Source organism: Enterococcus sp. AZ141, from assembly GCF_051714385.1.
In the GTDB taxonomy this organism is placed as follows: Bacteria; Bacillota; Bacilli; order Lactobacillales; family Enterococcaceae; genus Enterococcus_D; species Enterococcus_D entomosocium.
In genome coordinates, this window is the sequence record NZ_JBIORT010000001.1 from 230,514 (window position 1) to 288,184 (window position 57,671).

53 protein-coding genes, 1 tRNA gene and 1 pseudogene (2 of these 55 cut by a window edge) are annotated in these 57,671 nt (G+C 41.3%); 13 read left to right on the forward strand and 42 right to left on the reverse strand.

Going from position 1 to position 57,671, the window contains the following annotated elements; genetic code table 11:
• On the reverse strand, positions 1 to 318 hold the beginning of the coding sequence (locus IGI89_RS01165; protein ID WP_438735160.1) for a beta-glucoside-specific PTS transporter subunit IIABC. The gene continues 1,554 nt to the left of window position 1, outside the view; 318 of the gene's 1,872 nt are visible here — the first part of the coding sequence; the start codon lies at positions 316 to 318; its stop codon lies beyond the left edge, outside the window.
• A 107-nt stretch (positions 319 to 425) separates the two neighbouring features.
• Between IGI89_RS01165 and IGI89_RS01170 the strand changes: the two genes are divergently transcribed.
• The gene (locus tag IGI89_RS01170; protein ID WP_008377267.1) at positions 426 to 1,235 is read left to right on the forward strand and encodes a MurR/RpiR family transcriptional regulator; all 810 of its coding nucleotides are present in this window, start codon (positions 426 to 428) and stop codon (positions 1,233 to 1,235) included.
• Positions 1,236 to 1,480: 245 nt separating this feature from the next.
• Entirely contained in the window at positions 1,481 to 2,062 is a 582-nt protein-coding gene (locus tag IGI89_RS01175; protein ID WP_005237347.1) for a polymer-forming cytoskeletal protein, read from the forward strand.
• Between the two features lie 194 nt (positions 2,063 to 2,256).
• Here the strand turns inward: IGI89_RS01175 and IGI89_RS01180 are convergent, their stop codons facing one another.
• From IGI89_RS01180 to IGI89_RS01195, 4 genes are all read right to left on the reverse strand, one after another.
• Complete coding sequence (locus IGI89_RS01180; protein ID WP_005237349.1) at positions 2,257 to 3,921, reverse strand: peptide ABC transporter substrate-binding protein; 1,665 nt, start codon at positions 3,919 to 3,921, stop codon at positions 2,257 to 2,259.
• Positions 3,922 to 4,149: 228 nt separating this feature from the next.
• Positions 4,150 to 5,097: a hypothetical protein gene (locus IGI89_RS01185; protein ID WP_005237351.1), complete on the reverse strand. Its 948-nt coding sequence runs from the start codon at positions 5,095 to 5,097 to the stop codon at positions 4,150 to 4,152.
• 108 nt (positions 5,098 to 5,205) lie between these two features.
• Complete coding sequence (locus tag IGI89_RS01190) at positions 5,206 to 6,045, reverse strand: Cof-type HAD-IIB family hydrolase (RefSeq protein ID WP_005237353.1); 840 nt, start codon at positions 6,043 to 6,045, stop codon at positions 5,206 to 5,208.
• A 156-nt stretch (positions 6,046 to 6,201) separates the two neighbouring features.
• Positions 6,202 to 6,825, reverse strand: coding sequence for a GNAT family N-acetyltransferase (locus IGI89_RS01195; RefSeq protein ID WP_034878738.1), 624 nt, complete (start codon positions 6,823 to 6,825; stop codon positions 6,202 to 6,204).
• Positions 6,826 to 6,898: 73 nt separating this feature from the next.
• Here IGI89_RS01195 and IGI89_RS01200 point away from each other — a divergent pair, with 73 nt between their 5' ends.
• A complete protein-coding gene (locus IGI89_RS01200) occupies positions 6,899 to 7,687 on the forward strand; it encodes a MerR family transcriptional regulator (protein WP_005237356.1) in 789 nt (262 codons plus the stop codon).
• Between the two features lie 87 nt (positions 7,688 to 7,774).
• On the opposite strand, the gene IGI89_RS01205 is transcribed toward IGI89_RS01200, so the two are convergent.
• Positions 7,775 to 9,547: an oleate hydratase gene (locus IGI89_RS01205; protein WP_008377255.1), complete on the reverse strand. Its 1,773-nt coding sequence runs from the start codon at positions 9,545 to 9,547 to the stop codon at positions 7,775 to 7,777.
• Between the two features lie 244 nt (positions 9,548 to 9,791).
• On the reverse strand, positions 9,792 to 11,435 hold the full coding sequence (locus IGI89_RS01210; protein WP_008377254.1) for an SH3 domain-containing protein: 1,644 nt from the start codon (positions 11,433 to 11,435) through the stop codon (positions 9,792 to 9,794).
• A gap of 612 nt (positions 11,436 to 12,047) precedes the next feature.
• Between IGI89_RS01210 and IGI89_RS01215 the strand changes: the two genes are divergently transcribed.
• A complete protein-coding gene (locus IGI89_RS01215; protein WP_005237363.1) occupies positions 12,048 to 12,188 on the forward strand; it encodes a hypothetical protein in 141 nt (46 codons plus the stop codon).
• A 345-nt stretch (positions 12,189 to 12,533) separates the two neighbouring features.
• Here the strand turns inward: IGI89_RS01215 and IGI89_RS01220 are convergent, their stop codons facing one another.
• The 4 genes from IGI89_RS01220 to IGI89_RS01235 form a co-directional block, all read right to left on the reverse strand.
• Positions 12,534 to 12,992, reverse strand: coding sequence for a GNAT family N-acetyltransferase (locus IGI89_RS01220; protein WP_008377253.1), 459 nt, complete (start codon positions 12,990 to 12,992; stop codon positions 12,534 to 12,536).
• Between the two features lie 71 nt (positions 12,993 to 13,063).
• Positions 13,064 to 13,363 carry a MazG-like family protein gene (locus tag IGI89_RS01225; protein WP_005237365.1) on the reverse strand — a complete coding sequence of 100 codons (300 nt, stop codon included), beginning with the start codon at positions 13,361 to 13,363 and terminating at the stop codon, positions 13,064 to 13,066.
• A 146-nt stretch (positions 13,364 to 13,509) separates the two neighbouring features.
• Positions 13,510 to 14,823, reverse strand: a complete 1,314-nt coding sequence (locus IGI89_RS01230) for a PTS sugar transporter subunit IIC (RefSeq protein WP_005237366.1) — start codon at positions 14,821 to 14,823, stop codon at positions 13,510 to 13,512.
• Positions 14,824 to 14,835: 12 nt separating this feature from the next.
• On the reverse strand, positions 14,836 to 16,215 hold the full coding sequence (locus IGI89_RS01235) for a glycoside hydrolase family 1 protein (RefSeq protein WP_005237367.1): 1,380 nt from the start codon (positions 16,213 to 16,215) through the stop codon (positions 14,836 to 14,838).
• Positions 16,216 to 16,414: 199 nt separating this feature from the next.
• Here IGI89_RS01235 and IGI89_RS01240 point away from each other — a divergent pair, with 199 nt between their 5' ends.
• On the forward strand, positions 16,415 to 17,113 hold the full coding sequence (locus IGI89_RS01240) for a GntR family transcriptional regulator (RefSeq protein WP_194188518.1): 699 nt from the start codon (positions 16,415 to 16,417) through the stop codon (positions 17,111 to 17,113).
• Positions 17,114 to 17,177: 64 nt separating this feature from the next.
• Here IGI89_RS01240 and IGI89_RS01245 read toward each other — a convergent pair whose 3' ends face one another.
• The 3 genes from IGI89_RS01245 to IGI89_RS01255 form a co-directional block, all read right to left on the reverse strand.
• A complete protein-coding gene (locus IGI89_RS01245) occupies positions 17,178 to 18,497 on the reverse strand; it encodes a glycosyltransferase family 2 protein (RefSeq protein WP_005237369.1) in 1,320 nt (439 codons plus the stop codon).
• Complete coding sequence (locus tag IGI89_RS01250; RefSeq protein ID WP_086332101.1) at positions 18,497 to 19,003, reverse strand: hypothetical protein; 507 nt, start codon at positions 19,001 to 19,003, stop codon at positions 18,497 to 18,499. The genes IGI89_RS01245 and IGI89_RS01250 overlap by 1 nt, the downstream gene beginning before the upstream one ends.
• Before the next feature lie 98 nt (positions 19,004 to 19,101).
• Positions 19,102 to 19,848, reverse strand: coding sequence for a YcjF family protein (locus IGI89_RS01255; protein ID WP_194188517.1), 747 nt, complete (start codon positions 19,846 to 19,848; stop codon positions 19,102 to 19,104).
• Positions 19,849 to 20,240: 392 nt separating this feature from the next.
• Here IGI89_RS01255 and IGI89_RS01260 point away from each other — a divergent pair, with 392 nt between their 5' ends.
• Positions 20,241 to 20,447: a hypothetical protein gene (locus IGI89_RS01260; RefSeq protein ID WP_438735167.1), complete on the forward strand. Its 207-nt coding sequence runs from the start codon at positions 20,241 to 20,243 to the stop codon at positions 20,445 to 20,447.
• A 207-nt stretch (positions 20,448 to 20,654) separates the two neighbouring features.
• Here the strand turns inward: IGI89_RS01260 and groL are convergent, their stop codons facing one another.
• Both groL and groES read right to left on the reverse strand, forming a co-directional pair.
• Entirely contained in the window at positions 20,655 to 22,283 is a 1,629-nt protein-coding gene (groL, locus tag IGI89_RS01265; RefSeq protein ID WP_005237384.1) for a chaperonin GroEL, read from the reverse strand.
• Between the two features lie 32 nt (positions 22,284 to 22,315).
• Complete coding sequence (gene groES / locus IGI89_RS01270) at positions 22,316 to 22,600, reverse strand: co-chaperone GroES (RefSeq protein WP_005225291.1); 285 nt, start codon at positions 22,598 to 22,600, stop codon at positions 22,316 to 22,318.
• Between the two features lie 217 nt (positions 22,601 to 22,817).
• Here groES and IGI89_RS01275 point away from each other — a divergent pair, with 217 nt between their 5' ends.
• The gene (locus IGI89_RS01275) at positions 22,818 to 23,462 is read left to right on the forward strand and encodes a CPBP family intramembrane glutamic endopeptidase (RefSeq protein ID WP_008377239.1); all 645 of its coding nucleotides are present in this window, start codon (positions 22,818 to 22,820) and stop codon (positions 23,460 to 23,462) included.
• A gap of 43 nt (positions 23,463 to 23,505) precedes the next feature.
• On the opposite strand, the gene IGI89_RS01280 is transcribed toward IGI89_RS01275, so the two are convergent.
• From IGI89_RS01280 to IGI89_RS01325, 10 genes are all read right to left on the reverse strand, one after another.
• Complete coding sequence (locus IGI89_RS01280) at positions 23,506 to 24,936, reverse strand: 6-phospho-beta-glucosidase (protein ID WP_438735169.1); 1,431 nt, start codon at positions 24,934 to 24,936, stop codon at positions 23,506 to 23,508.
• Between the two features lie 25 nt (positions 24,937 to 24,961).
• On the reverse strand, positions 24,962 to 26,254 hold the full coding sequence (locus tag IGI89_RS01285) for a PTS sugar transporter subunit IIC (protein WP_005237388.1): 1,293 nt from the start codon (positions 26,252 to 26,254) through the stop codon (positions 24,962 to 24,964).
• A gap of 155 nt (positions 26,255 to 26,409) precedes the next feature.
• Positions 26,410 to 27,147, reverse strand: coding sequence for a MurR/RpiR family transcriptional regulator (locus tag IGI89_RS01290; RefSeq protein WP_034872439.1), 738 nt, complete (start codon positions 27,145 to 27,147; stop codon positions 26,410 to 26,412).
• Positions 27,148 to 27,189: 42 nt separating this feature from the next.
• Entirely contained in the window at positions 27,190 to 27,996 is an 807-nt protein-coding gene (locus tag IGI89_RS01295) for an MBL fold metallo-hydrolase (protein ID WP_005237390.1), read from the reverse strand.
• 55 nt (positions 27,997 to 28,051) lie between these two features.
• Positions 28,052 to 28,906 (reverse strand): two-component system regulatory protein YycI, encoded by an 855-nt coding sequence (locus IGI89_RS01300; protein ID WP_438735172.1) that lies wholly within the window; start codon positions 28,904 to 28,906, stop codon positions 28,052 to 28,054.
• Positions 28,907 to 30,217 carry a YycH family regulatory protein gene (locus tag IGI89_RS01305; protein WP_005237392.1) on the reverse strand — a complete coding sequence of 437 codons (1,311 nt, stop codon included), beginning with the start codon at positions 30,215 to 30,217 and terminating at the stop codon, positions 28,907 to 28,909.
• Positions 30,214 to 32,055, reverse strand: coding sequence for a cell wall metabolism sensor histidine kinase WalK (gene walK, locus IGI89_RS01310; protein WP_008377228.1), 1,842 nt, complete (start codon positions 32,053 to 32,055; stop codon positions 30,214 to 30,216). The genes IGI89_RS01305 and walK overlap by 4 nt, the downstream gene beginning before the upstream one ends.
• A 3-nt stretch (positions 32,056 to 32,058) precedes the next feature.
• The gene (gene yycF, locus IGI89_RS01315; protein ID WP_010747607.1) at positions 32,059 to 32,763 is read right to left on the reverse strand and encodes a response regulator YycF; all 705 of its coding nucleotides are present in this window, start codon (positions 32,761 to 32,763) and stop codon (positions 32,059 to 32,061) included.
• A 132-nt stretch (positions 32,764 to 32,895) separates the two neighbouring features.
• Positions 32,896 to 33,756, reverse strand: coding sequence for a DegV family protein (locus IGI89_RS01320; RefSeq protein WP_005237394.1), 861 nt, complete (start codon positions 33,754 to 33,756; stop codon positions 32,896 to 32,898).
• Positions 33,749 to 34,315 (reverse strand): DUF1836 domain-containing protein, encoded by a 567-nt coding sequence (locus IGI89_RS01325; protein ID WP_086299705.1) that lies wholly within the window; start codon positions 34,313 to 34,315, stop codon positions 33,749 to 33,751. Before IGI89_RS01325 ends, IGI89_RS01320 begins: the two co-directional genes overlap by 8 nt.
• Positions 34,316 to 34,584: 269 nt before the next feature.
• On the opposite strand from IGI89_RS01325, the gene IGI89_RS01330 reads away from it, so the two are divergent.
• Positions 34,585 to 34,657: transfer RNA gene (locus IGI89_RS01330), tRNA-Lys, on the forward strand.
• 694 nt (positions 34,658 to 35,351) lie between these two features.
• On the opposite strand, the gene IGI89_RS01335 is transcribed toward IGI89_RS01330, so the two are convergent.
• The 9 genes from IGI89_RS01335 to IGI89_RS01375 all read right to left on the reverse strand — a co-directional run bounded on the left by IGI89_RS01335 (position 35,352) and on the right by IGI89_RS01375 (position 46,068).
• The gene (locus IGI89_RS01335) at positions 35,352 to 36,356 is read right to left on the reverse strand and encodes an SIS domain-containing protein (RefSeq protein ID WP_438735175.1); all 1,005 of its coding nucleotides are present in this window, start codon (positions 36,354 to 36,356) and stop codon (positions 35,352 to 35,354) included.
• 11 nt (positions 36,357 to 36,367) lie between these two features.
• A complete protein-coding gene (locus tag IGI89_RS01340) occupies positions 36,368 to 37,408 on the reverse strand; it encodes an SIS domain-containing protein (RefSeq protein ID WP_438735840.1) in 1,041 nt (346 codons plus the stop codon).
• Positions 37,409 to 37,429: 21 nt separating this feature from the next.
• Positions 37,430 to 38,248 carry a PTS system mannose/fructose/sorbose family transporter subunit IID gene (locus IGI89_RS01345; RefSeq protein WP_170920130.1) on the reverse strand — a complete coding sequence of 273 codons (819 nt, stop codon included), beginning with the start codon at positions 38,246 to 38,248 and terminating at the stop codon, positions 37,430 to 37,432.
• A complete protein-coding gene (locus tag IGI89_RS01350) occupies positions 38,235 to 39,020 on the reverse strand; it encodes a PTS mannose/fructose/sorbose/N-acetylgalactosamine transporter subunit IIC (RefSeq protein ID WP_315043888.1) in 786 nt (261 codons plus the stop codon). The genes IGI89_RS01345 and IGI89_RS01350 overlap by 14 nt, the downstream gene beginning before the upstream one ends.
• 17 nt (positions 39,021 to 39,037) lie before the next feature.
• Complete coding sequence (locus IGI89_RS01355) at positions 39,038 to 39,508, reverse strand: PTS sugar transporter subunit IIB (protein WP_430617750.1); 471 nt, start codon at positions 39,506 to 39,508, stop codon at positions 39,038 to 39,040.
• A 10-nt stretch (positions 39,509 to 39,518) separates the two neighbouring features.
• Entirely contained in the window at positions 39,519 to 39,938 is a 420-nt protein-coding gene (locus IGI89_RS01360) for a PTS sugar transporter subunit IIA (RefSeq protein ID WP_315043964.1), read from the reverse strand.
• An 83-nt stretch (positions 39,939 to 40,021) separates the two neighbouring features.
• Positions 40,022 to 42,796: a sigma 54-interacting transcriptional regulator gene (locus IGI89_RS01365; RefSeq protein WP_438735178.1), complete on the reverse strand. Its 2,775-nt coding sequence runs from the start codon at positions 42,794 to 42,796 to the stop codon at positions 40,022 to 40,024.
• Between the two features lie 317 nt (positions 42,797 to 43,113).
• Complete coding sequence (locus IGI89_RS01370; protein ID WP_438735179.1) at positions 43,114 to 43,503, reverse strand: DUF4430 domain-containing protein; 390 nt, start codon at positions 43,501 to 43,503, stop codon at positions 43,114 to 43,116.
• Positions 43,504 to 43,590: 87 nt separating this feature from the next.
• Positions 43,591 to 46,068 (reverse strand): vitamin B12-dependent ribonucleotide reductase, encoded by a 2,478-nt coding sequence (locus IGI89_RS01375; protein WP_086372668.1) that lies wholly within the window; start codon positions 46,066 to 46,068, stop codon positions 43,591 to 43,593.
• A gap of 141 nt (positions 46,069 to 46,209) precedes the next feature.
• Between IGI89_RS01375 and IGI89_RS01380 the strand changes: the two are divergent.
• Together IGI89_RS01380 and IGI89_RS01385 are read left to right on the forward strand one after the other, a co-directional pair.
• Positions 46,210 to 46,749: pseudogene (locus IGI89_RS01380) on the forward strand (hypothetical protein).
• A gap of 559 nt (positions 46,750 to 47,308) precedes the next feature.
• Positions 47,309 to 48,736 carry an APC family permease gene (locus IGI89_RS01385; protein ID WP_005225272.1) on the forward strand — a complete coding sequence of 476 codons (1,428 nt, stop codon included), beginning with the start codon at positions 47,309 to 47,311 and terminating at the stop codon, positions 48,734 to 48,736.
• A 115-nt stretch (positions 48,737 to 48,851) separates the two neighbouring features.
• On the opposite strand, the gene IGI89_RS01390 is transcribed toward IGI89_RS01385, so the two are convergent.
• The 5 genes from IGI89_RS01390 to IGI89_RS01410 form a co-directional block, all read right to left on the reverse strand.
• Positions 48,852 to 49,478: a TetR/AcrR family transcriptional regulator gene (locus IGI89_RS01390; protein WP_438735182.1), complete on the reverse strand. Its 627-nt coding sequence runs from the start codon at positions 49,476 to 49,478 to the stop codon at positions 48,852 to 48,854.
• 47 nt (positions 49,479 to 49,525) lie between these two features.
• Positions 49,526 to 50,227 (reverse strand): ABC transporter ATP-binding protein, encoded by a 702-nt coding sequence (locus IGI89_RS01395; RefSeq protein ID WP_008377215.1) that lies wholly within the window; start codon positions 50,225 to 50,227, stop codon positions 49,526 to 49,528.
• Positions 50,228 to 50,232: 5 nt separating this feature from the next.
• Complete coding sequence (locus IGI89_RS01400) at positions 50,233 to 51,309, reverse strand: ABC transporter permease (protein WP_016613760.1); 1,077 nt, start codon at positions 51,307 to 51,309, stop codon at positions 50,233 to 50,235.
• Between the two features lie 318 nt (positions 51,310 to 51,627).
• Entirely contained in the window at positions 51,628 to 52,587 is a 960-nt protein-coding gene (locus IGI89_RS01405) for an L-lactate dehydrogenase (protein ID WP_008377211.1), read from the reverse strand.
• Between the two features lie 93 nt (positions 52,588 to 52,680).
• Positions 52,681 to 53,649 carry a TDT family transporter gene (locus tag IGI89_RS01410; RefSeq protein ID WP_438735183.1) on the reverse strand — a complete coding sequence of 323 codons (969 nt, stop codon included), beginning with the start codon at positions 53,647 to 53,649 and terminating at the stop codon, positions 52,681 to 52,683.
• A gap of 150 nt (positions 53,650 to 53,799) precedes the next feature.
• Between IGI89_RS01410 and IGI89_RS01415 the strand changes: the two genes are divergently transcribed.
• On the forward strand, positions 53,800 to 54,627 hold the full coding sequence (locus IGI89_RS01415) for a LysR family transcriptional regulator (protein WP_429970161.1): 828 nt from the start codon (positions 53,800 to 53,802) through the stop codon (positions 54,625 to 54,627).
• Positions 54,628 to 54,710: 83 nt separating this feature from the next.
• Here the strand turns inward: IGI89_RS01415 and IGI89_RS01420 are convergent, their stop codons facing one another.
• A complete protein-coding gene (locus IGI89_RS01420) occupies positions 54,711 to 55,139 on the reverse strand; it encodes a GNAT family N-acetyltransferase (protein WP_008377173.1) in 429 nt (142 codons plus the stop codon).
• Between the two features lie 182 nt (positions 55,140 to 55,321).
• Positions 55,322 to 56,038, reverse strand: coding sequence for a GntR family transcriptional regulator (locus IGI89_RS01425; RefSeq protein ID WP_429970160.1), 717 nt, complete (start codon positions 56,036 to 56,038; stop codon positions 55,322 to 55,324).
• Positions 56,039 to 56,186: 148 nt separating this feature from the next.
• Between IGI89_RS01425 and IGI89_RS01430 the strand changes: the two genes are divergently transcribed.
• Complete coding sequence (locus IGI89_RS01430; protein WP_438735185.1) at positions 56,187 to 57,596, forward strand: PTS transporter subunit EIIC; 1,410 nt, start codon at positions 56,187 to 56,189, stop codon at positions 57,594 to 57,596.
• A gap of 11 nt (positions 57,597 to 57,607) precedes the next feature.
• Positions 57,608 to 57,671: the beginning of a GDSL-type esterase/lipase family protein gene (locus IGI89_RS01435; protein ID WP_225869260.1), read on the forward strand. The gene runs 1,028 nt beyond the window's last position; the window shows 64 of its 1,092 coding nt (coding positions 1-64); it begins with the start codon at positions 57,608 to 57,610; its stop codon lies beyond the right edge, outside the window.

Below are 57,671 nucleotides of genomic sequence, written 5' to 3' on the forward strand. Positions count from 1 at the left end.
TTGTTTTTCTGTTGATTCTTCGGCATCTCCATCACTTTCCAAAGCGTTTTGGATCGAATACTTGCTCATGATCGTTTGAAAAACATCTGCCACATGATTCCCGATCACGACTTGAAACTGGCCATTTCCTTCAATGACTGACAATACCCCATCAAGCTGCTGAATTTTGTTCTTATTTTTTCGTGCCAACTCGACATCTTTCAACTTAAAACGCAATCTAGTGATGCAATGATACAGGCTAACGATATTTTGTTCCCCACCGACCTGTGCTATAATTTCACTAGCAAGTTTTGAATAATCTTTTGCCAAATGACTCACTCCCGTGTTTGATTTATAAAGCGCTTTATGGCGTTACTATAGCAGATTTTTTTCTCTCACCTGCGAAAGTTCGCAATTTGGAAACTGCTTACAAGAAAGGAAAGAAAATGGGCCTCTTAATCATTCGTTTATTGAATCTTTTAAATAATGCACCCACTGATTCCACCAACTACTATATCGGTTTGACCATGATCAACTATTACGATCAGATCCAAACTCTAAGTATTGGTGAATTCGCCGCTCTTTGCCATGTGTCAAAGTCAACCGTTTCAAAATTCGCCCGTACCTTAGGCTTTGATGACTATGGTGATTTAAAAGACAACGCAGCTTTCATCGAGAACCGCTTCAACAATCCGCTAAATTATCGCTCGAATATTTTGTCTGCTTTGGAGCAAGAAGGCGTAGACTCCTATTTTGACGCAGTGATACAAGACATCGATTATCTGCGGCATCATCTTGATCTGCCAGCCATCGAACGGGTCGCACAAGCAATTGTTTCGCATAAAAATGTCTTTGCTTTTGGAATATTATTCTCAGAATCGGCTGCTATTGATTTCCAGATCAAACTAGCTTACAACGGCAAGTTCATTCGGACCTTCCAAGACGATCTCGTACAAGAAGAAATCATCAAATCTGCCGATGAAGAATCGCTTTTTATTATTTTTACCAATTCCGGTGACTACCTGACCAAGCAACAAATTCGAAATGGAACGCCTCGAAAAGATTTCTTTGATCGAACCAAAGCCAAAGTCATTGTGATCACCGCCAACCCACAGATTTCGGAACTTCCCTTTGTCCAAGAAGCCATCATCTTCCCTCATCAAACCCATTTCCAAACCCATGCCTTTATGTATCAGTTCATCATGGATTTGATCGTATCGAAGTTCAAGCAGTTGACTGATCGAAAGCGAATGTAGTAATGACCCTCCATTATAGAAGAAGTGCATTTCCTCCATAATGGAGGGTTCTTTGTGAATGAGATGTCTCATTCATTCGTAAGCGTCACGCATTTATTCCTAGTTTCTTTGAAATTTTTTTAATCCTAGGCTGATATTTATTAAATTTCTCCTCATTTATGTTTTTTGTTTCACAAACTTCACTTCGGTATGGTATAATCATTTTGTTTTTAAGAAAACTATGGGAATACAAAGGAGAAGGAAACATGAAAAAAACTAAAATCACTTTAATCGCTGCATCATTGCTTATGGGAGGCACTCTTTTAGCTGCATGTAGTTCAGATAACGACACAGCTGCAAGCTCATCATCAACAGCAGCTTCAACTGCTGCATCAACTGAATCATCAGATGATGTTGTTTCAACTGCTTCTATCAGTGACCAAACTTCAGTCATTGAAAAAGCATTGGGTGCAGATGGTAACTGGATCGTTGCTGTAACTGCTGACATGACATTTGATAACGATGTAACCGTTGATGGCGAATTCCATGATAAAGGCGATGACTCAGCTGATATCTACCGTAAATTTGCATTGTACTCACAAGATGAAGACCGCAACGTAACAGCTGAGTACACAGTAACTGTTCCTAAATTGATCGTTAACTCAGAAAACTTCAACATCGTTCACGGTGTAATCAAAGGTGACGTTGAAGTGAATGCAAACGGCTTTGTATTGAACGGTGCAAAAGTTGAAGGTAACGTAACATTCACTTCAAAAGAATTCCAAGATTCAGCAACACTTGACGAAGATGGCGCTTCTGTAACAGGCGACGTAACAGTTAGCGAATAATCTTTCACTGGATTTCTGTGAAATAGATGAAGAAAAAACGAGGTTGACAAGTTGATCATTGATCCTTGTCAACTTTTTTTTGTTTTTTTATAAACAATTGCATCCGCTCTCATTACTAACATTGTGTAAGTAAGAACAAAGCACAAGAAAAAAAACTGGCTTGCTTACGCAAAACCAGCTTCTTCTTTAGGCGCTTATTCTTCAATAACTGCCCACTTGTAATCGTATTGCGCACCGGCACCGTGAGAAACGACCCCTTTTACTTTTGGTGCACGTAAATGAGCTTCAACGTTTTGGTACACAGGGATAACCCCTTGTTGATCCATGATGATTTTCTCTGCATCCAACAAATCTTGCCAGCGGGCATCTGGATTGCCAGCATTTGTCGTGGCAGATGATTTCACTGCTGCATCGTACTCATCGCTTGTCCAACGACCTCGGTTGTATGAATTATCGGTTACAAATAGATCTGTAAAACTGCTGGCATCCGCATAGTCAGCACCCCAGCCACCCATAACGACATCAAAATCACCTGAGTTTGAACGATCAAGGCGAACGGAGAAAGGTACTGGACTTAGGCTAACTTTCACCCCATCAAGCGTATCTTGAATCGCACTTTGAATATATTCAATGGCTTTTTTGGTTGAGTCTGTGTCAGAGGCCAAAATTTCAAAACTTAAAGAATCGATTCCCAAAGCCTCTTTGGCTTTTTCCCAATGTTCTTTGGCTTTTTCTTGATCGTATTCAATGACACTTTCCGCTTCATCGACAAAATCAGTATTATCAGTTGGGTTAAAGGTCATTCCTTTTGGTATCAATCCTGTGGAAGCCAATGAACCATCACCTAAAATCGATGTCACTAATGCATCACGATCGATGGCATAAGAGATTGCTTTACGCAGATCCTCATTGCGAAATGGCGAATCTTCTTCTCGCTGATTCAACTCGATATAGGAAGTACGGGCTAATGGTTCTGACACAAACGCTTCATCATTGGCCATTTGCTGCGCCAATTCTCCTGTTAAGATGACGTCGTCCGCTTGCCCATCCTGGAATAGATTCAAAGAGGTCGATGATTCTTTTACGACACTGACATTGATCGTATCAAGTTTCACCGTATCTTTATCCCAATATTGGTCGTTCTTTTCATATGACCATTCTGTATCGGTTCCTGGACCATCAAAGCCAGCTAACACAAACGGTCCATTGTAAACGGCATTGTCGCTTGTTGAAGCATATTGATCGCCGTTGTCTTCTACGACTGCTTGGCTTTGTGGGAAGAAGGATGGAAATGCCAATAAGTATTGGAAGTATGGCGTAGGTGTCGTCAGCGTGATTTCTAATTCATAGTCGCTGACTGCTTTGATCCCCAATTCTGAGGCATCTTTTTCACCTGCTGTTATCGCTTCGGCATTGGTTACGGGCGCAAATAAGTACGCATATTCAGAACCTGTTTCCGCACTTACGGTGCGTTGCCAGCCAAAGACATAATCCGCTGCTGTTACTGGTTCTCCATTTGACCATTTGGCATCTTCACGTAATTTCAATTTATAGGTCAGACCATCTTCACTGACTTCCGCTAATTCGGCGGCACCTGCTGGTTCGGGCTTACTATCAGCATCTAAGCGGTACAACCCTTCATACACATTATTTAAAGCACTGAAACTGATCGTATCGGTGGCTAAGGATAGATCAGCACTAGGCATTTCTTGTTGAACCACAACATTAAAAATTTGTTCGGCAGCTGCTGTCCCACTACCACTTGAACTTTCACCTGTACTTGATGTCCCTCCTGTTGAGCAACCTGCTAATACGATTCCACAAACAGCGATGACACCATATCCCCATTTTTTCTTCATCTTACCTACCCCTTATGAAAATCCAAAATTTTCAGAATTATTACAAAACTCTGAATGTAAATAAGATTTTAATAAATATTAATTATAAAAGCAAGCTATTTTTCTCATTTTATTATTATTTATTTTTTATGTTAACACTGCATGTTATTATTTATGACACAAAAACAAAAAACACAAAGCGAAAGAGATCGCGCTTTGCGTTTTTTTATCTTTGGATAGAAAAGTAGATTACTCCATTTTATAGCTTTGACGCGTCACTTTCCCCTCTCGTACCGCAGCGATAATAGTTGGAATAGCCCCAATCGCCGTAAAGAGATAGACCAGACCTAAGTTCCCGTAATATTGACTCGCTTCCAAATACCCTTCACGAATCAAATCAGGTAAAATACGGAAAGCGTAGAAGACATCAACGTCTGTGTAATAATTCGCTACACTGATCGACCAGTCGATACGATTCCCGACATAGACCATAATGATCATGACGATGATACTACTAATAATACCTTTTGTACTGAGTTTTCCACCTAATAATTCATACCCTTTGATGGCACAGATCGCCATTGCGATTCCAGACAATGCAGCTACATATCCCAGTTGTCCTAATAAAATAATTGCGCCGGCACCAATCAGTGAACCAAGAAACGCGCCCACTGTTCCAGCTAGCCAATTTTCTTTTTTCTGCCCTTTTTCCCGTTCTTGTGCAAGGACCGCTTCTTGTTGTTTCTTAAAGCAAGCTTCACACGCAATGACGGGAGTGCCGCTAATAGCATACAGCGAAACCGGCTCAGTGATCGTTCCGCAGAAGGTACAAGCATTTTGGTAAGCTTTCGTCTTCAAGAAATTCGTCAATTGGTCCAACGCAGTACGGATCTTGTCCACAGTTTTCCCTGCAGTCATCGCTCCGCGTAATGTATAGGCAACTTGATATCCTTGGATCACACAGTCGGTGATCTCTTTTGACTCACTTAAAACTTCTTTGACTTCTTCTTGGTTCGGAAGTTCCCCCTCTTTGCTAAGGGAAAAATGAGCCACAAGAGAATAACTATTGTTATTCTCTTGAACTAAAAAAAGTTTATAACTATGATACGTTCCATAAATCACCCCGGTGGAAGTATCAACTGAGAGCCCCAACGGCTCGGCAAATTTGGTCAATGTCTTCTCGATCTTCTTATTCATTTTTCTCCTTCTTTCCAACAAACACTTACCTTTTTAGGTATAGCTAAAAGTTTAAGGAGAGTAGAAATGAAAGTCAATCAATTTGTTCAAAAAACCTAGTTTTTTTATTTATTCTGTGACAAATCGCCGCAATGCATCAGCAACCCCATGGTCTGTATTGCTAGCCGTCACAAAATCAGCTTTTGCTTTGACCAAATCGGGCGCATTCTCCATCGCAACACCGATACCGGCTGAAGCAATCATTGGCAGGTCATTAAAATTATCGCCGATCGCTAAGGTTTGCGCCAGCGGCACTTGGAAATAGGCCGCTAATTCATTTAGCGCCTTATCTTTTCCCACAGCTTGATGAGTGACTTCCAAATAATTCTCTTTGGATAAATAAAAGGCGCTTTCTAAAAAGTCAGCGTTCTGGCAGGCAGCATGAAGCGCTTGGATTTCTGCCGTTGTGCCGATCAAAAGAAACTTATGTACCTCAAAAGCTTCTTGTGCCAACAGTTGTTCCAATGAAGTTTCCAAAGGGGTCTCTTTGGTAATCGCCGCTTCTGCCTGTGCCCACTGATCCACTCTTTCGCAATACCACTGATCACCAGAGTAGACATTGATGGAAACGGCAGGAAAATCAGCTTTGATGCGAGCAACCAAAGTCTTTGCTTCTGCTTTTTTGACCTCATGACTAAATATTGGTACAAGCGTACCCGTATGATCGTACCGTCCAATCAGGGCACCGTTGTAGCAAGCCAAGGGCCAGTCTTCTATCTCTAATTCTTCAGCTATCGGTAGCATTCCTTTCGGGGAGCGAGCGGAAGCCAAAACAAAAGGAATCGCTTGCTGCTTCAACCGTTTGATTTCTTCAATCAAAACCGGATCGATTTGATGTTTATGATCCAAGATCGTCCCATCGATATCACTTAAAATAAACCCAATCTGCTTTTTTTCCAAATAAACCATCCTTTCCCATTCCCATCCTTTTTACGAAAGCGAATTGATCCATCGCTTTCGACCAAAACAAGCGCCGTTTCCATAAAACGAAAACAGCTTTCTTGTCCTTCTTTGCTTCCAGTTTACCATACTAGCCAATGAAAAAAAGAGTGCATCGCTGCACTCTTAGGAAGTATAGATATAAAACTCGATTTCCTTCTTGATCGGCTTTTTGATCCAGCGTTTCACAGCAGCTGCCCGCTTCAAGCCCATATGCTCATAAAAACCGTAATTACAAGTGGTATCGGTATAAAGGAAAAACGGAGCTGTTTTATCATGCTGGACCATCGCTAAGAAGGAAGTAAAGAGTTGCTTGCCTACACCCAATCCTTGTGTTTTGGGACTAACGGCAAACAAACCAACTTCGGTCTGAAAAGGAATTTGTAAGTCTTTCAACATCGCTTGATTTAACTCAGCCACCTCTTTGGCATAATGCAGCAGCGTGTTTCTCCCTTGATTAGAAAGCACTAAGCAGCCAGCATGCCACATCGTTTTCCCCCAATAGCGCATTGGATGAAGCTTCTTCCCTCTTTTACTGTCTGCTAATAAGATACCGACAGCTTCACCATTTAAAAGAGCCACACGTGAATAGGTAGCACGGGCAAGTTCATAACACAAAAAGACATGAGCAAAGTGTTTGGCGGTCTTCTGGTCAAATTGCTTGTCGTAGTTCCAGCTATCAATAATTACTTGCACAAGCGCAGGCAGATCTTCTCGTTTAAATGGTCGATATGTTACTTGTTTATTCATTCTATCTTCCTCCCAGTAGTTGACTATCTTTAGTATAAAGTTTACAGTAACTGTAAAGTCAAGGAGGAGCGCCATGAAAACCAAATTAAAAGTATCGGAAATGGCACGCTTAGCGCGAATCAATCCTCGGACACTCCACTATTATGACGAGATTGGGCTATTTCAACCAAACAGCAAAGACGAGAACGGGTACCGGTATTATTCCCTTGATCAACTTTTGGATCTCGGATTGATCCTGTCATTGAAAGAATTATCGATGCCCTTAAAAGAGATTCAAACAGCGTTGCAGGGGGATGCCGAGACCATGAGAAACTTATTGGAAGCCAAGCGGCAAACCATCGATGAAAAAATTCAGCAGTTGTCCAACATCCAAAAAATCATCGAACGAAAAGCAGCGGACTTGCGTCTGGCTGCAGAAAAAACTTCCCCCTTCACCTTGAAGGAACAGCCAGAGGAGTATTTCTCCCTTAGTCCTAGATTAAACGGCAGCAGCATCCCAGAGATGATCACCCAAGCCTACGACCTTTTGATGGCACAGCCTTATCTTTTCTCGAATAACGAATACGGTTTTATGATTCGGACGAACAAAGACAATACGCAGGACATCGACTACGTTTATGTGCGGCAAGAAGAACCACAACGAGCTTCCTTCGTGAAACCAGCAGGTTGCTATTTAACCACCATTTATCAGGGGGATGACGAAGGATTGAAGCAGTTCTATCAAAAACTCAAGCAGCTGATTGCAGCGCACCAATGGCAAATCGATGACTACTTCTATGAACGATCGATCCATGAAACGACCCTTAGCAACGAGCAAGCTTATTTGACAGAGATCCAAGTACGGATTTTATCTGAGGAATAAGGATTCGTCTAAACAACACTAAAAAGTAAATGAAAAAACGCAACGACCACGAGCAGTTTCTTTCGCCTCGCCGTCGTTGTGTTTTAATTAAATCAAATGGTTTTCTTTCAACAGATCGCCAATGTAGGTATGTTCGGTTTTCTTAACGAATCCTTCCAATAGTTTCCGTTCGATAAATGGTAGCTCCATTTCCGTGATTTTTTTCTTATCGGTCAGATAATAGACAGCTTTGGCCAAGGTACGCAGATCATAAGCGGAAGCAAACACTTCTGGTACCCCGCGTTCCACATCTAATAGCTGATAAACAGCCTCCATTGCAGTCCGAACGGAATACTCTGTTGTAAAAACAGTGTCTCTTTCAGTCTCTGCGAAATTACCGATAAAAGCTAAGTTTTTGGAGCCATTTGGAATAACCAATGGCCGATCCCCTGGCTCACGCAGCATGAAGTAGGAAGTGATAAACGGCATGTAAACCGGAACTGCCACACTTGATTCTTTTGAAATGCGTTGGATTTCTGCTTCCGGCACGCCTAAATGGTAAAGCAGTTCTTGCACGATTTCTTGTCCCGAACATTGTTCAATTGGTTTTTTGATGTAGTTTCCTGGCGTATTTGACAACAATCCATACACCCATGTGATCGTTTGTTGGTCTTTTTGTTCTTTAAAGTGCGGTTGGCGATGGGTCGCAAAGCTCATCATCCAATTGGAATCTTTGATGGTGATGATCCCGCCAGTGACGATTCTGCCTGTTCGTAACTTGCGATGGGTCAATTTTTCTAAATAAGGTTCAACATCAAAATTTTGCCAAGTGACAGTTGCCGAAACAAACCAGCTTTCTTCAGGTAAGTTTTCATAAAAGACTTCTGGATGACCAAACTCAGGCGATTGCGCCGCCAAGTTTTTCCATAAACGCCAGCTACCACCAGGTGCTTTTGAGATAGGCGCTGGAGTATAATGGTCCCCTTGCGTGGAACTTTCAGTGATCGATCCGTTGGTAACAAAGACCAAGTCATCTTCTGACAAAGGAATTTCTTCGATTGCCCCCGCTTTTTCTAGCACAAGTTTTTGAGCAACTTTTTCCTCGCCCACGATCCGAACATCGATATTGCTGACTGTGCATTCATATTGGAAGTCGACTCCTTGTTCTTCCAAATAAGCAAGTAGTGGTTTGACCAATGACTCATATTGGTTGTAACGGGTAAATTTTAACGCGGTAAAATCAGGCAAGCCATCGATATGATGCACAAAACGCAACACATAGCGACGCATTTCAATCGCCGAATGCCATTTTTCAAAGGCGAACATCGTACACCAGTATAGCCAAAAATTGGATTCAAAGAATTCTTCGCCAAAAACATCTTCGATTTTTTTCCCGATCAATTGATCTTCTGAAGTCATAAATAATTGAGTCAATTCTTTTTGTGCTGTAGCAGACAAGGTAAATTCTCCATCATCTGCTGCTCGTTGGCCGCGATTGTGGATGATCCGACAGTTAGACGAATTTGGATCATCGTGATCCAACCAGTAAAACTCATCTAACACTGAAGCATCTTCCACCTCCAAAGACGGAATCGAGCGAAATAGATCCCACAGACACTCAAAATGATTTTCCATTTCTCGACCGCCGCGGGTCACAAATCCATCATGGGGAATGAATTTTCCGTCTAATGAACCGCCTGATAAAGAAAGTTCTTCAAGGACGTGGATTTTCTCACCAGCCATATGGCCGTCACGGATCAAGAAGACTGCCGCAGCAAGTCCTGCTAATCCCCCACCAACAATATAGGCTTCTTTCTTTTCGACATCTTTCGGTTTTCTGCTTCTTGCAAAAGCTTCGTAATTTCCGTTCGTATATCTCATGTAGATCCCTCCTAATATTGGTACGTTTTTATGGTATCAGTAACTATTTTTTTTGACAAAAATTTGTACTAGTAAAATCAAGTGATTTTGACAAATCGGCCTTTTTGTCAAAAAAACAAGGGCAAAGTCCCACCTTTTAGAAGATCTGCGCCCAGCACAAAAAGCGCCCCTAAGAAAACTGATTGCAGCTTTCTTAGGGGCGTTTCTAACAAAGGACAAACCCTTTGCCTTTTCAATAAAATATTTATTTCACGCGTAGAGCGAAGCTAGCAGTCGAAAAGCCTGATTGTGCTTCGGTGACTGTATAACCCGTGCTTGGCGCATGGATATAGCTTGTATTACTTGTAGCGATCGCTACATGGTAGGTATTCCCTTTTTGACCCCAGAACAGCAAGTCGCCAGCTTGTGCTTGCGAGACAGGAATGATCGTCCCTGCGCTTTCTTGTGGGACTGTCCAATCACCGATGTTTTTGCCCGTCACTTTTAAGAAGACGTAGCGTGTAAACCCAGAACAGTCGAAGACATCTGGTCCTTTGCCTCCCCATTGATAAGGAGTGCCGATATGTTTTCTAGCTTCTGCAACGATCGCTGCTCCGTTCACGCTCATCGGAACATTAGTATTGCCTGCGTTGTTATTGTTGCCAGGAGTCGTCGCACTGACTTCTTTGACATATGCTGCAGATACCCAGCCACCAGTTGATAACTTATACCAAGTGGTATTGCCATTGACTGACGTGCCTTGTTTTTGAGCCACTGCTTTGAAGGTCGCATTACTGCCCAAACTGCTGACCACACTTGCAGAAGTCGATGCATTTGAGCGCACATTCATCCCAGTGGTTGTTTGGAACGTCTTATTGATGGCTTGCTCACTCGCATTGCTTGAGCCGTTTGATGAACCAGTATTGTTTGAACCTGTGTTTGAATTATTGTTATTACTTGTATTTCCAGAACTAGACGTGACGTCACGCACATATGCCGCTGTGATCCAGCCACCAGTCGATACTTTGTACCAAACATTGGTGCCGCCAACGGATGTGCCATTTTTCTGGGCAACGACCTTCACCGTCGTGCTGTTGCTTAGGCTGCCAACGACACTGCCGCTTGTTGACGCACTCGAACGAACATTTAATGCCGCTGTTGTTTTCACGTTCTTGCTGATAGCCGTTTCTGCAGAAACACTTGTATTGCCGCCAGAAGAACTATTGCCTGTGGAGCTACTGGAAACATCTTTGACATAGGCTGCCGTGATCCAACCGCCTGTGGACAATTTGTACCAAGTGGTCGTGCCATTCACCGATGTCCCACTCTTTTGTGCAACGACCTGTACTGTCGCATTACTGCTCAAACCGCGTACGACACTAGAACTTGTCGTTGCATTTGAACGGACGTTCAATGCAGTAGTCGTTTTCACTGATTTCGAAATTGCTTTTTCCGATGAAGAAGACGACGAATTGGACGAGCCTGTATTGGCAGAAGAAGAGCCTGAGGTGCTCTTCACATAAGCCCCTGAGATCCAGCCGCCTGTTGATAGCTTATACCATATTGTATTGCCATTCACTGAGGTACCGTTCTTTTGAGCCACCGCAGTGATTGTTGTATTTGCTCCTACACCACTTACGATAGAGGCACTTGTTGAAGCATTTGAACGAACATTCAGTGAAGCTGTTGTTTTAAATTGTCGATTGATCGCCGTTTCAGCTGACGATCTGGCAAGAGTAGCAGTTGTGTTGGTTGATGACGAAGCGTTCGTCGTTTCGGTCGCATGAGCAAGAGACGTAAAGACACCTGATGTTGATGCTAACGCTGCTGTGATACCCAATCCTTTTTGTACGAAAAGGGACCGTTTTTGTTTCACTAAACGCTTCCGTTTGATTTTCCGAGATTCCAATAAAACACCCCCTGTACCCCATTTTAACAAAAATTAATATTTTTTGATATTGTTTTCGTTTTGTATTTTTTTAATTTGCGTTTAATAAAACGTGTCATTTATTTTCCTGCGTTATTCTTTTTAATCACTTTCTCTTTGACGCTGACCGTTGGCACTATATTTACAAAGATTTCTATAAACAACAAAAAAATGCTATTTCATTCAACGTTATTTTAATTCGCGAATAAAAACAGGATTTTTTTTACAAACAAACCCACTTTTTGAAAATCAAGACTGTTATTTGAATAACATTTCTTTCCTGATCCCCTTTTTCAAAAATCGATACTAAAATCACCCATTTATCATTCCTTTTTTACACACGGGATTCTGTGAAAAAAGTTTTTTCAAAAAGAATGCTTCTTTTACCAGTGTGATCGACGCTATGATGAAATCCTGTTACATCGCTTCCAACTGGATACGAATTTTTTGATAGAGAAGTCCCTCACTTCTACCGAAAGAAATATTTTCACAATGTATTTCATACGAAAGTTTATAATACCAAGGAGAAAACCAAGAATTTGCATAAGTTTGTGAAATTATGCTATACTAAAAAAAAGGAAGAGGTGACCGAGTATGAAAACAAAGACGAAAGAAAAAGTTTATGCTGAACGACAACATAACTACAAAACGAAAAAAGAAGAGATTTTCAAAAAAGCCCTAGATTCCGTACCGACCACAGACAAGAAAAAAGAAGAACAGAAAAAGAAAGCGTAGAATCCTGCGTTTTCTTTTTTTGTTGATCTGTAAAAAGACGAGGCTTCGCCGAAGGGTGGCGAGTCTCGTCTTTATTGTAATCGAAAAAAAAGCAGGCTATGATACTTTCTATCTCAACCATTGTCAATTCACCTTGAAAATCACCGAATGACTACCATCAATGCAATAAAGGGAAACTCTTCCTCAAAAGAAGCGACAGTTTCTTATTCCAACGGGTCTTAAACACAATATTTAGTAGGCGAAAACACGTTCCTACAATATATTGTGGATAAACCTGTTGAAACTGTGCATAACTAAAAAGCCTGCGATTTTTTTGCAGACTTTTTAGTTATTGACATGCTTGAATTAATCTAGAGATAAATAATAGCTCACATTATCTGGTAACGGTTTAAAGCCATTCTTTTTGTAAAAATCCGCTGCGGGCATACTTTCTTCGGTATCTAACAGGATCGTTGGAATCTCTTTCTTGAGCAGATCCTCTTTGATCATTTCTAAGAAAGTGGAACCCAAGCCCTTTCCTTGGTGCGTGCCTGTAATTAAAAAGGTGTCGACCACATACTCTTTTCCTTGATACCAGGGCTTGATAAAGCCCAATGAAAGACCAATCAATTCATTCGATGCTCGGTTTGTTAGTCGATAACCAATAAAAGTATTCATTGCCATCATTGATGATACATAGTCGGTGATTTGCGGCACTGTCAATTGGTCATTCCATGGTTCTGCTGAAAATACAGCAATATAGTGGTCCACGACTTCTGCTAAATCTGCCGTTGTTAATTCACGCATGCTTACGTTCTTTTCCATCCTATCTCCTGCTTCCCTTTCTATTTCGGTCGAGCCTATACTCGAAGAATCCACTAATTTTTGTGCGTGTATCAATCATCGATTCGTTTTGCATAGCCATTGCCATAACTGATATAACGGCGCTTTTGGTTGACGGCCATTTTTTTATGAATCTCTGCTTCAAGATCAATGGAAAGGATTTCTGCTAACCCAAGAAGATAAATCGCCACATCCGCCAATTCTTCTCCTACCTCTTGTTGCTTCCGATAGGCATCAAAGGCCTCCCCTATTTCACCATATAAAGCCAAAAACTCTTTTTCAATATTGGTGACATTGAATTGGTGATCAATCTTGTTTTGATAAATCGCTTTTTGCATTTCTGATAGTTTCATAGTCGCTCCTTTTGGGATAGTATACCATTTAATTAAAATTCAAAATAGAAACTTAGTAAAAAAATCACCTCAAAAAATAGTGACCCCAAAACGTTAGAATTTTGATCTAACTTTTGTAGGTCACTATAATATAGGATTCCCTTTTTTTATTCTGCCCGCTCCAATTCAGCAGATTTGATTGCAACCCGTTGAGCGATTTTTAGAAATGGAAAATAGATTGCTACACAGACGACGATGATGATCACCTGAACCAAAACAACTTTGAAATCCCCTTTTGATGCCAATAATGCACTAAGAATTGGCGGTGTCGTCCAAGGAACCATGACTGAAAGTGGCTCAATGAATCCTACTGCGGTAGCAAAGTAGCCAATCAACGTCGCAACAATTGGACTTGCAACGAAGGGAATGATCATTGGTAAATTGAAGACGATCGGTAAACCAAAGATGATTGGCTCGTTGATATTAAAAATACCCGGAGCTAAGGATAGATTGACGACATCCCGAAAAGGTTGGTAATTGCGGACGAATAAGAGCACTGCAATGATCAAACTGATCGTAAATCCAGTCCCGCCTAGTTGTGCGAAAACCGTCACGAATGCTGAATTTAAGATATTGGGCGGCGCAGCACCGTCCTGCACGGCTTGCATGTTTTCATTCATATTGACTAACAGCAATGGATCTAATAAGGTGCCATTGATGACGGTTTGGTGAATGCCTAAAGTAAACAGAAAGTTGCCCGTTGAATAGATGATCAAGAACCCAAAAATCGATGTGTTCAATAAACGCAGTGGTTCTTGGATCACTGTGGAAATGATTTGAATCAGATCGGTATCAAAGGCTGCTAGCACGGTCGCAACTAAGGCAAAGAAAGAAATCACTAAAATAGCAGGGATCAACGTGCTGAAGGATTTGCTGACGGCAGGAGGAACTTGATCCCCTAAATTGATTTTTAAGTGCTTGTTTTCTGACAGTCGAATAAATAATTCCGTGGCAACTAACCCACAAATGATTCCAGAAAACATCCCTTTGGTCCCGACATCATCAAACAGCATCACACCACTGATGGTCACTTCTGCTTGGGCGCCTTCTGGCATCACGGCATGAGCCATCGCCAACATGACCACTAAGCAAGTCGTTGCCACAAAAGTTGCATTGATAGCGCTTGGATTATTTTTGTTGCGACAAAGGAAGTAGGCGATCATCGGAGCAATCAGCAAACCGGCGATATTCAATGTTCCATTGGTGATGGAATTGCCAAACACTTGCATTCGCGCCAAGGCAGCCCCTTCTAAGAACCACGGAAAGAAGACATTATTAAACAACACAGCGATCCCTGCGATAATAAAGGCAGGCATTAAGGTCGCAAACGCATCACGAAGACTTTTAAGATGAACCTGATTGCCGAGACGGACCGAAAACTCTGTAAATTTATCTAAAAACGTGCGCTTTTCTGCTGCCATTTTCTGTTCCTCCTATTCTGCATATGGGTTTGTATAGATCGTACTACCATTCGTTTTGATCACTTCTTTGAACCATTCATACGATTTTTTCGGCACACGTTTCATATCTCGCAACTCATGATTGCCACGATTGACATACACAAGTCCGTATCGTTTCTCCATATCACCTTGAGAGCTCAAAATGTCGATCAGTCCCCAGCCAAGATAACCAAGACAGACCACTCCATCTTCCACCATCGCTGCAAACATCGCTCGAATATGCTCTTGATGGTAGGCAATCCGGTAATCATCTTGAATCGGTTCGTTGCCATTCCAATGCTCTCTGACACCAATTCCGTTTTCAATCGGAAACACTGGCAACCGGTACCGCTGATAGACTTTATTTAAGACATCACGGAAGCCGAGCGGATCAATTTGCCAATTCCATTCCGTCGTTTCAATATACGGATTGTCTTGTTTTCCAAAAGTCATGTACCGATTTGGCGGCGTTCCTTCAGGGATTTTTTCAGCGTTCAAGGTAGAAGAAGCATAATAGCTAAAGGCAATGTAATCATTTTTCTGCGCTGCGATCGCTTCTAATTCCCCAGGTAAAATATTCATATTGAGTTGATGATTTTTCACGTATCGGTCTTGTGCTGCCGAATACTTGCCGTGCGCATAGCAATCTAATAAAGTAAAATTCGCAAATTCATCAAACTCTCTTGCTGCTTTGATGTCTTGTGGACGACAAGTCGCTGGATACGCTTCAGAATACGCCAGCATGCCGCCAATCTTCGCATTTGTTGTTTCATGAAGATAGTTACAGATCTCTGCATGGCAAACCATGACATTGTGGAAAATTTGATACAATTCTTCTGTTGTTTCTTCCCCTTCTAAATAGCCGCTGATCTTAAAACCATGGTCTTGGTGGAAAAGATTTTGTTCGTTAAAGGTTAACCAATAATGGACTTTATCCGCAAAACGATCCACCATTTCTTTTCCAAAGCGAATGAATGCGTCCTTCACTTCTTTACTGATGAACCCGTTATAGGTTTTCGCTAGATGCAGGGGCATATCAAAATGGTACAAACAAATCATAGGTTCGATTCCTCTAGCTAACAGATCATCAATAAAACGATCGTAATAGGCGATCCCTTCTTCATTAAAGGCACCATCTCCATCGTGAACGACCCTTGACCAAGAAATTTGAAAACGATACATGTTCATCCCCAAATCTTGCATATAATCAAAATCTTCTGTATACGCATGATAGTTATCATTTGCTACATGCCAATCGCTAGCCTGTTCCGAAGCTTCCCGTATATCATAAACGGATAAGCTTTTACCACCTTCATTCCAACCACCTTCTGTCTGCATACTGCTGACACTGTTCCCCCAATAAAATGTTGTCATAGTGATTCCTCCATCATTTGTATTCGCTTACAAAACCTATTATAATTAGGTGAAATCGGCATGTAAATTTTTCAAACACACATGTAAAGCTTTTTCTGTACATTTGAATTGCAGTTGATTCTTTAATGATATACCTTGTTTTTATCCCCTTCAAACAAAACTCAAGTCCATGAATTTCTTTACATAAGGAGTGATGACTATGACAAAATACAAAGAGATTGTTGATCAGTTGCGGACGAATATTTATGAAGGTGTTTTTCCAGCTTTATCAAAACTACCGGAACAAACGGCGTTAGCCAAACGATTTCAAACCTCGCGAATGACGATCCAAAAAGCGCTAAATCAACTGAAGCAAGAAGGCCTGATTTCCACCAAAAGAGGTCATGGCACCTATGTCAATTCAGCGAGCTACCAAGGACAGATCAATGAGTATATCGGTCTAGTCAACCGATATGGCGGGCGGCATAAAGTGCAAAGTAAAATCATTAGTTTCAATGTTCGTTTCCCAGAAGCCAACGAAATGGATTACTTGTCCTTGCGAGAAAACGAACCTGTTTATGATATCGTACGACTGCGCTATGTTGATAACGAACCCTTTGAATTGGAGTACACGATCATGCCCATCAAAACCATTCCCGATATTGATATGGCGATCCTTGAACACTCGATCTATCGATATATCACTGATTCCTTACACCTCAAAATAGGCCCCGCCATACGTAAAATCCGTGCCGACAAAGCGGATTCCTATGATATCAAATATTTAGAAGTTGATCCCAATGATCCGATCTTAGAATTAGAACAAGTTGCTCGTCTCTCCGACGGGCGGCCCTTCGAATTTTCGCAAACTCGTTATCCTTACCAAAATCGTGAGATTTACTATCTTTCTGAACCTTAATGGCAAAAAAACAAGTCTGAAGAAAACTCAGACTTGTTTTTATTGTCTAGGAAAGGTGAACTCGTTAAGATTCTTCGTTTTTTTTCGCCGTTCGCTCGGGACTGACCCAAACGCCGCTACCGTAGCCAAGGATGGTTTTGACGGCTGGAATAAAGGTAGTGACGATCGTTATGGCATTAATCATCCAGTAAAACAGCATGTAAAAAGGGGCAAAGCGGAAATACTTCAGCTTGCTGCGGTTGTCATCCGCCAAAAGGCTGGTAAATAGCTGCATGACCCCTGCAATCATCTCAAAACAAACGAAGAGAAAGGCCATCGTAAACATATGGTAGATCCGCTCGTAATTCCCAGTTGCCCCATAATAAATCAGATAAAAAACAAACAAAGCCGAAGACAACCAGAAAAAGAATGACCAGATAATACTTAAGGACTGATCCACAAACATGGCGGTTCGTCCGATATTTTCAAAAGGGTGTAAGAAAACTTTTTTAAAATTGGTCAACCACACTTCCGTTCCGCCTTTCGCCCAACGTTTCCGTTGCCGATAGAGCATCTTGAGTGTTTCTGGCACCTCCATGAAAAACATCACTCGTGACGCAAATAATGACAACCAACCATGGAATTGATGGTCCCAGGCAATACTGATATCTTCCGTGGCACGATTTTGTCGAAAGAGACCAACATCCATCAATGCGGCTCTACGATACATTGTGTTGGCACCGCTATAGGCATAGATGACGCCGAAAACGGCTTGCTGGGTTCGTTTGATAATTCCTACGATACTTGAAAATTCAACGGTTTGTGACTTTCCGACGATGGTTGTGCGATTTTGAACGTCCATATTCGCCGTAATGGCAGAGATATTGATGGAATCTTGACGGATGAAATAATTGACATATTTCCACAATGCATCAGGTTCAGGGACCGTATCTGCGTCGTTGCTCAAAATCAATTCCCCTTTAGCAAACCCTACACCAATATTAAAGGCATGGGCTTTCCCTTGGTTTTTTTCGATGCGCAAAACCCTTAGATTCGGGTACTGTTCCATCAATCGGTCTAGTATCACAGGAGTTTGATCCGTTGAGCCATCATCCGTCACCAACACCTCATAATTGCTGTAGTTTAGATTGTTCATTAAATAATGAATCGTGTCTTCAATTACGACTTCTTCATTGTGAGCCGGTACCATAATGGTGATCATCGGCTCGATCTCTTCGGGGATCGGTATCCACTCTAATTGACGATAGCGGAACAAAAAACGATTGCAGATCACCCCGATGAACCAAGCAAAGCCACCTAAAATGGGATACGTGAACAGAATCATTAAAACGACCGTTAAAAATGTATCCAACCACGGGAACCCAGTATCAAAATTGACAACCATCAGCCCACCCCATTTCTACGGAAAAGTTCTTGGATCTCCGTTTCTCCAATGTTTTGCTCAGGAGCAACGGCATAGTACTTGGCAGCGTGACGCTCTTCTTTCGTTCCGAAGCGTTCTTCGTAAAAAGCTTCTAATACTTCTTTGCGTTTTTCTAAAGCAACTTCGTCATGCATCGATTGCTTTTGCAACAATCGTTTGAAACGCCGGTTGTTCCTCAAGGTCAACAAAGTAAATGTCAGAACCAAGACCAAAAAAGAAATTCCTAAGAACAACGCCAAAAAATCAAAAGTCACTGCTTCTTCCAGATATGTCCGAAAGGCGATCCGATCCGCCAGATTCGGTAAAGTCAGCGGTATGGCCAGCCAGACAAACGGAACCAAGACCATCAGCCAAGCAAGAATCGTCAAAATCGTTTGGCGGGTCTTCAAAGCAGAACGACCTTTTTGAAAATACGCATCGGTGACCAACCGTTCTTTGACTTCTTCCCGTGTCACTCGTTGTTTCATTTTACTCACTCCCTACAAAGTATTTTTTTGCTGTGAAGAAAAAGAAGCAACAAAAGCAAGTCGTCTTTTGATGGACCTGCTTCGTTCTTCTTTTTGACCTACTTGGATTTCTTGCCAACTTTCAACGCATTGAACAGCGTGTGAAATTGGCCTTTAAAGGACATCACTTGCTCAAACACATCTTCCCCATCATTCAGCATCTTGACGGTCACCCAGCCTAATGCTTCGGTAATACCGCTAGCCACACTGGCATTGATCGCAGCTCCGGCAACGGTACCAACTGCTGGGATAAATTTCAAGATATTACCAACGGCACTTCGACCGAAACTCACAACCACTAACTCTTTCGAGATACTCTTCGCTAGCCCTTCACGCCATGTCCGCCCAAAAATACGATACAAACGTGCCATCATCGTCATCTGAACCGGCACGAGTAACACTGCATCTGAAAAAGGAATCGGTGAACAGCCGATGATCGCCGCCGTCAAAGAAGCCGCATGGATCGTGCGGTGGGCTTTTTTCCGCGTTTCATCATCTACGCCAACCAAAAACTCCTCAAACACCTGATCAAATTGATCCTTGCTTTTCGCTAACACTTTTTCCGCCTGGGCTTTTGATCCGTCATAGCCTTTCATCACAAGGGCAGCCGATTTTTTCGGCATTCGCTTCATGACATCCGCAAAAAAAGAAGTAAACTCCGCTTCTTCTTGCAGCTCTTCTCTCGTTTGACTTTGCTCGACTTGAACGGACTGTTCCGTTAATAATTCATTTTCGTTTTGTTTCTTTTTGCGTTTTATCCAAGGTTTTTTCAAAGAAATGTCTCCTTCTTTCGACTCGTTGTTCATTTAAAAAATCAAAGTGAGCCATGATTTTGTTCCTCTTTCTATTTTAGCTCAGGTTTTTCAAGATAGCGAAAATGTAGCTTGAGAGAGCTTACACTTGATGAAAAATGCAAATTTGCATCTTTAGATTATTTATTTATATTATCGTTTTTTTATGCTATGATACACAAAAGGAGTGGATCAAATGAAAAAGAAATTGAATTGGAAAGTCCTTTTTTATTTAGGCTTATTGACTTACTTTCTTTTAAGCGGTATCTTCGCATTCTTCGGTGTCGAAATACCGTTTCTTTATAAACGTTGATCTTCACGTTTTTCTCAGAACAATATCATTCAAATCTTCGTTCTATACTAAGACAATCCATCATTATAACATCCATATAATCTAATTAGAAAAGGTGATCTTCTTGTCCATTTTATTTGATCTATTACAACTACTTGCCGTTATCTGTATCGTGTATTTACTGTTCACAAAAGACCATTTCCTCAAACAATTAACACCTGTTCAGAAAATGGTCTTTATCGTCTTATGTGTTTCTGTGATACTGCCGGCTCTTTATGAATTTATTACTGGGTTTGCCCAGGGATTTTGGGAACGGTTGTAATTCACGGTTCCTTAGAAAACACGCTGTCTTTACAAGACAAATAGATAGATCATATCTACCAGTCCTTTCTCCTTTTATTCAAGCAATGAACCAATTCTTTGGTGCTTAGAATACTAAGAAGAGAGGTTTTTTGTCTTTTACTGTGTTAAAGTATTTTTTGATCGTACAAAAAAAGAACCCCTCAAAAGAGGAGTTCTCAAGGCTTGCTTACATCATGCCGCCCATACCCATTGATGGGTCCATTGCAGGAGCTGCTGGCGCTGCTGGTTCTGGTTTGTCGGCAACGACTGCTTCAGTTGTTAACAATAATGCGGCAACAGAAGCTGCGTTTTGTAATGCAGAACGCGTCACTTTTGTTGGGTCAACGATCCCAGCTTCTAGCATGTTTACCCATTCGCCAGTTGCTGCATTGAAACCAACACCTAAGTCAGCGTTTTTCAATTTGTCGATGATGACTGAACCTTCGTAGCCTGCATTTTCAGCAATTTGACGAACGGGTTCTTCTAATGCACGTAAAACGATTTTGACACCTGTTGCTGCATCGCCATCTGTTTCGATTTCTGCAACTTTGTTGATGACATTGACTAAGGCAGTTCCACCACCAGAGACCATGCCTTCTTCAACAGCGGCACGTGTTGCGTTCAATGCATCTTCAATACGTAATTTCAACTCTTTCAATTCAGTTTCAGTTGGTGCCCCAACTTTGATCACTGCAACTCCACCAGCAAGTTTTGCTAAGCGTTCTTGTAGTTTTTCACGGTCAAAGTCAGAAGTTGTATCAGCGATTTGGTTTTTGATCAATTGAACGCGTGCGTCAATTGCTTCTTTTTCACCAGCACCTTCAACGATCGTTGTGTTGTCTTTATCCACAACCACTTTGCTTGCTTGACCTAAGTTATCGATGGTTGCATCTTTCAACTCAAGACCTAAGTCTTCAGTGATCACAGTACCACCAGTTAAGATCGCAATGTCTTCTAGCATTGCTTTACGACGGTCACCAAATCCTGGTGCTTTCACTGCGACAACGTTGAATGTTCCACGGATTTTGTTCAAGACAAGTGTTGGTAATGCTTCGCCATCAACGTCATCAGCGATGATCAATAATGGTTTTGATTGTTGTAAGATTTGTTCTAACAATGGCAAGATATCTTGGATGTTAGAGATTTTTTTGTCAGTGATCAAGATGTATGGATTTTCTAACGCTGCTTCCATTTTATCGTTGTCAGTTACCATGTATTGTGATAAGTACCCACGATCAAATTGCATTCCTTCCACAACATCTAATTCTGTTTCGATCCCTTTTGATTCTTCAATAGTGATAACACCGTCATTGCCGACTTTTTCCATTGCATCAGCGATGTATTGACCAACTTTTTCACTACCAGAAGAAACAGCACCAACTTGTGCGATTGCTTCTTTTGAATCAACGATTGATGAAATGTTGTGTAGCTCTTCTACAGCCACTTTTGTTGCCATTTCGATCCCACGACGAATACCTAATGGGTTCGCACCAGCGGTGACATTTTTCAATCCTTCACGAACGATTGCTTGTGTCAATAACGTAGCAGTCGTTGTTCCGTCACCAGCGATATCGTTTGTTTTTGAAGCGACTTCAGAAACAAGTTTTGCGCCCATGTTTTCAAAATGATCTTCTAATTCGATTTCTTTAGCGATCGTTACACCGTCATTTGTAATCAATGGTGAACCGTAAGATTTTTCTAAAACCACGTTACGACCTTTAGGACCTAAGGTTACTTTTACTGTATCTGCTAATTTATCTACCCCACGAAGCATTGCTGCGCGTGCGTCTTCTGCAAATTTGATTTCTTTTGCCATGATTTCATCACCTCAAGTATTTTTTATTTTTCTTATTCTACTACTGCAATGATATCTTTTGCAGCAACGATCAAATATTCTGTTCCTTCATATTTCACTTCTGTGCCAGCGTATTTTTCAAACATTACTTGTTCGCCAACGTTGACAGCAACAGGAGCTTTTTCACCGTTTTCGAGCGTGCGTCCTTCGCCGACTGCAATAACGGTACCCGTTTGTGGTTTTTCTTTTGCTGCTGATGCAAGCACGATTCCGCCTACAGTTTTTTCTTCTTCTTTTGCGACTTCGATAATCACACGATCACCTAATGGTCTTAACACGATAAATCCCTCCAATGAATGTTATAGAATTTAGTATTAGCACTCTCTTGTATCGAGTGCTAACTTACAGTTTCAATATTACTCATTTTCCCAAATTTTTGCAAGCCTTTTGCTAAATTTTTTTTGCATTTCTATTTGATTGATAAAAATAGTAGGATTTTTTGTTTCTAGAAGCAACCTAGTCTATAATGAAGCAAAGGAGTGTGAGGAAACAACTATGTCTTTATCAAAATATTCTTTGTCCACGATTCTTACTTACGGCATCGTCTTTTTTCTACCGATCGCCTTCATCCCTAGCGGACATCAAGTGGCCGCAACAACGATTGGTTATTTAGTTGGTGCTGCGATCATGTTTTTCTTGTATTTCAAACAAACGGAACCGTTATCGTTTGAACACAAAAGATCAAAAATTTCATCGATTCTTATTTATGGACTGACAGGTATTATTGCAGCGATCTTGTTGCAAAATCTAGCCATTTTTATCGAATCGCTTTTCGGTGAAGTCAGTGCTTCGCAAAATACCGAAAATATCATTGCTATTGTGCTGCAAAACCCACTGTTCGCCCTCGCGGCAATGGTTGGTGGACCAATTATGGAAGAATTTGTCTTCCGCAGAGCCTTAGTTGGCATCATTGGGAAATACAGCAATGTTTGGGTCGGTGTAGTGGTCAGCGCTGTAGCCTTTGCCTTTGCCCATAATGACAATCATCTCTTAGTCTATATTTTCTTAGGACTGTTCTTTTCTGGGCTTTATGCCTTGACCGGCAGCATTTGGACTTCCATGATTACCCATGTGGGAATGAACACTTTAGTTATTATTATTCAGTTGTTGCTTCATTACGGCTATATCCAAATGCCCTAAAGAAAAAAACGCTACGCAGAAATTTTGCGTAACGTTTTTTTCTTTATACCTTCATGCCATTGGACGCAATCACTTGCTGATACCATGCAAATGAATCTTTCTTCCGACGATCAAGGGTCCCATTTCCTTCATTGTCTTTGTCCACATAGATCACACCATAGCGTTTCTTCATTTCCCCTGTACCAGCAGAAACCAAGTCAATGATGCCCCACGGTGTATAACCCAATAAGTCGACGCCATCATAAGCTATTGCTTCTTTCATCATTTCGATATGGGCTTTCAGGTAATCAATACGGTAGTCATCATGGATCTGTCCATCCTCTTCCACTGTATCTACGGCACCAAAGCCATTTTCTACAATGAAGAGCGGCAATTCGTAGCGTTCGTTGAACCAATTCATGGCGTAGCGTAAGCCCACGGGATCAATCTGCCAGCCCCATTCGGAAGCATCAACATAGGGATTATCCACCAGATCTTGGCTCTCATCATAGTCATAGGTTGGATCATTTTCCTTACCTTTGATCGCAAAAGACATATAGTAACTAAAGCCGATATAGTCAACACAGCCGTTTGCCAAAATTGCTTCATCTTCAGGGGTGATATCTAAATCAAATTGTTTTCTCTCAAAATAGCTACGCATATATCTCGGATAGTGTCCACGGGCATGCACATCTGAAAACCAATAGCGGCGCTGCATGGCCACCGTGGCTGCCATCATGTCTTTGGGATCGCAAGAATACGGATAGATTGGACACATCGCGATCATCGATCCGATTTGAAACGCAGGATTGATTGCATGCCCTAGCGCCACCGCTTTCGCACTGGCAACGAGTTCGTAATGGGCTGCTTGGTACATGATTTTTTCTCGGTCTTCTCCTTCGGTAAAGAACAGACCGGAATTGGTAAACGGCGCAAAATCTTCTTTGTAGTTTGCTTGATTGTTGATTTCATTGAAAGTCATCCAATACTTCACTTTCTTTTGATAGCGCGTAAAACAAACTTCTGCAAAGCGGACAAACAAATCGATCAACTTACGGTTACGCCAACCTCCGTATTCGGTAACTAAATGATAGGGCATTTCAAAGTGAGAAAGGGTAATAACCGGCTCAATGCCATAGCGTAAACACTCATCGAATAATTGATCATAAAAGGCCAAGCCTTCCTCATTTGGCTCGCGTTCATCACCTTTTGGAAAAATACGGGTCCAGGCAATCGATGTTCGGAAGCACTTCAACCCTAATTCGGCAAAAAGCTTGATGTCTTCAGGATACCGATGATAAAAATCGATCGCTTCATGATTGGGATAACTTTCGCCCGGTTGGATACCTTCCGTGATTCGGCGAGGAATTCCGTTGCCTCCTACAGTCATGACATCAGCGACACTCACGCCTTTTCCGCCCGAACGATAGCCGCCTTCCAATTGATGAGCAGCGACTGCGCCACCCCATAAAAAATCGTTTCTAAGTTTATTCATTTCTTTTCAACCTGCTTCCTTGGTATTAAACGATCTCTGTTTCTTGTTTATAGTTCAAACTATCGACCTTCCGAATGAAAGGATAGTAAATAAAGAAGCCGATTGCTAAAACAACAAATTGTAAAATAGCGGTCCGGATGCCCCCTACTAGAAATCCTGAAATGATCGGTGGGGTCGTCCACGGAACTTGCACAGCAGTAAATAACGGTACGATACCGGTATAAAGTGCAAAATACGTGATCACGCCTGAAACCATCGGTGTCAAAATAAATGGTAATACCATGATCGGATTCATGACGATCGGTGTCGCAAAAATAATTGGTTCATTGATATTAAAGAATGCTGGGATCAAGGAGAGACGTCCTAATTGTTTGAACTGCGCTGAACGGGCAAAAGCCACCATATATAGCACGATGCCAATCGTCATTCCTGCGCCAGTTACCGTCATAAATTGATCTAAAAACTGTTGGGTCACGATGTGTCCCCCATTTTCCAATGTCAATGCTTTACCAGATTCAAGAATAGCCGTATTTGCTAATGAATTGGCTTGTAAAATCGGCCCCATGATGCCGCCCACGATCGTCGAACCATGAACCCCGAAGAACCACAAGAATGGTACTAAGAAGCCTAGCATCATTGCACCGCCAAGAGAATCCGTCACACCTTGCATCGGACTTTGAATCACGGTGTAGATCCATTCGACCACGGTTGTCTGAAAGACTTTATCAAAGAAAACATAAATTCCTAATGCGATGGTCGTCAAAACAGCTGCCGGAATCAACGCTGTAAATGAGTTTGCAACATTGGTCGGTACTTGTTCTGGCAGTTTGATCCGGATGTCGCGTTTTAAGAACCAAGTATAGCCCCAACCCACAAAAAGCCCTACTAAGATGGCACTGATCATGCCTTGTCCACCAGTCCATGTTTTATCAATGACATTTGCGATGGTCACATTTGCTTCAGCATCCGTTACACTTGACTCCATAGTTAATAAGAAAATAACTAAACCAATCATTCCTGCAGGGAGTCCTTCGTAACCTTCTGCTTTTACATACGAATAGGCGATACCCATTACGGCGAAAAAAGCCATAATTGCAAAAGAGGCGCCATAGGCTTGGTTGAAGTATTCACCTAAGCCACTATTCGTTACCCAATCCGCAATCGACTGGACGGGAAAGTTTGCTAACAGTAAGAAAATCGATCCTACGATTGAAAAGGGCATCGTATAAAGCATACCGTTTCTTAATGCAGTGATTGCTTTCGTATTAACAAATTTTAATATTGGGGGTAATAATTTCTCATTGATCCATTCGTTCATCTCACATCACTCCTAAAATAAAATTCCATCCACCGGCCAGTGAATTCGCTTACAAATGAATCTTAATGGATAATATTCCCCTTGCCTATAGCTTTTCTAAGTTATGAAACATGTTCCAACAAAAAAAACAGCCGAAGCTGTTTTTTTACGATCGCTTAGATTTGCTTGTAGACTTGATGGGCTAGAAGTTCGATCAATGTAATCACCGGGACTTGCGTTGTCAGGTTCAAATCGACTTCTTTTCCGCCACTTACGACGGGCATATAATACGATATATTGTAGTCTGCCATTTGGGCGATCGTCGATTTTTCATCATTGGTGATGCTGAGTACTTTTGCTCCATAGCGTTTGAAGTCCTCCGTTTGCTTGATCATTTGAATGGTTTCACCCGACACCGATAAAATGATCGCTAACGTATTTTCCATTCCGCGGGGCGGTACTGGCAAAAAGGGATCAACGATGCTATAAGCATTGATGCCTAAGTTGGCAAAATAGCGACTGCCATAGGTGCCCAGAATGCCGCTTGTGCCGATACCGGAAAACGCCACATGGCGTGCGGAAAGAATCAATTCTACTGCCGGCTGGATAAACTTACGGTAATCTTCATTATTGACTTTTTTTAAGAATGTATTGACTTGAATCGTTGCATCATAGAAAAGATCAAACGCTCGTGCGTCTTGTTCCTTTTTTTGACAGATTGCATACTTTAACTCTGAATATCCACGATAGCCCAATTTCGTGATACATCGTAAAATCGTCGACGTTGAGACGTGGCATGCAGCTGACAATTCGCGAATCGTCAGCTGATCGATCTCTTCAAAATGCTGGACAATGTATTTATAAACTGCCATTTCAAGCTCGTTCAAAGTCTTGATTTTTTCTTCATCAAACATCCCACTGCCTCCACCCAACAAATTCATCGCTCTGATGATCGATTAGATCGCAAATAATTCCGTCGCTTTGTCAGGATCGGTATCAAAGACTTCAAACGTTTCTCCAACACCTAGATCATGTTCTTTCATGGTGTTGACCATCGTTAAGTGCGCCAACTCTTTCAGGTTGTTTTCTTTACTTAAATGACCAAGATAGACCCGTTTGGTGTTGTCGGTCAAGATATCCGTCATGACAAGTGCGCCATCTTCATTCGATAAGTGACCGCGATCTCCAAGAATCCGCTGCTTGAGACTCCATGGATAAGGACCCATTCGCAACATTTCTAGGTCATGGTTGCTTTCTACAAGGTATGCATCGGCGCCTTTGATGATGCCTCGCACATGATCGCTGCAATAACCGGTATCCGTCAACATCACGAATGATTTGCCGTCTTTATGGAAACGATAAAATTGCGGCGCTGCAGCATCGTGAGAGACGCCAAAGCTTTCAATGTCCAAGTCACCCAAGGTCAGCACTTTTCCCATTTCAAAGATATGTTTTTGCTCGACAGCGACGTTACCGATCATTGGATCCATCGCTTGCCATGTTTTTGTATTCGCATAGACATCAAGTTTGTATTTTCGTGCCAGTACTCCAACACCGTGGATGTGGTCCCGATGTTCGTGGGTCACAAGAATGGCGTCCAAGTCTTCTGGTTTGCGCCCTACTTCATCCAATAATGAAGTGATCTTCTTGCCGCTCAAACCGGCATCCACTAAGATCCGCTTTTTATTGCTTTCGATATAGAGCGAATTCCCTGAGCTTCCGCTGGCTAGAATACTTACTTGAAAGGCATTTTCCTTCATCATGGTTTACGTGACTTCCTCTCTGGTTGTTTCAACGAGTTCCATTATACCCGCTTTTTTATGGATTTTCTACCTTTTGAACGGCATTATTCGTGATGATCCGATTGCTGAAGGCATTGACCGTTTCGATTTGGATGGTGTCATCGCCATCTAATTGGAAAGCAATAAACCATGCAGGAATATACACGTTTTTTTCCCTAACCTTCAAAATCATCGTATAGGCTAATTCCGTCCAGAGAATTTTCGAGTGACTTGGCAGCTTGTTGTTCAGATAAAGCGTATTTACTGCTTCTTTTTCTGAATAGACCGTCATCTTTTCCCTTAGAGGCGTAATATTGGAGATATGTGTTTGCGTATAACGGGCAATCTGCAGTAGATCATCCGTTTGTTCTAAGGTGATATCGATCCGACTTGAGCTGTCATTGAAAGGAATGCCTTCATACGACTGGACCGCCACCACCGTCGGATGATTGGCGTTCAAGACAGAGAGGTTTTCCAAATAGTCATATTCATCCCCAAACAGGACTTGGTCTTTACGTTGCAAGAAACCATTGACGGTTTCTTCCGTTTGAGAATCATCACTGATATAAAAGCCATTGGTTGAGACATGGATCAACTGCTGCCCTTTGACCGTCGACCCTCTTTTGAACTGAGTATTGAGTTGCGGTTTTCGTAGTTCTGCCTCAAAATCCGTCTGTTCACCGCTCAAATAATAGCCACTCAAGACCTCGTCTGATAATTCACCAGAATACCGAATGTCCTCAGAATCGAGTCGTTGTTCGATAGGAATCGTTTGGTTTGATTGTGAAACCATCTGATGCTCGCTGCGAGCCTCACTATAAACATTGAATAAAAAGACATTCAGACCAAGAAAAGCGAGGAAAAAAATCCATTCGATTCGTTTAAAATCCAATTAATTCTCCTCCGTTTCTGCTAATTTTGTCATTAATGCATCATAGCTAATCCAAGACGAGTCATAATTGACATACCAAGCAGGCGTCAAATCAACCAGTGGTGCATCTTTGATCTCCCCCCACTGATAGCCGACGATGATCTGTTGCAACAACGCTGGGTCAGCCCCTGCCGCAATCAAATCATTTTTGACTGACAAACTAGAAGGCAATTCAATCTCCGTTTCAGAAGGAATCGGCACTTGGATCGCATTCAAGCTGGCAGAAATCGTCATTTCACGACTGCCGGTCTGACCACTTTCTGAAAAAGCGACACTGATCACCCCTTGGCCGCCAGTACTAAAGACTGGATAGCCTTCGACGAAAACCCGATAATCCAAGTGTTTGTCTTGTTGATCAAAATAGCGGATCGTCCCAAAGTTATTGCCTAGACGAATAATGTAATCCGCACTCAACATTGCCAGATCCATTTCATCGGAACCGTCTGTGGTGGTTTCAAACTTGACTTGCTGCTGATCTTGCAAGACCGTCATGTTTTGCCCACCTTCATAATAGTAGGTATCGACACTTTCGTCGTTGATCTTGACATTTTTAGGATTGCTGAAAAAGGCTTCTCGGAACAAACTTTGAGACTGTGTCGAAGAATAGTAGCTGTATTTTTTTAGCTTGATCGAATCCTGCGTATAGTATTGATTGCTAGATCGTTCTTGATCAGTCCTCATTGCCGTCCATTCCCGAGGATTGTCTGCTAGCAAGTGTTTTACTTGGCTTTTATCCCAGTCGATCTTGCCTCGAACTACTCGTTGATGGGTAAAGTCAACAAATTGGATCGTATTTTCTTCGAGATCAAACTGGATGCGAGAAAACGGAAAATCCTCTGTTTCACTTTCGTCCTCTAAGGACAGTTCTTTATCAAAGGTTTTCTCGTAATCTTTCAAGTAAAATGTCGTATAGTAGTTTAAGGATATTCCTTGATCGACCTCTTGGGCTTTCGAAAAAGCCTGTTCTTCACCATAGGTTCGCAGGGTCAAATCACTGATCGTTGCCTCGTTAATCACCTCTTGGATCTCTCGAATCACCGCTTCAGAGTTGGTTTCTTTGATATCCTCTTCATCATTCCATGTTAGATATAGGGGCAAAAACAAATCGCTTTTTTGTTTGTACGTTTGAACCGAAGGATTGACGCCAGTATCTGTTTCGGTGCTGGCATTGTTGAACCCGGTCGGATTTAGCCAAATCATATAGGAGAAATAAAAACTCAATGCGATCATCACGATTAAACCTGCTCGAATGATTTTTTCTGAGATTCTCATACCCACCAATCCTCCTCATACGGTTCATACGGCAACATAATGTAAAATGTTGACCCGCGATTTTCTCGACTTTCCGCCCAAATCGCACCGCCATGAGCTTTGATGACTTCACGTGAGATCGCCAACCCTAAGCCGGTGCCTCCTTGTTGGCGGGCTCGAGCTTTATCGACTCGATAAAAACGATCAAAGATCTTCGTGAGATCTTTTTTCGGAATTCCTAGTCCTTGATCATTGATGCTAAGGACGATGTTGTTATGAGTCTCCATCAATTTCACCGTAATAATCCCACCATCTGGCGAATATTTGATGGCATTATTCATGATGTTGTCGATCACTTGGATCATTTTGTCCGTATCGACTTCTACCCACAATTCTCGTTTGGTGAACTCCCGACGAATCAGATATTTTTTGCTTTCATTCGTCACCATCATGTCAAAACGATCCAACACGAAATTAACCATCTCATTGAAATTGATATATTCCAATTGCAGTTGTGAATTGCCGCTATCCATCCGCGACAAACTCAATAGGTCATTGATCATGCGAATCATCCGATCCGTTTCATCCAAGGTCACTTTTAGAAAGTTCGGTGCAATTTCTGGATCTTTCCAAGCGCCCTCACTCAGCGCTTCGATGTAACTACGCATACTCGTTAGAGGTGTTCGCAACTCATGGGAAACATTGGAGACAAATTCTCGCCGTTCCTGCTCATTTTTTTCTTGTTCCGTGACATCATGCATTACCGCAACTAGACCGGAAATGAACCCGGACTCTCGACGGATCATGGAGAAATCGATGCGCAAGATCAGATTTGTTCCCGTCAAATCATTGCTAGGACGTTCCAAAAGCATGTCTTCAGGATTTTCCAAAAGTTTTCGCAACGTGTATTCTTCATCGATTTCCAATAACGTCAAAATCGACTGCCCGATCGCTTCTTCGTTAGTGACATTCAACAAGGACATCGCCATCTCATTGATGGTTATGACTTTGCCTCGTCGGTCGGTGGCAACAACGCCGTCTGTCATGTGGGATAAGACACTATCCAAACGATTTCGCTCGGACTCCATCGCCTCTTGAGTCTCTTCGATTCGTTCCCCTAGTTGATTGAAGGTTTCCGCCAATTGTCCCAATTCATCTTTCCCATGAATCGCGACCTTTCGGCTATAATCTCCTTTAGCGATGCGAATCGCTTGTTCCCGCATCTCTCCAATTGGTTGGGTAATCGAACGAGAGACCAATAGTGCCACAATGATCGAAATCACTGCCGCAATCAGCGAGGCGGTAACAAAAATGACCGCCGTCGTACTGACTTCATTGTACTTTGACTCTAGATTGCTCCGTAAATAAAGGGTTCCTAAAACGGTATCCCCTGTCGGTGATTGGATCGACTGGACGATATTGAACACCCGCTGACCGCTGGATTCATCATAAAGGACTTCACTGCGGTTCGTATCGTAATCACGGTAATCATTTTTTTCTCCCACCGAGCCACGATCATTGATATTGGTGGTTGCACGAATAATCCCTTGCTCATCCACCACCCGCATCTCCAAAATTTCTGAAGAGTTGGTACTCGTTAAGATTCGATTCAGGGAAGCATTCATGGAATCCCAATCCAACCCGTCATCATTATCCATGCGACTCAATTCAGAGCCTAATGTCACCACTAACGTGCTGGCCCGTGCCTCCATGTCGCGTTTGAAGGCATCGACCGTTGTTCTTTCCAATTCGCGAATAAAATACGCCCCGATAATCTGGATCGCAATCAATAAGATCAAGATAAAAGTCAGGGCGATTTTGAAGTTCACCGATTGAAAAAAGCGAACCTTATTTTTCATAGCTTATTCCTGTTCTGGGTTCCGCAAGTAATAGCCCACTCCGCGACGAGTAACCAAATAGTTTGGATGGCTCGGGCTGTCTTCGATTTTTTCACGCAAACGGCGCACCGTCACGTCAACGGTTCGAACATCACCAAAGTAGTCATAGCCCCAGACAGTTTGCAATAAATGTTCTCGGGTCATCACTTGACCAAGATGTTTTGCCAAGTAGTGCATCAATTCAAACTCCCGGTGCGTCAATTCGATGGCTGCACCATTTTTAGTGACCATGTAGGCATCCGGATGAATTGTTAAATCACCAATCGTTAATTCGCTGTTGGCATTGTCGTCTGCTTCCTTCGCAGCTGCCGAGCCGCGACGCAGATTGGCTTTGACGCGGGCCACCAATTCCCGGTTTGAAAATGGTTTGGTTACATAATCGTCCGCACCAAGCTCAAGGCCTAGTACTTTATCGATTTCAGAATCTTTGGCTGTGACCATGATGATCGGCATGTCATGGGTTTTGCGCACTTCCCGTGCAACTTCCAATCCATCCATTTTTGGTAGCATCAAATCAAGCAAAATCAGATCAGGATCGACCTCGGCTACTTTTTCTAATGCCTCTTCTCCATCATAGGCGGTATATACTTCATATCCTTCTTTGGTTAAATTAAATTTGACGATATCAGAAATTGGTTTCTCATCGTCCACGACTAGGATCTTTTTCAAAAATGTCACCTCAATTTTTTTTGGTTTCTTACTTATTATACATTATTTAAACAGGCTTTTCATCTTTCCCAAAAACCGCCGCCTCATTCTTAAGGAAAGCACAAAAAAAGAAAGGCACGGGGCCTTTCTTTTTTACTCTTCTAAGAGTTGAATACCGATCCCTAACAACCCAGGACCCGTATGGACAACTAACGCGGGAGAGATTTGCCCAAACAAGATTTCTTTGACCTTAGGAAATTCGGCTTCTAATCTTGCTTTCATCTCTTTGGCTTCTTGTAGTGCATCACCTTGGGCCACGGCTAAACGCACATGGCGATGGTCACCGATGAATTGCTTGATCAAGTCAACGGTTTTATCCAAGCTTTTCTTCCGTCCACGAGATTTTGCGACCGTATAGTAGATCCCTTCTTCATTACAAGAGATAATTGGATTCAATTTCAAAGCATTACCTAAGATGGATGCAACCAGACCGATCCGGCCGCCTTTTTGTAAATACTCTAAGGTAGCTACGTTGAAAAAGACTTTGTTTTTCGGTACTTCATTCGTTAATTGTGCCCGCAATTCTTCCCAAGTCACGCCTTTTTCTAACAGTTCTGCCGCACGAATCGCTTGCAGCCCTGCACCGATCCCAATATTTTTCGTATCAAGTACAAAAACCTCAAGATCCGTCCGTTGTTCACCTAACAGTCGAACGACATTAAACGTTCCGCTCAATCCGCTGGAGATGGTTACGGCAAGGACTTTTTCATACCCATCGGCTTTGATCCGATCAAAGATTTCCCCGATCGCCGCGCCATCAGGTAATGAAGTACTAGGAATCTCTTGCGGCAAACGTTCGTAAATTTCTTCGGCAGTAATATCAACTTTATCGGTATAGGTCCGATCCTTGTAGATTATTTGCAATGGCAGCATATACATGCCGTATTGCTCCATGATCTGTGCGGGAACATCGGTACCTGAATCAACTAATAGGGCAATTTTCTCTTTATTCATGGGCTTCTCCTTTATGTGTTTCTAAATAAATGACTTCTAATTCGATGGTTTTTTCTGCCAACAATTTATTAGCAAAGGAACGCGTTGCACCTTTCATGGCCACTAATTCAATCGGGATTGGTTCCGATGCCATTTGCTCGGGCTCTCCCATTGCTTCTTTGCCAACAAGATGAATTGCTTTTTCTTGTTCTTCACAAAATACATTATAGGCATTTCTGATTCCGACAGCTTTCCCTTGAAAAAGGATGCCTGTCTTTATTTCTGGAATTGTCAACACTTGCTTCAGCATCGTGATCGCGATCAAAAATGCGAGATGCTTTTGGTTGTAACGTTTTTTTTCTGGTGCGGGGATCATCCCTTTTTTGACATAATTATTGACCATAGAAGAGGTCAATAGCGGATGTTTTTCTGTTTGGATCACAGGTGATAAATATTGGTCAATCAAAGTGATTACCTGATCCATATACAGTTCCAGGGTTGGCAACTCTTCCCACCTAGGCAGATGGAATTCCAGCAGCGATTCACCCCATGTTTTCATGTTCGATTGTAATTTTTCCATGTCATCCTCCATTTTGACTAACAGAAGGTTAGATTATCACAAACTAATCATCTAGTTTCGATAACTAGATACATTTTATCACGGTTTTCTGAGTTTTTAAAGCAATCTGATCAATCTTTTAAGAATTTCCTATCATTTGAAATTGGGGAACGAATGGTGTTTTTTTAAGATAACCCCTGTTTTCCAACTGGAAAAAGCGCACATTTTTTTCAAAAGAATGATTGATTTTTAAACACCGGAGTGCTAAGATAATGAAGTACTTTTGGTACGGGCCGTTAGCTCAGTTGGTAGAGCAGCTGACTCTTAATCAGCGGGTCGCGGGTTCGAGCCCCTCACGGCCCATTGGGTGCCAAACCCACGGAACAGGTAAATGTTGGTGCGAAAGCATTTCGAAAACATTTATGCTGTTCCATTTTTTTGTTTAAGCCTTTTTTGATCACCTTGAAAAGATGCACCAGGGTTTCCTTCTCCACTGCTGATCATTCGGAAACTTATATGACTATCCTTAACACTTATCTCTATCCCCAAAAAACACCTCGCTTCTAAGTAGTTCAGCTATGCTCTTTTCAAGAATCAAAGTAATTCGGGCTAACTTCTTAGGAAGAACTCCCACTTCTCAGACGTCTTTCAATGGTAGATTGCTGCCATTTTTTACAAATATTAGAAACCTTTTGATTCGGCCTCCCTCTTTTTCCCGTTAACTTTAAACTAACTTAATTGCATTTCGTTAGTTTATTATCAACAAGGAGGTATTAGATTTTTGTAACTGTTTAAGTCCCTTCAAATTCTTTTCCTTTATCTTTTCGTTTCTTTTTGCTCCTCCAATAAATACCAAAAAAGCGTTCCATCAACATTTAGTTAACGAAACGCTCTATACATTGTTAAATTATGAATTCAGGTGTTCTTCATTTATGATATTTAAGAATAGATCACTTTTTCTTATTAAGGTAGCTTCCCTATCCACTCTATAGAAACATTATATTTCAGTGTTCTTTTGGGTTATCTTTCTATCGATCCTATCTCTCTCTGTTTCCTATCAATACTCGAATTGGCGATAGTAGCGCCGAATTTCCATTGGGTGACAATTCATTTGTTCGACATAGGCATCAATGCGCTGCGTCACACAATGCATCAATAAGTGGGACAGCACTCGGCCACGATATTTCTCACTGATTCCTGAAATAGGATAGTCCTTGGTATCGATCAATGTATAGTTTCCACAAATTCTTGGCAATAATTTAGCTACTCTTTCTGATAATGGACGTTGCTCATCTTCTCCTAAAAATACTGTGACAGGTGTTGTTTCGTCAACGATTTCCAACGTTCCGTGAAGAAACTCAGCAGCATGGATCGATTTTGAACGCAACCAGCTTTGCTCCTCCCAATAGCACATAGCATAAGAATAGACAGCACCCCATTGATTTCCCGCACCGATAAAATAATGCATCTGATCGTGACGATGTTTCTCCGCAAATGCTCGCCCAAATTCGTCCGCCTGCTTTTCAGCTTCTACTAATCCTTTTGCTAAATATTGATCCAATTCTCGATAGTAGGTGTCGTAATCAGGAAAATCTCCATGGTTTTTCATTAATCGATCGGCAACCATAAAGAATTTGATTTGTTCGGTTCCCGGTGCAGGATACGTGATGACATGGTCACATTGTTCCGCCAAAATACTGCCTTTTGAATCAATAAATCCTAGTAATGTCGCTCCTACTTTTTTGATTTCTTCAACTGCTTTAACCACTTCTTGTGTCGTTCCAGTAACAGAGGACAAGATGACTAACGAGTCTTTGGTCAAACGACGGTTGCCGGTTGTATAATATTCTGCCGCATGTTGGACGTAAACCGGTAAGTCACTTTTTCCATTAATGTAAGTGACAGCTTGCATCGCAGAAGCATAGGTACCGCCAATTCCTAGATAATAGATGGCGTCAAAGCCTTTTTCGTCAATGGCGTCGACTAATTTTTCAACTTCTGGACGTAACGCTAACATTCCTTGGATATCATCAATTTGTTGTTGTTCATTAAATTTCAGCATCTTTTCCACCTCTAAATTTTACTTTTTAGCACTTGATCAAAGTCATCAAAAATACGTTTACTCAAATCAATCCCTTTAGCAGCAGCCCCGAGATAGGAGAAAATTTGGAACGGAATAACTAAGAGCAAAGAAGAAAACGTTTCTTCACATGCAACATCCAGCCCAAGTGTATCGGGATTCTTTGCCGCTACTGTGGTGATCGTATAAGCTTTTCCCACATGGGATGCTAAATAATCATGCAACAGTTGGGCTCTTGATTGATTCGGGCTTGGTGCTTCAATAAAGAAAAGCACATGTTCATGGTTGGCTTCAAGATACGGCCCGTGCATATACGCTTCCAATTCAAATCCTTGCGAAGGCACTCGAATGGTTTCCGTAAATTTCGTTTCAAATTCTTTAGCGGTTCCCCAGTTTGGTCCATAACCGACTGCCACAAACCGATTCGCTAGTTTAAAAATACTTGCGTTTTTCTCAAAAAAATCAATTGTCTTAGTAATAACTTGAGGAATGGCTTCAATCATCTCCTCTAACTGATTTTTGATCATCGACACTTGGTCTTCGGACAGTATTCCTTTGCTGTAGCCTATAGATACCCCCATTAAATAAAGTTGCAATACTGTTGCTACATATCCTTTGGTCACGAATCCAACGGTTTCGATCCCAGTTCCTAAGTCAATTCTTTCATTTACTTTTTGAGCTAAGGGACTCTCGGGATCACTACTTAAACCAATAGTATAAAGACCTTGTTCTGACAAATGCGCCACTGCATCAATCGTAGAAGCACTTTTTCCGCTTTGAGAAACCGCCAAAACTGTCTCGACTTCTTTAGAAAGATGGCCGTAATGATTAAAGTGGTATGGCTCTTCAATCGTGACAGTGATTTGCGCTAATTTCTCCATTGCGTACTTTGCTGCTAAACAGGCATTGGCAGAAGAGCCCGTTGCCAAAATTAGTAAATTCTCGATTGCAGCTCTTTTTTCTTCTTTTTTAGGAACAAACCCCTGCAAGATCTCAACTAGTGTTACTTGCTCTTCTTGTATATAGTCCATCATCGTTGCCACAACAATTCCTCCTTAAAAGAGTCCAATCAAGGATCCTAAAATACCTACGACTGCTAATCCCAGCAGAATAATTAGCGGTTTGACTTCTTTTTTCAAAAGATAGAAGACAGCCCCAAACGCACCCAATGACAATATTTTCGGAACGATATCATCAAAGATGCTTTGAACCGTAACTGCATTTTCTCCTGAACCAATCTGCAACGGAATGTTGATATCGATCATCGTAGCGGTCATTCCTCCTACGACCATCAAACCAATGATTGCAGCGCCATAGGTTAAACTTTCCATCAAACCGTTTTCCTGAATTTTCTTTAAAAATCCTGTCCCAAGTTTATATCCCCAACCAGTCGCAAAATAACGAAATAGTAGATGAGGAACATTAAAAATCACTAGAAACAGAATCGGACCTAGGATATTTCCTTGTAATGCCAATGAAGTTCCTACCCCAGTAGCAATTAGCCGCAATGTTCCCCAAAAGAAGGAATCTCCGATTCCCGCTAAAGGGCCCATCAAAGAGGTCTTGATGTTATCAATCGCTGAAGAATCAAAATTTGGATCATTGACATTTTCTTCTTCCATCGCCGCATTGATTCCTAAAATAAGCGTGACGATATGCGGGGTCGTGTTGAAAAATTCCAGGTGCCGTTTCAACGCATCGGCCATCGATTCTTTTGTTTTGTAGAGTTTCTTTAAAATCGGAATCATCGCATAGACATAAGCTAGGTTCATCTGTCGCTCATAGTTCCATGAGAACTCCATTTGAAATGAACGCCAGAAGACACGATTCAACTCTTTTTTGGTAATTTCGGATTTCTCATTAGAAGTCTTCATCATCATCTAGTACCTCCCCTGAAGTCATTTGAATAGATTGCCCTTGTCCACGAATGTTTCTTAAATTCACGACTATAACAGCCGTTATTGCTCCGAAGATTGCAATCCCTGTAACAGGAATCTCTAAATAAGCTGCTAATGCAAAACCTAAAAAGAAGTACGGTGCAACTTGTTTGTTAATCAGTAACCTAGCCAACATGGCAAACCCAAGGGCTGGAATCAAACCAGTTGCAACTGATAGGCCGTTCTGTACAAAGGCTGGAATCATAGCCAATAATTTACTAATCGTATTGCTGCCTACCATAAAGGAGATCGTCACTACAAGGGCTAACATCAGAGATAGGCCAAAACCTGCTAATAAGTGCATTCGTTCCACACCTTTATAGTTTCCATCTGCCGCGTATAAATCGGCTTTTTGGTTCATCATTGGGATAAGCAGCCCCAAGTAAACATTTTTCAAGATAAGGGTCAAGGTAGCGATTGGAAGTCCCAACAGTAAAGCCGTCTCGGTTCCCGCTCCTGCCGTAATTGCGAAAGCTGTGCCCAGAATCCCTCCGGTTACGACATCTGGTGGAATAGAAGCACCGACAGAAAACGAGCCAATAAACGCTAATTCAAGTGTTGCACCCATAATAATTCCTGTACTTACGTCTCCTAATACGATTCCTGTAAACAACCCAGTGACAATCGGACGCGACAATAATGACGTTCCTAATGCGTATTCAGACTGCGCAATGAATGCAACAATTCCAAGTAATATTGCTTGCAGCATCTCTTTTGCTCCTTTCTTTATAAAACATCTTCGACAGCGACTTTTTTATCCGAAGGTACTTGACGGATATCGACAGCGATTCCTTTTGCAACCATTTTTTTCAAAAGTTCCTCTTCTACTGGTAAAACATTGACTGCTTTGCCAATATTTTTAGAGCCTTCTTTGGCTTTGATCCCACCTAAATTGATTTTGTCGATCTCTGGACAGTTTTCTGCTAACTTATACGCATCTTTGATGGAATCAACTACGATGAATAATTTGTATTTATCCGTCACACCGCTTTGCAGGGCATGAATTGAATCCTCAATTGATTTAATCACCAGTTTTACGCCTTGCGGTTTTGCTAATTTGATCGTTGTCTTACGAATATCATTTGTCGGTACATCATCATTGGCAATCAGAATACAATCTGCGCCTAAATTTTGGGTCCAAGAAAATGCGACTTGGCCGTGTAATAGCCGATGATCGACTCGTGTCAAAATAATCATGTCGTCCCTCCTAAAATTCTTCTTCTTCGATTTCTTTTGCTATACTATCATTGCAAAACTGGATCATATCTTTCGAATTTGCCAGCGCTTGATGGATCGTTTCTGAAATTGCACCTCCCCCTTGAAGTTGTGTCGTCAATTCAATCAACAATGGCAAATTCAAACCTGCGATTAAATAAAAATTGGGTTGTTGGATATAACGCAAAAATTCATTGTTCACGCTGCCGCCAAAAATATCTGTGATAACGATCACTTCATGTTCTTTATATGTTTCCATCAGGGTATCTACCGTTGTCGTTAGATCAAATACTTCGTCCACATAACAGTCAATCGCAAGGACTGATTGTTTTTTACCGCAGATAAGTTCTAACGAATGCAAGATTCCTGATGCAAATCGTCCGTGGGATGCTAAAATAACGAGTCGTTCCACTGCTTTCACCTCACTTTGCTCCAAGTTACATCTTACTAAAGGCAAAAAGCGTGCCAAAAAAAGTGGCACGCTTTTCTTATCGATTAAAAATCCGCTTCAACCATTGAAGAATCAGTGTTTCCAAACAAAACGTCATAGATGTAACAAACTTCAGATTCCGGTATTGCGACACTGTAAACCTTTTCAATGACACTAAATGCTTTTTTGATCTCATTCAGCTGCTTTTCATGACACTGGAGTAATGTGTCGCTGGCATGATAAGTATCAATGGCTTCATTTCGAATAAGACGCTCAATTAAGCAACTCGTATGGACAAACAACGCGAGTTTGCGATCATTGGCGATCCGTTGCTGCCACATGCGCTCCAGATTTCCCACGAAAAATTCCATTTGAGAAATCACTTTTTCTGTATCTAGAATCGTTACCGATTGAATCACTCGATCCAATGAAAAGTTTCTTACTAATTGATTGTTCACATAGGCAATCATCTCTTCATCCAATTCTTCTTTTAGCCAACTTAATAGCTCCTCTGTCCCAGCACCCGAAATTAGTTCTTCTAAAGAAATAAAAGGAGCCAGCTCTTGGCGAGGTTTAGTGGTTCCCACAACACCAACAATGTCATACGCTGCCAATGTCTGTCTTATATGTTCACTGTTTTCCAGCTGGTTGAATTCATAAGGAAGGATCCGAATCTGTAAATGATCAGGAATACTCTTTTCTAATAAGGTAGAGATTTGAACAGCAGTTCCAATTCCGGTTGAACAAGTTGTAATGACAACTTTCTCTTTTTTCACTTTTGGAAGAATGATTTCCCATTCGTTTTGGTGAAAGGTATTTACTCGCTCTGGAATCTCTCTCAACGAAATATTCTGTCGGATACACTCCCCCACAGCGATGGCTACACTTGTCGTTACATTGTTCATCATAACAATTGGAACCGCCAATTCTGGAATATATTGATAGACTTCTTTCAAAGACCCCATGTCGAACAAGACAACGAGTCCATTAGATACATCGTTTTTCTGAATATAGGTGGTAATCCTTTCCGCAATTTGTTTGGGCGTGACCTCTAATGGCATATCGAAAGATTGAAAAACCGATTCATTCAATAAGCGGTTCGCAACATTCGCGATACTACTGGCGGTTGCATAACCATGGGCTACTATGATGCTGCGGGGAAGCGATGAATCTTTGGAATACCCCATATCATTGATATAAAGTGTAAAAATGATTCGGTCCATACTTGTTAACTCGATATCCAATGCTTTTTGCACTAGGCCTAGCAAATTCTCGGTGTAACGATCACTTGTAGAATAATGCTTTTTCACACTTTTCAATAGATTTTCTGTCAATAAAAGTTTGTCTTGATCATCCGGCAGCCACTCCACATTTCTCCGCAACCATAAATAATAACTGATTGTATAAACCATGCTCCCATTAAAACTGATTTGAAAAGAATGCTCGATCTGCTCCATCATTCGCTGAACATGCTCTGTCACAAAAATCATTGTCCGCTGCTTTTGTTCCTGTTTATGATCAAACAATAAATTTTCGAAAAGCCTTTCGATCACTTTAGAAATAGGATCGGCTGCCGCCGCAAAGTCCTGCCCTGCTTGGACATAATTAAGCAAGATCTGTTCATACGTTTGGATGATCTTTTGTTGTTCTGGTTCACTTTCCGCAGTTAGCTGCTGGATTTGAGTTTGACTATCAATAAGAACCGGTTGCATTGTCCCCATTTCATTAGGTTCTTCTGTCAGTTGCAGTAAGTGTTCTGGCAAATGATACACAGTGACTGCTATTTTTTTTACTTCTCGTTTTAAACTGGCTGTATAGCTTTTGGCTGTAATAATTTTGATTGTACTTTTCAATTCACCGACATTCCCAGAAAAATGACTGGTTGTTAAAATTTCGATTACTTGAGGTGAGAGCTCTAACGGCAAACCGATACGCTTTTGTTCTTCAATAAATGCTTGCAAAATCAACTGCTTCCTTTCGGAAACCGTCCGTTCTTCCAAAGCGGGCAATGTCGCTTGGATCGGAATTCGCCGTATAAAGGTTGTTAGAAATGTTCGTTTTAAATCTTCGGTGGTCGCAAATACCAACCGACAATCAACTGGGATTGGCCGGCCTGTATCCCCCATTCGATAGATAACTCCCTGATCCAGAAAAGTGAATAATTTTTCCTGTCCTTCAGCATTCAGTCGATGAACTTCGTCAAGAAAGAGGACCCCGCCGTCTGCTGCTTCAAATGCACCTCCGCGATCTTCTTCTGCGCCAGTGAAGGCTCCTTTTACATGTCCAAATAAATTGCTCGTCAATAGCTCATGGTTATTGGCATACTGTGCGCAATTGATCGTAATCAGCGGAGCATCACTTTCTAGTAATTCATTTGCCACACAATAATGATGGAACATTTTTACGAGAAAACTCTTCCCAGTTCCACTTTCTCCCGTCAATAAGAAGGGAAGCCCGCCATTTGGATAGAAGGCTGCCATCTTAATCTGTTCAATGACTTCTGCCAGACTACCTTTGCTGCCGATCACACTGGAAAAGAAATCTTCTTTTTGATCAAAAAAAGGCTTTTCTTCCGCCACAGCAGCCAGACTATCATACACGTTTTTTGTTAAAGGATAATTTTGGATTTCAAATGCCTGCTTATGAAAAAAATAAACGGGTCGGGTCGCAATTTTCACAAGGCGACCTTCTTCCGTTAACTGATTCAAGTAGTGACTGATGGTATTTCTCTTGACGGAAAACTTCTCGGCAATATCTTTCGCAGTAAAGACATCGCTTACATTTTCGATAGAGAAAAAAGCTGTTTGATTTTGCAAATACGCGAGTAATTGATCTTTCATTGTCGTTCTCCTTGTCCGCTTTCTCTGATTATCATAACTTAAAAAGCTTGGAGATGCTATACAACTTTTCATAGAGTGATTGTCCTTTCTAAACACAAAAAAAGCAGCATCCTTGATGACGGCTGCCGCTTTTTTTTATCTAAATAATACTTCTATGACCAATAGCAAATATCTCTATCACTATTCTGATTCATTTCTATTTGCTAAAAATTATTAATTTCCATATGACAACGCTATTCACCTCTTTTATTTCCACCTAACCCTTTACCATTTTACTAGCAGAGGCTCCTAATCCCGCAACTGATTTAACGAACAAATCAGAATGCTTTCAAATCAAATGTGATAGTGTCATTGTTCTTTAAAATCAACGCTTGTGCCCCTTTATCGGTCATTTCGTCATTGACGGTATAGACCCAAAATAGATTGGCTTTTTGATCTTGGCTGATGCCGTTGATCGAGGTGATAAAGCCATCTTTTTCTTTGATCGCAAAGTTTTCTTTCATTACTTCCAGCAGCGACTCATTTTCTCGGAACGTTACTTCTTTTGAGGTCACATCTTCTTGATTTTGGATGACGATCGTAGCTGTTCCTTGTTCTTGCTTCAAGGAACTTTGCTGCGTGCTTTCTGACGTTACACTTGCCTGTTGACATCCTGTAGCGACGAGTAATGTGCTCACTAGCATAAATACGACAAATACTTTTTTCATCTATTTCTTCCTCTCCAATAGTCAAAATACTAATCGTTTTTCTATCCAATATGCGGATAAGAGTTATTTTATCAATCCCGTTTTTTCTTAGAGCCCGCATTTTAATTGGATTTTACAGTTTGTGCAGGTACTACAGCCGCCGATTTCCTCAATGGTTCCTTCATGGCAGATGGGGCAGATTTCACCAGAGACGACGGGTTCATCTACTTGAACGACAGGCAGCGGTTCAACTTGTGCGGTCAGCTCATTTTCTACCGCTTCTAAGGTAAGTACTTGTGAATCTCGGCTGCCATCTACATAGACGGTCCCTCCTTTGGCTCCTCCTTCATAAAGATCTCGATAAACCTTGGCTACTTGGCTTACTGTATATCCTTTTGGTGCATTGACCGTTTTTGAAATGGAGCTATCCACCCAACGTTGAATGGTGCATTGCACACCGACATGTTCTTCGGGCGTCAACTCCATAGCGGAAATGAACCATGCCGGCAACTGCGCTTTGGTTCTTTCAGGATGATCCATCAGGTATTCGTCAACGATCTCCGCATTGATTTCAATAAACTTACCTAGTCGACCGCTTCTAAAATAAGAAAAGGAGTAGTAAGGTTCTAAACCGGTTGAAACTCCCGTCATCGTGCCTGTCGATCCTGTTGGTGCAACGGTCAAAAGATGAGAGTTACGAATGCCGAATCGCAGCACGCCTTCGTGGATGTGCGCTGGCATTTTTTTCATGTATCCTGTATCGACAAATTTCTTCCGCAACGCTTGCGTCTCTTGGTCATTTTTTCCAATCAGGAAGGGAAAGCTGCCTTTTTCTTTCGCCAATTCAATGGATGCCTCATAGGCAGTGACTGCCATTGCCTCGAAAATTTGATCAACGAATTGATTCCCTTCTGCCGATCCGTATTTTTTCCCACAGTAGATCAATAAATCTGCCAAGCCCATGATCCCTAATCCAACACGTCTTTCCCCTTTCGCCTGCTGCTCATTTTTGTCAAAAAAGTAAGGCGTTGCGTCAATAACATTGTCTTGGAAACGAACTGCTGTTTTCACGGTTTCTTTTAGTTTGGCAAAATCAACGGTGCCTTTCTGGCGATCCGCCATGTTTGCGAGATTGATGGCTGCCAAGTTACAGACGGCATAAGGGGTTAGGGGCTGTTCACCGCACGGATTGGTTGCCACGACTTTTTGTCCGTATGCTGTAGCATTCGTCATCTTGTTGGCATTATCGATAAAGAAAATACCAGGCTCAGCAGAATACGTTGCACAAAAAGTAATCAACTCCCATAACTCACGAGCTTTGATCCTTTGATAGGTTTTGACTTTATGGCCAGCAGCTGCCCATTCTCGCACATCCCCGACTTCCGCCCATTTTGCATCATATTGCGCCATCTCTGCTTCCGAATAATTGTCAATATCTGGAAAGCGCAGCTCATACCACCCATCTGTCTTCACTGCTTCCATGAATTCTCCTGTCAAGCAGACTGAAATATTCGCACCAGTTAAGAAATCACTTTCTTTTACCGTATAGCTGCCACCTATTCGCAATTTTTCTTTTGCCTTTTGGATCATGTCATTATGTTCCTTATCTGACGATTCAGGCAGTTGCGCTAGATAAGTGAACATTTTTTCTTCCATTTTTGTCAAAGGATCAAATTGCAGTTTTTCATTGATCAGTTGTTTGATTGCTGCATTCGTGACTGCTTTTTTCAGGTGAAGCAATACAGCAGGATTTTGAACTTTAGAAAGAATAAACGTAAAAATATCTGGATGCCAATCTGCCATCATAATCATCTGCGCTCCGCGACGACTACCTCCTTGTTCGACAAGGTTCGTCAAGTTCGCCAAATCATTCAGCCAAGAAACTGCCCCAGAAGACCGACCGCTGACGCCGTGGACCACACTTGATTTTGGTCGCAAGGTCGACCCATTGGTTCCAACCCCGCCACCACGACTCATAATCTCCATGACTTCTTGTCGATGGACAGCAATCCCTTTTCGGGAATCATGGATGAAAGGCATCACAAAGCAATTGAAGTAGGTAACTTGAGAATTTGTTCCTGCTCCATAAAGTACTCTGCCTGCGGGAATTAGGTTTTGCGACACGATTTGTTGGTAAAACGTCTCAAGGAAGCGCTCCTGGTCATGGGACTCGTTGGCAGAAATCCCTTTGGCAACACGATGCGCCACTTGCTCAAAAAAGAGTTCTAACGGTTTTTCAATGTCACTTTTTCTTCTTTTCACAAGTCCACTGGCTTGTTCATCAGTATCTTCTAACGCTGAACGATAGGCCTCTTCCACTTCGATAGAGACTAGTTCCCCATCGATTGCTTTCACAATACCGATTCCTCGTGCAGGATATTTAGGATCAGCTTTCGTTGTCAAAATCACCAAATCATCCTTACCCAACGTTTGATGGGTTTGATCCTTGAATGAGTAACGATCCAACATAATCAAACGAGCGATTCCCTCAAATGTTTTGGTCATTTCCGGTGTGATCGCCGAAACTTCTTGGAACAACTTGATATCCTCGTTCAATTTCTCAATCGTTTGTTTTTTGTAGTCCATTTCTTTCCCTCTCCTTCTAAAAACACAACATATTGTGCTCCGTTTTTATTATCGTACTATATGATGTGTATTTCAATCTTGAATTATATTATTTTCCATGTATAATGAGAATGATTATCAATTAGAAAGTCGGCGATTTTCATGCTTCCTCCCCAATCCAAGGTATTCTCCGTTCAAAGAATTTCTCATTTAGCACTGCTCACCGCAGCGTGTATCGTTGGACGGTTGGTTTTTGTCTTTATCCCTAACGTTCAGCCTATGAGTGCCCTTTTATTTTTAGTGGCTTTTTCTTACTGCTTAACCGATGCGTTGATGATTGCCTTGCTAAGTTTGCTCGGAACAAATATCTATTTAGGCATGGGTCCCTAGACGATCAGTCAATTGGCTGCACTTACCGGCACCATCGTTCTTTTTCAACAGCTTGGAAAAATCCCGATCATCAAGAAAAATCGTATCCTGCAAGCTTTCTTTGCCTTTCTTTGCGGACTTCTTTATGGCTTGATCGTTTCGTTGATGGAGGTTTGGCTTTATCAGTTTCCTTCGTTTCTTGCCTATTACCTTCAAGGACTACTGTTCGATTTCTTTCATGCCAGTGGAAACTTCGTCTTTTATTTGCTTTTATGGCCAGTATTTGAGCGAATAACACCCAACTCCTATAAATTGAAGAAAAAAAACCAGTGATTTCGATGGAATGAAGAATCCAGCTAACTTTGTTTTCGTGTTTCTATGAAAGAATGTTAGCGTAAAGTTATTGTTAGAAAAACAAAAAAACTATAGCTACTCTTCTGTTTCCTTTGCTTAAAAATCTATCCAAAAAGTACCAGCTAAAAGCCTTTCGAAAGGGTTTCTTTCATCTTTATGCGTCCATTCATTTAAATGAAACGTTCTCTATTTCATCCAAGCCCTTGACCGAATGTAGTAGCATTTCTTTCAGATTATTAATGAATGATGATGTTTGCTTTTTCTATCATCAGAAATTTATTATTTTTTTTAAATAACAATTTAATTTTTCTTGACCAAAAGAATTCAGAGGTTTATCCTAACTATGGAAAATCAATGACTGGATAAAAAAGAGCAGCTGAAATTTTTTTATTCAATTTGACCTTTGACATTTGTGAAAAAGTGCATAAGAAACTTGATAGTGATCAAGCGCTTATGGAAAGAAATTTTTTTCTCACTAAATTTCAAAAAACGCTCTATTTTAACCAGTCAGAAAAATCATTTTAAGAAGGAGAAAGCGATGAATGAGAAACAATTACGCTGGTATAATATTGCGCTGATGGCGTTCGTCTCTGTTTGGGGACTGGGAAATGTTGTAAACAATTACGCTCAACAAGGATTGACTGTTGTTGTTTCGTGGCTATTAATCATGGCTCTTTATTTTGTACCCTATGCATTAAGTGTTGGTCAGTTAGGATCGACCTTCAAAGAGTCAAGTGGTGGGGTCTCCTCATGGATCAAAGAAACCTCAACAAAGCGGTTGGCTTTTTTTGCTGCTTGGACTTATTGGGTCGTGCACGTGCCCTATTTGGCACAAAAACCTCAAGGAATCTTAGTGTCCTTGAGTTGGTTATTTAAAGGAAATGGTACATTTGTATCGACGATGGGTTCCATGGAAGTCTCGTTGATTTGTTTAGCTATTTTTCTATTCTTTTTATGGATTGCCTCTAAAGGATTGACGACCTTAAAAATGATTGGGAACATCGCGGGAACAGCCATGTTCGTGATGTCGATTCTTTTTATTCTTTTAGCAGTCACCGCTCCAGCAATGACTGGTGCTGAAATTGCTACACCAAACATGTCATCTGTTTCAACCTATATCCCTAAATTTGACTTTACCTATTTAACCACGATCTCGATGCTGGTATTTGCGGTAGGCGGCTGTGAAAAAATCTCGCCTTACGTAAATAACACAAAAAATCCTGCAAAAGAATTTCCAAAAGGCATGATCTTTTTAGCTGGTATGGTGGCGTTATGTGCCTTGCTCGGCTCGATTGCTATGGGGATGCTTTTTGATGCCAACCATATTCCAGAAGATTTGATGGTCAACGGCGCTTATGAAGCCTTTCAACGACTTGGAAACTTCTACGGAATCGGCAACTTCTTTGTCATTCTTTATTCCATCGCCAATGCGTTGGCGCAAATCTCTGCTTTGGCCTTTTCAATTGATGCCCCATTGAAAATATTACTGTCTGATGCTGATTCAGAATTTGTACCAAATGGCTTAGCAAAACTAAACAAAAAAGGAACACCAGTAAATGGATATATTATGACTGGTATCCTAGTCAGCATTTTGATCATCATTCCAGCACTAGGAATCGGCAATATGACCGAACTGTACCGTTGGTTGCTGAACTTGAATTCAGTTGTCATGCCACTGCGTTACTTATGGGTCTTCTTAGCCTTTATGCTAGTCAACAAACACGCCAATCGCTTTACTTCCGATTATAAATTCGTGAAAAACACCAAAGTTGGCTTTGGGATTGGCTTATGGTGCTTCTTGTTCACGGCCTTTGCCTGCATTTTAGGGATGGTTCCTAAGCTTGATTATGCGGCAGATCCGCAAGCTTGGTTCTTCCAATTGGCCTTAAATATCATTACGCCGATCGCCTTTCTTTTGATTGGCTTGATCTTGCCAATCATTGCGAAACGTGTAAATAAAAAATAACCATTTGCTCAAAAAAGAGGTGTCCGACAACTATTTCGGTTGTCGGGCACCTCTTTCTTTGTAAATGAACTTCTCCGCCGTGCGAGGTATTTGCTCCATCCTCTTGCCGAAGCATTCATTCCTCTTTGTTGTCCTTTTTGATTCCATACTTGATCCACTGCACCTTATAGCGGAAATCTTTGATCAGCTCTTTTGCGGTCCATTCATTCGAAATAAAATCTGTCAGACTATCCATCACGACCGCCATAATAAAGTAAAGGAAACTGACGGCTTCTTGCGTATCATGGATCGTGAAGCGATTTTCTTCCAACAGCTCCAACCATTGGCGAATCATGGGCGAATCGTCAGGGATCGCATCGCGCTTCGTCCAGGCATTGCTTTGGGTACATAAGTGGATCATTTTCCAATGATCATCTTCAGGTGACCATTGACTGCACCAAGCCAAGTATTCTTCGATCCCTTTGAAAAAATCATTTTTGTTGCGATTGATAAACGTAAAAATCGCAGAATGGATTTGGTTGGAATAGTTGGTGATCGCATAGTCATAGGCATCTTCTAAGTTTTGAAAGTACTTGTAAAACGCCCCTCTAGAAATGTGCGATTTTTCGACGATGGCAGAGACCTTGACTTGACTGATATGCTTGCTAAAAAATTCTTCTAAAAGCACGGCATCGATTTTTTCTTTTTTCTCTTGTTTTAAATGAAAAAATGTTGTACTTGGCAAGGGATTCTCCTCCATCATTCGCAATCTACTCCCTCTATTATAAACAAATCCCTCTACTTTTCCACTCAGACTTGTGCAGTTTCTCTTGATGGGGCGTTTTGTTCGATCAGATTGCCATCTTCCATTCGGAAAATGCGATCACTCCATTGGATCATTCGCTCGTCGTGGGTGACCATAACTGTCGCTTTCTTTTTCTCATGCGCTTCTTTCACTAATAACTTCACGACTTCATACGCATGATCGGTGTCTAAGCTGGCAGTTGGTTCATCCGCTAAAATCAAGCTTGGGTCATTAAACAAGGCCCTGCCGATCGCTACTCGTTGACGTTCCCCACCAGATAAATCGCGGGGAAACTTGTCTTGAAGATCGAGAATATCTAATGAAGCAAGCAATTCATCAATCCGTTCCTTTTCCTTGGCTTTTCCTGAAACTTTGTCGACCAAATAAAATTGTTCCTTTACTGTTAGAAAAGGGATCAAATTCGAGCTTTGCAAGATAAACCCAATCTCTTTAAAACGCAACTTCCCTCGTTGCTTTTCATTTAATTGGGAAAAGTTGACCTGGTTGATGATGATCTCTCCGGCTGTTGGACTTTGTAAGCCGCCAGCGATGGTCAAAAAGGTACTTTTTCCTGAACCAGAAGGACCGATGATACTGACAAACTCCCCTTCTTGAACGTGAAAATTCAGTCCTTTTAGTGCCGTTACTTCGGTATGCTGCTTGCCAAATTTTTTTATAATATCCTTCATTACTAAAATGTCTTTCATCTTTGTTACCCTCCTATTGCCGTTATTGGATCGACTTTTGTGACCGTCCGAATGGAGAATAAGCCGCCTAGAACTGCCACGAGAATCAAGATGCCGCTATAAAGCAGCCATTGCTTTAATTCAAAGAAAAATGGCATGGCATCTGGTAAAAACAAGCTGGTGCCGTATGCCGCCGCAAAGGCTAGGGCTACCCCGATCACTCCTACCATAAATGCTTGCGCAATAATTGATTTGGCAATGAAGCTGGTCCGAATCCCTTGGGCTTTCATCACACCAAAAATCGCTGTTTTTTGTAGGGTGATCACATACATGAAAATCCCCACGATTGCCGTTGCAACAACAAACAAGAAGTAGATCATGGCATTTAAGGTCAAGTTTTGGGCAGAAAATCCGGGAAGCTTTTCAATAAAGTCTTCCGTTGCCAACACTTTGAGCTGGGTTCCTTCCTGGTTATTGACTTTCGGATCACTTGATTTGGTCACAATGATATTGATTGGCTGCTCCTTGTCAGATGCAAATGGTTGATTAGCAAACTTCATTTTCGTCCAAGTATCGAGGGAAGTATAAATCACTGGTGACACCGTATAAGACGTTTCTGGGGTGATCCCAACGACTTTGAAGGTTTCATCTGAGCGTCCGATTTTCACTTGATCCCCGACCTTGATACCTTCTTCTGCTAAGTTTTCTGAAATCGTGATCTCATTTTCTTTTGAAAACAGCTTGCCCTCTAAGACTTCTGGTAACAAGAACGCATCGTCTTGTGTACCAAAAACAGTCACATTGACTTGTTCATCGTTGACCGTAATGACACTGCTGTATAAACCAATTGGGGCTTTTTGTGTCCCTTCTACACGGTCTAAATCCCCTCTCGTCAATTGCGAAGCCGCAAATGTGTCATTCGCATCTTCTGATAAAACGATCGCGGATGAATCCCAGTCGACGATGGCCTTTTTAAAATCCCAGTTAAGTCCGGTAGCTAAGCCAGACAATATAAAAACAACATAGGCGATCAAAAACATGATTCCTACGATCAACCCATATCTTAATTTTGAATAACGCATTTCTTTTATAGCCAGAAACATTGTTCTTTCCTCCTACTTTCCAAATATTGACAAAGTGTCACTTTTTGAAGAATACCACATAAGGTGACACTTTGTCACTTTTTACAACTCGGAAAGTTTGTAAGGTTGATCGATCATTCTTTTTCTGTCATTCACTGAGGATGTTTTTTCCTAAAGGAGTGTGAATAAAGAGAGTTGAATATTGGGCGTTTCGCGTAAAATACGCCATTTCCTTTTAACATTCTTTGCTAGATGAAAAAAAGCATGGCAGACCGTAAATAGTCGAACCATGCTTTGGCAAAAACGAACACGAGGATTTCATTATTGGTGTTCTAGAGATCAGCTGACTTTGCTTTGTCCAATTGTGGAAATTACTGCTCGTAACTGATGACACGAAGTATCAAACTGCCGTTTTTCCTCAGGGGTAAGCGTCAATTCAATAATTTCGCGGACGCCGTTTTGGTCCACGACTGCAGGAACCCCTGTGAATAAATCGTTGATGCCATATTCCCCATTAAGGTAGGAAGATACCGGCAGAATCGCTTGCTCATCATTTAAGATCGCTCGAACGATTCTTGCAACACTCATCCCTATCCCGTAAAAAGTTGCTTGTTTTCGATCGATGATTTCATAGGCAGCATTTTTTACTCGTTCAGAAAGAACCGCTAGATCGGCAACGGTCAAACGATCCTTTTGCTTGATCAATTCTACGATCGGTTTCCCACCGATCGTTGTATGGGACCAGACAGCGACTTCCGAGTCACCGTGTTCCCCAATGATGTACCCATGAATATTCCGTGGATCGATGGCTAATTTTGCCGCCACTTCTTTTCGAAGTCTTGTGGTATCGAGGGTCGTTCCCGTACCAACGACCCGATTGGCTGGCAACCCGGACACACGCCATGCTTGATAAGTTAAGACATCGACTGGGTTTGAAGCGATAACAAGCACGCCATCAAAGCCTGAATCCATCACTTGTTTTGTGACGCTTGCCATAATTTCGGCGTTCACATCAATCAATTCAAGCCGTGTTTGTCCTGGCTTTTGGTTGACCCCTGCGGTAATAACCACGATGCCAGCATCTTTACATTCCGAGTACTCTCCAGCCCAAACTTTGATGTTTTCTTGCCCCCATGACATACCGTCTAACAAATCGAGGGCTTCTCCTTCTGCTTTGTCCCGATTGACATCGATCAAGACTAACTCATTGATCAGTCCTTGATTGATCATGGAATACGCAATGCTCGTTCCAACGAAACCTGTTCCGACAACGACAACTTTTCTGCTTGTACTTTTCATGTGCGATCCCTTCCTTTTCTTTTCAAATACTTGTGCTATTGTTTTGCGTATATTACGTATTTTCTCAAAAAATGTATGATCTCTTGTGCTTCCTTAGTAACTATGACCGGCAATCAGCGCTTTGGCTTGCTGATACAAATGAATTGCATATTTTCCTAACACATAGCAGACGACAATCACGGCAAAGCTTGTTTCAATAATCGTTAAGGCTTGTAGAAACCCAAATATCAGTGGGTGATTCGCAAAAAACAGCGCTGATTTGAACATAGCAGTCGCTGAAATCACAAGAGGAAACGTAAATGCCGCATAGCTTGGGTAAAAGCCGACTGCCAGCATGTTTTTCATATAAGCGACGACACAAAAATAAATCGTTTGTGACAATAACAGCATAAAGGCGACAAACCAAGCAGAGCCTTGTTCAAATACGGAAAGGTAACCTGCTAAGCAAAGAGAACCTGGTGCTGTTAAAATCGTGATCAAAGGAACTGCCGCACGTTCCGTCAGCTTCTGATGGACGATTCGTTTTAAAATAATCGGCAAAAGCGCAAAATACAATACCAATGCGATCCAGACGATCACTTCCCCCAGCTCTTTAAAAAAGACAGCAGAAGTATTGGGAATGACGCCAATACCGACGAAGGTAATAAACCAGCTCGGATAAATGTATTCCAGCGAAAGGTCGACAGGCAAAATATGCACGACAACAAAATAGATCATTAAAGCAAAATGTAAGCCGATAGCCCCCCACCAGAGCAGATCATTCACCACTGCATTGGGAATGACCCGTTCAAAAACAGTGGAAATCACCATCAGCGCCATCGTAAAGGTCGGCGCCACCGAAGCAACGATTGGGTTTTGCAACTCTGACATCGTGTGCTTAAATGTAAAGCATACTTTCAGAAGGAAGAGCCCCATGATGAAAATACCAAGGGTACAAAACGCATTTCCAACCGTCTCCATTCCTTCTGAATACAATAAATTCCCCAAAGACACAGTGCCTAAAATCAAGCCACAAATCGGGATTGGCAATGAATGTAAAAAATGCTGGATCGATGTTTTCATCAACTCATCCTTTCTAAACGTATGAAAATTTCAACTAAATTTGCTTTCTTTTTTCTCTACACTTATACTATAATCACCTGATAACTATTTGTAAAATTATACTTTTAAATACTAATTATAAATATTATTAATAATAAAGGAGTCCCCAAAATGATTGAATTGCTCAAAACCTTCATTGTTGTTTATGAAACGAGAAACTTTAGTCTTGCCGCCAAACAACTCTATAAAACTCAACCAACGATTTCCTTGCAAATCCAACGCTTAGAGGCCGAACTTGGCTTCAAACTTTTTGAACGTAAAGGAAAACAATTGATTTTACCCACCAGCCAAGCGGAGTTTTTGTATCCTCGTGTGGTCGAGTCTCTCCGCTCAATGTCCACTATTTTTTCGCAAGCCAAAGACACTAAAAATTTTAAAACAGAGTGTGTGCTCGCTTGTTCGAATACCACCGCCGTCTACTTACTGCCCAGCATCATGGCGCAGCTGATTGCAGAATTTCCAACGTTTGCTTTTGAAATCAAAATCATGAATTCTCAAGAAGTAATCGATGCCGTCGAATCAAACAAAGCCCATATTGGCCTGATCGAAAAATCAATCGTTTCGCCATTGATCCAAAAAGAATTCGTTTATCGCGATGAATTGGTGTTAGCAGGCAACCTCGCTTCTGATTTTTGGGTCTTGCGGGAAAACGACTCGGGGATGTACTACATTAACGAAACCTATCTGTACGCACAGCACTTGCATCCGCAAATCATCAAAGCCAATAACAGCGAAGTGATTTTGTCCCTACTAAAACAAAACATCGGCAAATCGATCATCTCGAAACTTTCACTACCAGAAGAGTTGCCTTGGCAGGAACTTGATCCAGAGTACCGCTATCGTGATCTTTTTATCATTCAGAATCGTCAGCGTGCGACGCCGGAGACCGGAGAGATTTATGAGGAGATTAAACGGCTGTTGTTGGCTTTGATTCCATAAATACTAGACTTTTGAAACAATTATAGTGAATACAAAAAAGACGCTGAAGAGTCGTTTGTCACTCCTCCAGCGTCTTTGCATTTTTATAATTCCTTGATAAACCGTTTCTGTTCATGACTGCTGTGATAGCCATGGTTTTCATAAAACTTGTGGGCAGCATGGCGTTTGACATTCGAATTTAATCGAATGCCTTGCATTCCTCGCTGTCGGGCTTCTGCTTCAATTGCCGACAGTAGTTTCCCGCCAACGCCTTGCTTTTGCACTTGATCATCCACTACCAAACCTAGGACATTAAAAAATCGCCCGGCAGAATAAACTGTTGAATATGGCTGTGCTTCAATCATTCCAACTGCTTTTCCCTCTATTTCAGCGACCAGCAAGAGATGATCCTCCTCAGCTAAAATTCTCTTTAGGCCTTCGATCAATACTTCTTCTTCGATTGGATAGCCTAGTACTTTCGACAAATGAGCTAGTTCTTTATGATCAGACAATGCAGCAGCTCTAATTCTCATAGTATTCTCCCACCTTTTGGCTTTTTATTCGGTCTTGTTTTAGATAACTCACATTCATTTATCAACTTAGAAATAAATGACAGCTAGTTGATTTGTACAAGTGCAATAGAAAAAAAGTATACAGACAATGTACTAGAAATCCCTTTGCTATGATCTTTTATGTTATTTAGCTAAACCAGTTTTTAATTTTGATCAAATGAAATGAGTGCATATTCGTTAGGAATATACCTGATTGTCGTATATTCGAATAATTTTCCCATATCATTATAGACCGCATTTTCCAATATTCCCACACAATTATTTTTTCCTAAAGCTAATTCTTTAAAGTCAGAATCTTTTGCAGATTCAACTTTCATTATAGACTTTGATGCAGCGATTTTAAAATCTAAGTTTTGTTTGATATGGTCGTAGATTGATCCGGCTATGATTTTCTCATTAAGCCCCTTAACGATACTTTTTTTGAAATAACTCGTATCTGACATCATCGCTTTCCCATCAATGAGGCGTAATCGTTTCACAAGGTATACTCTTTCACCAACCGGAAATGAAATTTTTTTTGCTAATGAATCATCAACAGTCAACTCGTGAAATTCTTGCACAATTGTTTTTTTTTCGACCTCAGTATCTGCGGATAGTGCCTTCAATCCTTGAAAATTTCCTACCTTGAAAGACTTCTTGTCAATCTCGATTCTTTCAAGAATAACTACCCCTCTTCCTTTCACACTATAAACCAATCCATCTTCATTAAGCAGTTGAATCGCTCTGCGAACTGTATTTCTACTAGTACCAAATCGCTCAATTAACGCCATTTCGGTCGGTAAAACCATTGCATCGTTATAGAGTCCCTCATTAATTTCATTTTTCAAAGTGTCATATATATCCCGAAACTTATTCACCATAGTTCCACCTCACTCTTTCAGTTGATTATAACATGATATCATTCTACCTATACAAATAACTTAAATTTGTTTAAACAAATGCTTGATTATTTGTTTAAACAAATTTAAAATGGGCCTAACCGGTTAAAAGAAATGAGGAGGTTTCATTATGAGTGACAAACAGTTAGCGGAGTACATGATTGAGTACGTTGGTGGAAAAAATAATATCAAAAATGTGATCCACTGCATTACACGTGTTCGTTTCTATCTAGTGGACAAAGAGAAAGCCGATACAACTAAGATAAAAGAGTTGGATGATGTAATGGGCGTAGTAGAAGCTCAAGGACAATATCAGGTGGTTGTTGGAAACAAAGTAAATGCTATTTACGAGGAAGTAATGCGCCAGTTAAACAATGATCAAGTCTTTGATTCTACAGAGGGAGTGGTGGAAAATGATTCCAATAGTGATTTTCTTCAGCTATTTCGAAATGGCTTCAATCAGTTTATTGGCATAATTACAGGTTCAATGATGCCCGTCATCGGTCTTCTTGCAGGAGCTGGAATAATCAAAGGATTACAAGCTTCGTTGGTGACGTTTGGTTTATTACAAGATAGTTCGCAATCTTATCTATTGATTAGCACGATTGCAGATGGCATTTTTTATTTTTTACCTGTCATCTTAGGTTTTACTGCAGCTCAAAAATTAAAGGTGAATCCTATTGTTCTGGCAGTCGTGGGTGCGATACTCATTCATCCAAATATAGTCACTATTGCTTCAAGTACAGCTGCGAAGGTCGCTATTTTTGGCATAGAATTCCCCATTATGAATTATACAGCTTCGGTTTTCCCTATTCTGGTCGCTGCTTGGTTAGCAACGTATGTTGAAAAGTTTTTAAAGAAAATTGTTCCTCTCGTGATTTCTTTCATTGTGTCACCAATCGTTGAAGTTCTGGTACTAAGCTTAGCCGTTCTTCTTATCATCGGACCAATCATAACGATTATTAGTGATGGGCTAGCATTCGGAATTAGTACCATTTTTGACTTTAACACGATTATTGGCGGAGCAGTCTATTGCGCACTTTTTCCAGTCTTAGTGGTCTTCGGCATGCATTGGCCATTGATTCCGATCATCGTCAACGATTTAACTGTTAACGGATTTAGTATGATGAATGCCTTCTCGTCTGTATTGATGATGGGTATTGCGGGTGCAACGTGCTCAATCGCATTGAAAACAAAAAAAGCTCAACTAAAACAAGTTGCCTTTGCTGCCACTCTTTCACAAATATGCGGTGTTGGCGAACCTGCAATCTATGGTATTCTACTAAAATACAAAAAAGTCTTCTATCTCGTGACCCTTTCAAATATTTTTGGTGGTGCTCTAGCAGGTTTCCTTCACTTGGTCAACTATGGATTCGCAGGTGGGGTTATAGGATTTGCCTCTTTTATCAACCCGGTTGCAGGGATCGATAAAAACTTCTATGCTTATCTACTCTCTCATATAGGAACATTTTTGCTATCCTTTCTTTTGACTTGGCTTTTTGGTTTCAATGATAAAATGAAAGCTGCAGATGAACTGTAAGGTGATATATGATGAAAAAAATAATTTGGCATCAAGTATTTTCTAATTACCAAGTACTAAACTTTTCTCCTAATG

Excerpts from the sequence above, each read along its gene's own strand:
- IGI89_RS01170 (WP_008377267.1), top strand. The coding sequence starts at position 426 with ATGGGCCTCTTAATCATTCGTTTATTGAATCTTTTAAATAATGCACCC.
- IGI89_RS01175 (WP_005237347.1), top strand. The coding sequence starts at position 1,481 with ATGAAAAAAACTAAAATCACTTTAATCGCTGCATCATTGCTTATGGGA.
- IGI89_RS01180 (WP_005237349.1), bottom strand. The coding sequence starts at position 3,921 with ATGAAGAAAAAATGGGGATATGGTGTCATCGCTGTTTGTGGAATCGTA.
- IGI89_RS01185 (WP_005237351.1), bottom strand. The coding sequence starts at position 5,097 with ATGAATAAGAAGATCGAGAAGACATTGACCAAATTTGCCGAGCCGTTG.
- IGI89_RS01190 (WP_005237353.1), bottom strand. The coding sequence starts at position 6,045 with ATGGTTTATTTGGAAAAAAAGCAGATTGGGTTTATTTTAAGTGATATC.
- IGI89_RS01195 (WP_034878738.1), bottom strand. The coding sequence starts at position 6,825 with ATGAATAAACAAGTAACATATCGACCATTTAAACGAGAAGATCTGCCT.
- IGI89_RS01200 (WP_005237356.1), top strand. The coding sequence starts at position 6,899 with ATGAAAACCAAATTAAAAGTATCGGAAATGGCACGCTTAGCGCGAATC.
- IGI89_RS01205 (WP_008377255.1), bottom strand. The coding sequence starts at position 9,547 with ATGAGATATACGAACGGAAATTACGAAGCTTTTGCAAGAAGCAGAAAA.
- IGI89_RS01215 (WP_005237363.1), top strand. The coding sequence starts at position 12,048 with ATGAAAACAAAGACGAAAGAAAAAGTTTATGCTGAACGACAACATAAC.
- IGI89_RS01220 (WP_008377253.1), bottom strand. The coding sequence starts at position 12,992 with ATGGAAAAGAACGTAAGCATGCGTGAATTAACAACGGCAGATTTAGCA.
- IGI89_RS01225 (WP_005237365.1), bottom strand. The coding sequence starts at position 13,363 with ATGAAACTATCAGAAATGCAAAAAGCGATTTATCAAAACAAGATTGAT.
- IGI89_RS01230 (WP_005237366.1), bottom strand. The coding sequence starts at position 14,823 with ATGGCAGCAGAAAAGCGCACGTTTTTAGATAAATTTACAGAGTTTTCG.
- IGI89_RS01235 (WP_005237367.1), bottom strand. The coding sequence starts at position 16,215 with ATGACAACATTTTATTGGGGGAACAGTGTCAGCAGTATGCAGACAGAA.
- IGI89_RS01240 (WP_194188518.1), top strand. The coding sequence starts at position 16,415 with ATGACAAAATACAAAGAGATTGTTGATCAGTTGCGGACGAATATTTAT.
- IGI89_RS01245 (WP_005237369.1), bottom strand. The coding sequence starts at position 18,497 with ATGGTTGTCAATTTTGATACTGGGTTCCCGTGGTTGGATACATTTTTA.
- IGI89_RS01250 (WP_086332101.1), bottom strand. The coding sequence starts at position 19,003 with ATGAAACAACGAGTGACACGGGAAGAAGTCAAAGAACGGTTGGTCACC.
- IGI89_RS01255 (WP_194188517.1), bottom strand. The coding sequence starts at position 19,848 with ATGAACAACGAGTCGAAAGAAGGAGACATTTCTTTGAAAAAACCTTGG.
- groL (WP_005237384.1), bottom strand. The coding sequence starts at position 22,283 with ATGGCAAAAGAAATCAAATTTGCAGAAGACGCACGCGCAGCAATGCTT.
- IGI89_RS01275 (WP_008377239.1), top strand. The coding sequence starts at position 22,818 with ATGTCTTTATCAAAATATTCTTTGTCCACGATTCTTACTTACGGCATC.
- IGI89_RS01280 (WP_438735169.1), bottom strand. The coding sequence starts at position 24,936 with ATGAATAAACTTAGAAACGATTTTTTATGGGGTGGCGCAGTCGCTGCT.
- IGI89_RS01285 (WP_005237388.1), bottom strand. The coding sequence starts at position 26,254 with ATGAACGAATGGATCAATGAGAAATTATTACCCCCAATATTAAAATTT.
- IGI89_RS01290 (WP_034872439.1), bottom strand. The coding sequence starts at position 27,147 with ATGTTTGATGAAGAAAAAATCAAGACTTTGAACGAGCTTGAAATGGCA.
- IGI89_RS01295 (WP_005237390.1), bottom strand. The coding sequence starts at position 27,996 with ATGATGAAGGAAAATGCCTTTCAAGTAAGTATTCTAGCCAGCGGAAGC.
- IGI89_RS01305 (WP_005237392.1), bottom strand. The coding sequence starts at position 30,217 with ATGAGAATCTCAGAAAAAATCATTCGAGCAGGTTTAATCGTGATGATC.
- walK (WP_008377228.1), bottom strand. The coding sequence starts at position 32,055 with ATGAAAAATAAGGTTCGCTTTTTTCAATCGGTGAACTTCAAAATCGCC.
- IGI89_RS01320 (WP_005237394.1), bottom strand. The coding sequence starts at position 33,756 with ATGAATAAAGAGAAAATTGCCCTATTAGTTGATTCAGGTACCGATGTT.
- IGI89_RS01325 (WP_086299705.1), bottom strand. The coding sequence starts at position 34,315 with ATGGAAAAATTACAATCGAACATGAAAACATGGGGTGAATCGCTGCTG.
- IGI89_RS01335 (WP_438735175.1), bottom strand. The coding sequence starts at position 36,356 with ATGCTGAAATTTAATGAACAACAACAAATTGATGATATCCAAGGAATG.
- IGI89_RS01340 (WP_438735840.1), bottom strand. The coding sequence starts at position 37,408 with ATGATGGACTATATACAAGAAGAGCAAGTAACACTAGTTGAGATCTTG.
- IGI89_RS01345 (WP_170920130.1), bottom strand. The coding sequence starts at position 38,248 with ATGAAGACTTCTAATGAGAAATCCGAAATTACCAAAAAAGAGTTGAAT.
- IGI89_RS01350 (WP_315043888.1), bottom strand. The coding sequence starts at position 39,020 with ATGCTGCAAGCAATATTACTTGGAATTGTTGCATTCATTGCGCAGTCT.
- IGI89_RS01355 (WP_430617750.1), bottom strand. The coding sequence starts at position 39,508 with ATGATTATTTTGACACGAGTCGATCATCGGCTATTACACGGCCAAGTC.
- IGI89_RS01365 (WP_438735178.1), bottom strand. The coding sequence starts at position 42,796 with ATGAAAGATCAATTACTCGCGTATTTGCAAAATCAAACAGCTTTTTTC.
- IGI89_RS01370 (WP_438735179.1), bottom strand. The coding sequence starts at position 43,503 with ATGAAAAAAGTATTTGTCGTATTTATGCTAGTGAGCACATTACTCGTC.
- IGI89_RS01375 (WP_086372668.1), bottom strand. The coding sequence starts at position 46,068 with ATGGACTACAAAAAACAAACGATTGAGAAATTGAACGAGGATATCAAG.
- IGI89_RS01385 (WP_005225272.1), top strand. The coding sequence starts at position 47,309 with ATGAATGAGAAACAATTACGCTGGTATAATATTGCGCTGATGGCGTTC.
- IGI89_RS01390 (WP_438735182.1), bottom strand. The coding sequence starts at position 49,478 with ATGATGGAGGAGAATCCCTTGCCAAGTACAACATTTTTTCATTTAAAA.
- IGI89_RS01395 (WP_008377215.1), bottom strand. The coding sequence starts at position 50,227 with ATGAAAGACATTTTAGTAATGAAGGATATTATAAAAAAATTTGGCAAG.
- IGI89_RS01400 (WP_016613760.1), bottom strand. The coding sequence starts at position 51,309 with ATGTTTCTGGCTATAAAAGAAATGCGTTATTCAAAATTAAGATATGGG.
- IGI89_RS01405 (WP_008377211.1), bottom strand. The coding sequence starts at position 52,587 with ATGAAAAGTACAAGCAGAAAAGTTGTCGTTGTCGGAACAGGTTTCGTT.
- IGI89_RS01410 (WP_438735183.1), bottom strand. The coding sequence starts at position 53,649 with ATGAAAACATCGATCCAGCATTTTTTACATTCATTGCCAATCCCGATT.
- IGI89_RS01415 (WP_429970161.1), top strand. The coding sequence starts at position 53,800 with ATGATTGAATTGCTCAAAACCTTCATTGTTGTTTATGAAACGAGAAAC.
- IGI89_RS01420 (WP_008377173.1), bottom strand. The coding sequence starts at position 55,139 with ATGAGAATTAGAGCTGCTGCATTGTCTGATCATAAAGAACTAGCTCAT.
- IGI89_RS01425 (WP_429970160.1), bottom strand. The coding sequence starts at position 56,038 with ATGGTGAATAAGTTTCGGGATATATATGACACTTTGAAAAATGAAATT.
- IGI89_RS01430 (WP_438735185.1), top strand. The coding sequence starts at position 56,187 with ATGAGTGACAAACAGTTAGCGGAGTACATGATTGAGTACGTTGGTGGA.